This window comes from Serratia sp. 2C06 (assembly GCF_050037615.1).
In the GTDB taxonomy this organism is placed as follows: domain Bacteria; phylum Pseudomonadota; class Gammaproteobacteria; order Enterobacterales; family Enterobacteriaceae; genus Serratia; species Serratia ureilytica.
Genome location: NZ_CP188299.1, coordinates 3,406,213 through 3,461,206, shown reverse-complemented (window position 1 = coordinate 3,461,206; position 54,994 = coordinate 3,406,213). Strand labels below are relative to the sequence as shown.

Genomic DNA, 54,994 nt, shown 5'->3' with positions numbered 1-54,994 from the left:
AAGGGCGTCGCCGCCTTCTCCGGCTTCGTCGGCTTCGCCGTGCTGAATCTGGCCACCAACTTCTACCTGACCGCTGCCGGCGTGCTGCCCACCAGCGATCCGCTGGTGCTGAAGGCCAACAACATCCAAAACATTCTCGGCATTCAGTCGATCGACACCGGCATCCTCGGCGCAGTGATCGTCGGCATCATCGTGTATCTGCTGCATGAACGTTTCCACACCATCCGGCTGCCGGATGCGCTGGCCTTCTTCGGCGGCACCCGTTTCGTGCCGATAGTCACCACCGTGACGCTGGGCCTGTGCGGCCTGCTCATCCCCCTGATCTGGCCATGGTTCGCCGCCGGCATCAACGGCCTGGGGCGCATGATCAATGGCGCCGGCATTTTCGGGCCGATGATCTTCGGCACCGGCGAACGCCTGCTGTTGCCGTTCGGTCTGCATCACATACTGGTGGCGCTGATCCGCTTTACCGAGGCGGGCGGCACGATGGAGGTGTGCGGCCACAGCGTCAGCGGCGCCCTGACCATCTTCCAGGCGCAGCTCTCCTGCCCGACCACCACCGGTTTCGCCGAAAGCGCCACCCGCTTCCTGTCGCAGGGTAAAATGCCGGCGTTCCTCGGCGGCCTGCCGGGCGCGGCGCTGGCGATGTACCACTGCGCCAAACCGGAGAACCGCCATAAAATCAAGGGGCTGTTGATTTCCGGCGTGGTGGCCTGCGTCGTCGGCGGCACCACCGAGCCGATCGAGTTTCTGTTTCTGTTCGTCGCGCCGTTCCTTTATCTGATCCATGCGCTGCTCACCGGGTTGGGCTTTACCGTCATGGCGCTGCTGGGCGTGACCATCGGCAACACCGACGGCAACATTATCGACTTCGTGGTGTTCGGCATTCTGCACGGCACCGCCACCAAGTGGTATCTGGTGCCGGTGGTGGCCGCCATCTGGTTCGTCGGCTATTACGCCATTTTCCGCTTCGCCATCCGGCGCTTTAACATCAAAACGCCGGGCCGTGAGAGCGACGGCGCCGTCAGCCAAAGCGCGCCAAGCGGCGCGGCGGGCAAATCCGGCTACAATGTGCCGGCGATTTTGGCGGCGCTCGGCGGCCCGGACAACATCATTACGCTGGACAACTGCATCACCCGCCTGCGCCTGTCAGTCAACGACATGAGCCAGGTGGACGACGCGGCGCTGAAGGCCAACCGCGCCATCGGCGTAGTGCATCTCAACGATCATAATCTGCAGGTAGTGATCGGCCCGCAGGTGCAATCGGTGAAGGATGAATTAGACTCACTGATAGCCACGGCGCGCCCTGCCGCGGCGCTGCAGGGAGCCACCCATGTTTGATTTCTCCACCCCGATCGACCGCCACGGCACCTGGTGCACCCAGTGGGATTACATCGCCGATCGCTTCGGCAGCGCCGACCTGCTGCCGTTCACCATCTCCGATATGGATTTCGCCACCGCACCGTGCATTCTCGAGGCGCTGCAACAGCGCCTGCAGCACGGCGTGCTGGGCTACAGCCGTTGGCAGCATGAGGATTTTCTCGGCGCGCTGCGCCACTGGTATCAACAACGTTTCAACACCGCTATCGACACCGCAACGGCGGTGTACGGCCCTTCCGTTATCTACATGGCGGCGCAGCTGATCCGCCAATGGTCCGTGCCGGGCGACTACGTGGTGACCCATACCCCGGCCTACGACGCCTTCTATAAGGTGATCCTCGCCAACCAGCGCCAGCTGCTGGCCTGCCCGCTGCACAAGGCCGCAGATGACTGGCGCTGCGACATGGCGCACCTCGAAGCGCTGCTGGCGCGGCCGCAGACCAAGATCCTGCTACTGTGCAGCCCGCATAATCCCACTGGCAAAGTGTGGCGCCGCGAAGAGCTGCAGCAGATGGCCGAACTGTGCGAACGCCACGACGTGCGCGTGATCAGCGATGAAATCCACATGGACATGGTCTGGGGCGCACACCGCCATACGCCCTGGAGCCAGGTGGCGACCGGCCCCTGGGCCTTACTGACCTCCGGCTCCAAGAGTTTTAACATTCCGGCGTTAACCGGCGCCTACGGCTTTATCAGCGACGACGCCAGCCGCGAAGCCTATTTCCAGCAGCTCAAATCCCGTGACGGCCTCTCCTCGCCGGCAGTGCTGGCGGTGGCGGCGCACGTAGCCGCCTATCGGCGCGGTGAACCCTGGCTGGACGCCCTGCGCGACTATCTGCAGGATAACCTGACCTACGTCGCCGAACGGCTGGCGGAGGCGTTTCCCGCGCTGGGCTGGCGCCCGCCGCAGGCCACCTATCTGGCCTGGATCGATCTGCGGCCGCTGGCCGTGGACGATCGGGCGCTGCAGCAGGTGCTTATCGAGCGTGAAAAGGTGGCGATCATGCCGGGCTTTACCTACGGCGAAGAAGGCCGCGGGTTCCTGCGCCTCAACGTCGGCTGCCCGCGCAGCAAGCTGGAAGCCGGCATGGACAAACTGCTCGCCGGGTTGAAGTTTGTGCTGGACGAGAAATAACGCGAGGGGGCGAGCCTCTGCCCGCCCCTCGGTTACGCCTGAACAGACGGAATTTCCTCCAGATGACGATAGACCGTCAATCCCCATTCGTTAGCCAACCGCACGTCGTTATCGGCCCCCGCAGACGCCCCTTCGATGCGATACACCGCCTGACACTGCGCAATCAGTCGGTGAGCCACCGGGTAAAGAAACGCCTCGCTGACCGCATCGCCAACCTGAGTGGAACCGGCCGCGGCCGCCAAAGGCAGCGCCAGCCATTCGCCGATCACCGGCACGTGCCCCCGTTGGTAGACCGCCAGCGCCGCCTGTTCGAGGCGCGCCAGATTGGCGGCGATACGCTGCGGATCGCCATCGGTGCCGCTGCGATAAGGGCCGGCGATCAAGATTTGTTGGGCTTTCATCGTTGTTCCTCCAACGTCCGATTCAAGGCGACAAACTGCAGCAGCATGATAGTTTTGGCGTCAACGATCGTACCCTGACGAACCGCCTGCAGGGCCTGCGCCAGCGGCAGCTCGATCACCTCCAAATCTTCCCCCTCCGCCGCCAGCCCGCCGCCCTCGTTGAGGCGGTCGCCCGCCTGATATTCACCGACGAAAAAGTGCAGCTTTTCGGTGACCGAGCCAGGGCTCATGTACGCCTCAAACACTTTCTCCACGTTCTGCACGAAGTAGCCGGTTTCCTCTTCAACTTCGGCGCGGATGCGCGCCTCCGGCGACGCGTCGTCCAACAGCCCGGCGGCGGCCTCAATCAGCATGCCGTCATGACCGTTGACGAACACCGGAAAGCGGAACTGGCGCGTCAGGATCACCGTTTGCGCCTGCCGGTTGAACAGTAAAATGGTGGCGCCGTCGCCGCGATCGTAAGTCTCACGGCTTTGCCGCTGCCAGACGCCGTCGCGCCGCAGAAAATCAAAGGTGGTTTTTTTCAGCAGGTACCAGTCATCGGACAACACCCGGGTTTCGACAATGCGAACCCTGTCTTTGGTGGCTATCATCGGTTTACTCCGCCAGAGGAAGGAAATTGATACTATCGTGCAGTTTCGTGTATGATCAAGATATTTCGTGCATAGCAAATTTGAGAGGAAATGGCCATGTTGACCAGCCAGCGCAAGAAGATCATTTTGGAAAAACTGGCCCAGGAGGGTCAGGTCTTGGCCAAACAGCTCAGCGAGATGTTCGGGCTGTCGGAAGATACGGTCCGGCGCGATCTGCGCGAACTGGACGCCGAGGGGTTGCTGCAACGGGTGCATGGCGGCGCCCTGCCGGTTTCTTCCGCCATCGCCAGCTTCGCCGAACGCAATCAATTGGAATCCGGCGCCAAACGCGCGATCGCCAAAGCGGCGGCGGCGCTGATCGCCCCCGGCCAGGTGGTGATCATCGACGGCGGCACCACCTCCGCAGAGCTGATCAGGCAACTGCCGGCCAACCTCAACGCCACCATCGTCACCCACAGCCCCAGCGTCGCCGTGGGCCTGGTCGATCACCCCACCGTCGAGGTGATCCTGATCGGCGGCCGGCTGTACAAGCATTCGATCGTCAGCGTCGGCGCCGCTGCCGTAGAAGCGATGTCGCATATTCGCGCCGATATCTATTTTATGGGCGTGACCGGCGTGCACCCCACTGCGGGGTTGAGCACCGGCGATCTGGAAGAAGCCTACATCAAGCGCGCGCTGGCGGCCCGTGCGGCGGAAACCGTGGTGCTGGCTTCCGCCGCCAAGCTTAATGCCGCCTCGCAGTATGCGATCGGCGATATTACGCTGGCGCACACCATCATCGTTGAGCGGGCTACCGATGACGCGCTGATCGCGCCGTTGCAGCAGGCGGGCGTCAGCGTGTTGAAAGCCTGATTCACGACGAAAATGCGATACACCTCGCATTATTTGTGATGTAAGTCACTTTTTTATGCAACGCGATGGCAAGTTTCATCCATTTGTTTTTATACTGTTCTGCACTTTACCTACGATAATTAGCGAGTGCCCAGCATGATCGATCCCCGCCTACCGCTTACCGATATTCACCGCCATCTCGACGGCAACATCCGCGCGCAGACCATTCTCGACCTCGGCCGCCAGTTCAATCTCGCCCTGCCGGCCAACGATTTGGAGAGCCTGCGCCCGCACGTGCAGATCACCCATGCCGAACCGGATCTGGTCAGCTTCCTGCAGAAACTGGACTGGGGCGTGGCGGTGCTGGGCGATCTGGACGCCTGCCGCCGGGTGGCATACGAAAACGTCGAGGACGCCGCCAACGCCGGCCTGCACTATGCCGAGCTGCGTTTCTCCCCTTACTACATGGCGATGAAGCATCAACTGCCGGTCGCCGGCGTGGTGGAAGCGGTGATCGACGGGATCCGTTCGGGCTGCCGCGATCGTGACATCGACATTCGCCTGATCGGCATCATGAGCCGCACCTTCGGCGAGGCCGCCTGTCTGCAGGAACTGGAAGGATTGCTGGCGCACCGCGACGGCATTACCGCGCTGGATTTGGCGGGCGATGAGCTGGGCTTCCCCGGCAGCCTGTTCCTCAGCCACTTCAACCGCGCCCGCGACGCCGGCCTGCGCATCACCGTGCACGCGGGCGAAGCCGCCGGCCCGGAAAGCATCTGGCAGGCGATCCGCGAGCTGGGCGCCGAACGTATCGGCCACGGGGTGAAAGCGGTCGAAGACCCGGCGCTGATGGACTTCCTGGCGGAACACGGCATCGGCATCGAATCCTGCCTGACCTCCAACATCCAGACCAGCACCGTGCCGTCGCTGGCGCAGCATCCGCTGGCCACCTTCCTGCGCCACGGCGTGCTGGCGTCGATCAACACCGACGATCCGGCGGTTCAGGGCATCGAGATCGAGCATGAATACCGCGTCGCCGCGCCGCAGGCCGGGCTGACGCCGGAAGAAATCCGCACCGCGCAGGAAAACGGCCTGAAGCTGGCCTTCCTCAGCGAGCAGGAAAAACAGGCGCTGCGCGTCAAAGTTCAGGGCTAAATCCCCCCAGGCGCCAAACGGCGCCTTCTTCTCATCCCCCGTTTTCTTCCGACTGCTCGTCTTTATCGCTGTGTTACCCCATGACTCTGCCGCAAGAGAGGAATTCCGCATGTCTGACAAAACACGCCGCATCGTGCTGACCGGCGGCCCGGGCTCGGGCAAAAGCACGCTCATCGACGTTCTTCATCGCCGCGGCTTTCCGCACTCGCAGGAAGCCGGCCGGGCGATTATTCAGGATCAGGTGAGTATCGGCGGCCATGCGCTGCCGTGGGGCGATCGCCAGGCCTTCGCCGAGCGGATGCTCGATTGGGAACTGCGCTCATGGCGCGAAGCAACGGGGGAAACATGCTGGTTCTTCGATCGCGGGCTGCCGGATATCGCCGGGTATCTCACGCTGTGCGGGCTGCCGATCCCCGCGCATTTGACGGCGGCGATCGGCACCTTCCGCTATGCCGAAAGGGTGTTCATCGCCCCGCCGTGGCAAGCGATCTACGCGCAGGACAGCGAAAGAAAGCAATCTTTCGCCGAAGCCGAGCTGACCTACCGGGCGATGGTGGCCGTCTATCGCCGCTATGGCTATCAGCTGCAAGAACTGCCGCGCGCCTCACCGGACGAGCGCGCCGACTTTCTGCTCGACGCGCTAGGCCGCCGTTAGCGGTCTGCGGCCTATTTGGCCGCCAGCGCCTCCGCCTCGGCCCGCTGTTTGGCGGTTTTACGCGCATAGCGCTGCGCCAGCACCGCGCACACCATCAGCTGAACCTGGTGGAAAATCATCAGCGGCAGCACCATCGCGCCCACCGCCGCGGCCGGGAACAGCACGTTGGCCATCGGGATGCCGTTCGCCAGGCTCTTTTTCGATCCGCAGAAGACGATGGTGATTTCATCGGCGGTGTTAAAGCCCAGCCAGCGCGCCGCGTAGGTGTTGATCACCAGCACCACCGTCAGCAGCACCAGCGACATCACCAGGATGGTCAGCAGCGACCAGCCGTCGATGCGATGCCAAATCCCTTCCACCACCGCCGCACTGAACGCGGTATACACCACCAGCAGGATCGACGAACGGTCGGTCAGGTTGATCAGTTTGCGATGGCGATCGATCCACTTGCCGATCAATGGCCGCGCCAGGTGACCGATCACGAACGGCACCATCAATTGCAAAATGATTGAACCGATGGCGTGCAGCACGTCGGTATTACCGCCCTGAGTATGCATCAACGCCCCCACCAGCAGCGGCGACAGGAACACGCCGAGAATGCTCGACGCCGAGGCGCTGCAGATCGCCGCCGCCACGTTACCGCCCGCCGCCGACGTAAAGGCGATGGCCGACTGCACCGTGGCCGGTAGCGCGCACAGATAGAGGAAGCCGAGATAGACCGTCGGCGTCATGATGCCCGGCACCAACAGGTTCATCGCCAGCCCGAGCAGCGGGAACAGCGCAAAGGTGCTGAGGAACACCAGCAGATGCAGCTTCCAGTGACTCATGCCGGCGATGATCGCCTCGCGCGACAGCTTGGCGCCGTGCATAAAGAACAGCAGCGCGATGGCGGCGGTGGTCAGGTGTTCAAAGAAGGTTTTCCAGATGCCTTCGCAGGGGAACAGCGAGGCGACGATCACCACCAAAATCAGAACCAGCAAAAATTTATCAATGCGCAAACGCTGCAACCAGGACATGAAACGGATTTCCTTGCACGTAGAGTCGTAAAAAGGCCCGACGTTGCGCCGGGCCACAGAAAAGTGGGCGGGATCAGACCACCGGCAGCGCCTGCTGCAGCCGGGCCGATTCCAGCCCCAGTTCGATCAATGCCATCACCGCGATGGCGTCGGCGGCCGGCACCGGATTTTCGCCTATGCCGGCAATCGCGTCGCGCACCGCCGCGTAATAAGCCGGGTAGTTGCCGGGAATATTGAGCAGCGGCTGTTCCGCCAGCAGGTCGCCACGTGACAGCGTCACTACACCCTCGCGCATGTCATAGCCCCAGTCGGCCTGCGGCAAGCGTTCGCCGGCCTTCAGCCGGTCTTCCTGCGGATCCAGGCCGTATTTGACATAGCTGCCGCGGGTGCCGTGCACCACATAGCGCGGGCTCTCCGCCGCCGCCAGCATGCTGGCGTGCAGCACCACACGGCGATCGCCATAGCTCAGCAGCGCGTGGAAATAGTCCACCGCCTGCGCCCCCGGCCGCAGCTCACCCAGATCGACAAACAGCCGCTCGGGTTTGCCGAAGAGTTGCAGCGCCTGATCGAGCAGATGCGGCCCCAAATCGAACCAGATGCCGCTGCCGACGCCGCCCTGTTCGCGCCAGCGCTGACGCACCTGTGGCCGGTAACGATCGAAGTGCGACTCGAAGTACACCACCTCGCCCAGCGAACCGTCGTTCAGCAGCGCTTTGAGGGTCAGGAAATCGCTGTCCCAGCGACGGTTGTGGAACACCGACAACAGCAAACCGCTCTGCTGCGCCTGTTGCTGCAGCGCCTGAGCTTGTGACAATGTCACGGTAAACGGTTTGTCCACGACCACGTGCTTGCCGGCGGCCAGCGCCTGTTGCGCCAGCGGGAAATGGGTATCGTTGGGGGTAGGAATCACGATCAGATCGAGGGCCGGATCGGCGAACAGCGCCTGCGCATCGCCCACCACCGTCATCGACGGCCAGTCCGCGCGCACTTTGCCGGCATCGCTGCTAGAAACGGCGGCCAGCTCCAGCCCGGGCGTACCGGCGATCAGCGGCGCATGAAAGGTTTTGCCGGCGTAGCCGTAACCGACCAGCCCGACACGAATTTTCTCAGCCATGGGATTTCCTCTTGCAGGCTCACGACAGACCCTTTCGATTTGACACCATGCGGACGGCTTGAACAAGAAGTAAATGAGATGTTAATTCGAAGCGGGGTCGGCACGGCGCCGGAGTAGCCAAACGTGCGGCCCGAGCCCGCGACGCCGAGCTATCCGGTTGATAGGGATGACGAAGCCTATATTACCCGCTAAGCTATGCCGCCTGTGATCCCCGATTCAATCAGGAAGCCGTTTTATGTCTCAAGCTGAATACTCTCGTATCGGCGGTTGGTTGCTGGCCCCGCTGGCCTATCTGATCGTCACCCTGCTCAGCGCCAGCCTGATGCTGCTCCTGTACGCCATGGCGATCTTCATGCCCGAGTCGCGCGACTATCTGTTGACCAACGCCCAGGCGTTTACCCTGCAATGGTACTTTTCGGTGCTGACCACGCTCTTGATGTGGGGCTTCACCCTGTGGCTGGTGTTTCTGTTTTGCCAGCGGTCGCAGCGCTTCCCTAAACTGTTCCTGTTATGGCTGCTGATCACGGTGATCCTGGCGGTGAAAGCCTTCGCCTTCGCGCCGGTGCCGGATGAAGTGGCGGTGCGCAGCCTCGGCTGGCCGCTGCTGATGGCGGCGCTGCTGGTGCCTTACATCAAGCGTTCGCAGCGGGTCAAAGGGACCTTTACCGAACGTTAAAGGCGATTGCAGCACGTTTTATTGGGTGATTTGTGTAAATTTTCACCAAAAAAGGCAATACCCCTGCGATTCATATGTTGTCGTCCGGCCGCCGATTCCCGATAATAGGCGGCTTTTATTTTTTTAGGCATCGCAATGACCGAATACCTGCTCCTGTTTGTCGGCACCGTACTGGTGAACAACTTCGTTCTGGTGAAGTTTCTTGGCCTGTGCCCGTTCCTCGGCGTTTCCAAGAAGCTGGAAAGCGCCATCGGCATGGGAATGGCCACCACCTTCGTCATGACGCTGGCCTCCGTCAGCGCCTGGGTGATCAACACCTTTATTCTGGTTCCGCTGGATCTGGTGTATCTGCGCACGCTCTCCTTCATTCTGGTGATCGCCGTGGTGGTGCAGTTCACCGAGATGGTGGTGCGCAAGACCAGCCCGGCGCTCTATCGCCTGCTGGGCATCTTCCTGCCGTTGATCACCACCAACTGCGCGGTGCTGGGCGTAGCGTTGCTTAACGTCAACCTCGGCTACAACTTCCTGCAGTCCGCCGTTTACGGCTTTAGCGCCGCCGCCGGTTTCTCGCTGGTCATGGTGCTGTTCGCCGCCATTCGCGAACGCCTGGCGGTCGCCGACGTGCCGGCGCCGTTCCGCGGCTCCTCGATCGCACTGATCACCGCCGGGCTGATGTCGCTGGCCTTTATGGGCTTTACCGGGCTGGTGAAATTCTAATGACTGCGTTGTGGATAGCTATCGCGGCCTTAAGCGCGCTCGGGCTGCTGTTCGGACTGGTGCTGGGCTACGCTGCGCGCCGTTTTGAGGTGGAAGAGGATCCGGTCGCCGAGCAGGTCGACGCGATCCTGCCGCAGAGCCAGTGCGGCCAGTGCGGCTACCCCGGTTGCCGTCCCTACGCCGAGGCGGTGGCCAACGGCGAGATGATCAACAAATGCGCACCGGGCGGCGAACAGGTGATGCTGAAACTGGCGGAGATGCTCAACGTCGAGCCGCAGCCGCTGGGCAGCGAAGCCGCCGCTGAGCCGGAGCGTAAGGTGGCCTATATCGACGAGGCCAACTGTATCGGCTGCACCAAGTGCATTCAGGCCTGCCCGGTGGACGCCATCGTCGGCGCCACCCGCGCCATGCACACCGTCATCACCGACCTCTGCACCGGCTGCGATCTGTGCGTCGCCCCTTGCCCTACCGACTGTATTGAAATGAGACCGGTCGCCACCACCACCGCCAACTGGAAGTGGGACATGAAGACGATCCCGGTGCAAGTGATCCACGTGGAGCAACATGCTTAATCTGTTCGCCGCCTTTAAAAAAGACCGGATCTGGGATTTCGACGGCGGGATCCATCCACCGGAAATGAAGACTCAGTCGAGCGGCGCGCCGCTGCGTGTCGCCCCTCTGCCCAAGACCTTTATCATTCCGCTGCAGCAGCATCTGGGGCCGGAAGGCGAACTGTGCGTCAACGCCGGCGATCGGGTGTTGAAAGGCCAGCCGCTGACCGTCGGCCGCGGGCGCACCGTGCCGGTGCACGCCCCGACCTCGGGCACCGTTAGCGCCATCACGCCGCACATCACCGCTCACCCTTCCGGGCTGTCGGAGCTGTGCGTGATTATCGAGGCAGACGGCGAAGACCGCTGGTGCGAGCGCGAGCCGGTAGCGGATTACCGCCAATCGCCCGCCGCAGATCTGATTCAACGTATTCATCAGGCCGGCATCGCCGGTCTGGGCGGCGCAGGTTTCCCGACCGCCAGTAAACTGCAAGGCGGCATGAGCGGCGTGGAAACGCTGATCCTCAACGCCGCCGAGTGCGAGCCTTACATCACCGCCGACGATCGCCTGATGCAGGAACATGCCGATCAGATCGTTGAAGGCACGCAGATCCTGCAACACATTCTGCAGCCCAAGGTCACGCTGATCGGGATAGAAGACAACAAGCCAGAGGCGATCGCGGCGCTGAAACAGGCGTTGCGCGGCCAGACCGGCATTGCCCTGCGCGTCATCCCCACCAAATACCCGTCCGGCGGCGCCAAGCAGCTGACCAAGATTTTGACCGGCAAGGAAGTGCCGCACGGCAAGCACTCCTCCGCTATCGGCGTGCTGATGCAAAACGTCGGCACCGCCTTCGCCATCAAGCGGGCGATCGTCGACGGCGAACCGTTGATTGAGCGCGTGGTGACCCTGACCGGCGAGGCGGTCGAGCGCCCTGGCAACCTGTGGGCACGCATCGGCACGCCGGTGCAGCACCTGCTTGATTTCGTCGGTTTCCGTCCGCAGGCGCAGCAGATGGTGGTGATGGGCGGCCCGCTGATGGGCTTTACCCTGCCCGCGCTGAACGTGCCGATCGTCAAGATCAGCAACTGCATTCTGGCGCCGACGGTGGATGAAATGACGCCGCAGGAACCCGAGCAATCCTGCATCCGCTGCGGCCTGTGCGTGGACGCTTGCCCTGCCGGGCTGTTGCCGCAACAGCTGTACTGGTTCAGCCGCGGGCAGGAGCACGACAAGGCGCGCAACCACAACCTGTTCGATTGCATCGAATGCGGCGCCTGCGCGTTCGTCTGCCCCAGCAACATTCCGCTGGTGCAGTACTACCGGCAGGAAAAGGCCGAAATCAAGGCTATCGATTTGGAAGCGGCGCGCACCGCCGAGGCCAAGGCGCGTTACGAGGCCAAGCTGGCGCGTCTGGAGCGCGAGAAACTGGCGCGCGAAGAGCGGCACAAAAAGGCCGCCGTCAAACTGACCGACGACGATCAGGGGGCGGTACAGGCCGCACTGGCGCGCGTACGCAGCAAGAATGCCGAAGCGGCGGTTACGCCGGTCGACGGCCAGCAGCCGGACAACAGCGAGATGATCGCCGCCCGCGAAGCGCGTAAAGCGCAGGCGCGTGAACGGCGCGCCCAGTTGGCGGCCGAAGCGGAACAAGCCTCGCCGGCAACCTCAGGCGACGACGCGCGTAAGGCCGCCGTGGCCGCGGCGCTGGCCCGCGTGAAGGCGCGCAAAGAGGCACCGGCCGCAGACATCACCGCCCATGCCGCGACAGAGGACGATCCGCGTAAAGCGGCAGTCGCCGCCGCCCTGGCTCGCGTGAAGGCCAAGAAAGCGGCGCAGCAGGCGGACGCTCCCGCTGAGACAGAACCGGCTCCGGCTACCGCCGAAGAAGATCCGCGCAAAGCGGCGGTCGCGGCGGCTATCGCCCGCGCCAAAGCCAAGAAAGCGGCGCAGCAGGCGGACGCTCCGGCCGAGACAGAACCGGCTCCGGCTACCGCCGAAGAAGATCCGCGTAAAGCGGCAGTCGCCGCCGCCCTGGCTCGCGTGAAGGCCAAGAAAGCTGCGCAGCAGGCGGACACTCCGGCCGAGACAGAACCGGCTCCGGCTGCCGCCGAAGAAGATCCGCGTAAAGCGGCAGTCGCCGCCGCCCTGGCTCGCGTGAAGGCCAAGAAAGCGGCGCAGCAGGCGGACGCTCCGGCCGAGACAGAACCGGCTCCGGCTACCGCCGAAGAAGATCCGCGCAAAGCGGCGGTCGCGGCGGCTATCGCCCGCGCCAAAGCCAAAAAAGCGGCGCAGCAGGCGGACGCTCCGGCTGAGACAGAACCGGCTCCGGCTGCCGCCGAAGAAGATCCGCGCAAGGCGGCGGTCGCGGCGGCTATCGCCCGCGCCAAAGCCAAAAAAGCCGCCAGAGAATCGCTGGCGGCGGAAACGGAAGACAAATGATGACGGCGGCGCCTGGCCTACGCCGGGCGCCGTTTAATCGATAGAGATCAGATAGGTGTAGTCCACTTCAATCTGACGCAGTTTGGACTCCGGGTTCCACTCTTTGGTTTGAATGATCTCCATTTCCATACTGCCGCGCACCTTATCCTTCAGCCCCGGCATCACATGCGACACCAGATAACCGAAAAACTGCAGACACTCCTTCGCCGTGCCCTTATGGTTGATGGAGATAAACTCGCGGCTCGGCAGATGGATGGTGTCTATCTGATGATTGGAAAGAATGTCCTTTTTATGTTCAGGATCGACCGCCATCACCAGCGTGGACGACAGCTCGTCGCCTTCCCCGGCCTGCGGGCAATAAATGCTGTAAATTCGCCGGCAGTCGACGTGCAACCCCTTGAAGAAGTCATTGAAAATCTCGTCCTTCATCGCCATGCAGGACGCGTACTCCAGCTCTTGTTCGGAGGCGAAATCCAGCCGGCGCGAGAAGCCGACCAGCTGCATCTCGGGCAGCGTCAGCCGCTTCACTTCCGGATAATATCCCGCGCCGTAGCTGGCTTCAAAGTTAAAGCGCGGCATCAGGTTTTTCACGTCCCAGTGCTCCATTGAGCGGTAGCGATTGGGCGTGGTGCCGAAGCGCTGCTTGAACATGCGAGTAAAGGTCTGCTGCGAGTCGAAGCCCAGCTCATCGGAGATGTCGATGATGGAGCGACGGGTGATGCGCAGCGCCACCGCGGCGCGCGTCAGGATGCGCGAACGGATATAGGTGGCGAGTTGAATGCCGGTAATACGCTTGAATTTACGCTGCAGATGCCACTTGGAATAGCCCGAAATACGCGCAACTTCATCCAGGTTTGGCCGTTTCTCCAGATGTATCTCCACCCACTCAATTAGCTCTTCAATAAAAAAAATGTCTTCATTTGTCATTATTATGGATTCACTGACTCAATAATGTTCGCGATAGTAACCTACACGTATTATGTGAAAGTTGTTATTTTGTGCGGAAATCTGGACAAAAATGATATTTCATTCATACGGTTACCCCATTTCTCAGGGGCGATGGCGGCACAAGTTCCACAGACAATTCCTCACGTTAGCCCATTTTCCGGCCAAAAAAAAATCAAATCGCGCCACGCCGATCTCAACGGGTGCGAAAAGCCGAATACCCCTATCATTAAGGCGTATTACCCTCGCATCGAATCAGGTAGAATGCTCGGCTATTATTTTTGCCGCGCCCGCAATTCGGCGCATCGAAACTGCCGCAGGCGCGGCGCAGAAGGTATCGTTACTCTATGAAGTTCAGGCCGGTATCACCCACAGCCGCCAAAGGCTTACACATCGCCAGCTCGCCGTTCACCCACAACCAGCAAAGCACCAGCCGCATTATGCTGTGGGTGATGTTGGCCTGCATTCCCGGCATCGCAGCACAGATTTGGTTCTTCGGTTATGGCGTGCTGATTCAGGTGGCGCTGGCGGCGATCGTCGCGCTGGCCGCAGAAGGCGCGATCCTCAGGCTGCGCAAGCTGCCGGTGCGCAGCCGGCTGGCGGACAACTCCGCCCTGCTGACCGCGCTGCTGCTCGGCATCAGCCTGCCGCCGCTGGCCCCGTGGTGGATGATCGTCATCGGCACCTTCTTCGCCATCGTCATCGCCAAACAGCTGTACGGCGGCCTTGGGCAGAACCCGTTCAATCCGGCGATGGTCGGTTACGTGGTGCTGCTGATCTCCTTCCCGGTGCAGATGACCAGCTGGTTGCCGCCGGATGAGCTACGCGCCACCGCACTGTCGTTCCACGACACGCTGCTGGCCATTTTCAGCGGCCATACCGCTCAGGGCGCGACGCTGCACGAATTGCAGATGGGCGTTGACGGCATCAGCCAGGCTACACCGCTCGACGGCTTCAAAACCGGTTTGCGCAGCGGCCACAGCGTTGAACAAGTGTTGCAGCAGCCGCTGTTCGGCGGCGCGCTGGCGGGCATCGGCTGGCAGTGGGTCAACCTCGGCTTTCTGGCCGGCGGCCTGTTTATGCTGGCGCGCCGCCTGATCCACTGGCAGATCCCCTTCAGCATGTTGGCCGCCATCGCCTTCTGCTCCGGTCTGGCCTGGTGGCTCGATCCGGCGCATCAGGCTTCGCCGCTGATCCACCTGTTCTCCGGCGCCAGCATGCTGGGCGCGTTCTTTATCGCCACCGACCCGGTCAGCGCCTCCACCACGCCGAAGGGCCGTTTAATCTACGGCGCGCTGATCGGCGTGCTGGTCTGGCTGATCCGCGTTTATGGCGGCTACCCTGACGGCGTGGCCTTTGCTGTGCTGCTCGCCAACATCACCGTCCCGTTAATCGACCACTACACGCAGCCGCGCGTGTACGGCCATCGCTAAGGAGCCGCCATGCTGAATTCCATGAGAAAGCACGGCACCACGCTGGCGGTGTTTGCGGCGGTCACCACCGGCCTCACCGCCGTGGTCTACGCCCTGACGAAAACCACCATCGCGCATCAGGCGGCGCTGCAGCAAAAAGCCCTGCTCGATCAGGTGGTGCCGCCGGAAAATTACGACAACGTCATGCAGAACGAATGCTTCCTGGTCAGCGATCCGGCACTGGGCGACGGCGCGCCACACCGTTTATACCTGGCGCGCAAAAACGGGCAACCGACCGCCGCCGCGCTGGAAACCACCGCGCCGGACGGCTACTCCGGCGCCATCAAGCTGCTGGTCGGCGCCGATTTCAACGGCACGGTACTCGGCACCCGGGTGATTGAACACCATGAAACCCCGGGGCTGGGCGACAAGATCGAACTGCGCATTTCCGACTGGATTTCCTTCTTCAGCGGCAAGAAAATCGAAGGCCCGGACGACAAACGCTGGGCGGTGAAGAAAGATGGCGGCATGTTCGATCAATTCACCGGCGCCACCATCACCCCGCGTGCGGTGGTCAATGCGGTGCGCCGCACTGCGTTGTATATGGAAACGCTGCCGCCTAAACTTGAAAGCTTACCTGCGTGTGGAGCCAGCGAATGAGTGAAGCCAAAGAATTGATCGTCCAGGGGTTGTGGAAGAACAACTCCGCCCTGGTGCAGCTGCTGGGCATGTGCCCGCTGCTGGCGGTGACCTCCACCGTCACCAACGCGCTGGGCCTGGGGCTGGCCACCACGCTGGTGCTGACGCTCACCAACGCCTCCATCTCCGCGGTGCGTCGCTGGGTGCCAAGCGAAGTGCGTATTCCAATCTACGTCATGATCATCGCCGCGGTGGTGAGCATCGTGCAGATGCTGATCAACGCCTATGCCTTCGGTCTGTATCAGTCGCTCGGCATTTTTATTCCGTTGATCGTGACCAACTGCATCGTCGTGGGCCGCGCCGAAGCGGTGGCCGCCAAGAAACCGGTCGGCCTCTCGGCGCTGGACGGCATGGCCATCGGCCTCGGCGCCACCGGCGTCATGGTGACGCTGGGTTCAATGCGCGAGCTGCTGGGCAACGGCACGCTGTTCGACGGCGCCGATCAACTGCTGGGCGGCTGGGCCAAATCGCTGCGCATCGAAGTGGTGCACTTCGACAGCCCGTTCCTGCTGGCCATGCTGCCGCCAGGCGCCTTTATCGGCCTGGGCCTGCTGTTGGCGGTCAAGTATCTGATCGACGAAAGAATGAAGGCGCGCAAAGCCCGCGCCGTGGCGGCTGAACCGCTGCTGGAACAAGGACGTGCTGAGAAGGCCTGATGAACAAGCAGAAGCGACTGGAAATTCTGACCCGGCTGCGCGACAACAATCCGCATCCGACCACCGAGCTGGTGTACACCACGCCGTTTGAGCTGCTGATCGCGGTATTGCTGTCTGCGCAGGCCACCGACGTGAGCGTTAACAAGGCGACCGCCAAACTCTATCCGGTCGCCAACACCCCCGCCGCCATGCTGGCGCTGGGGGTTGATGGCGTCAAGGAGTACATCAAGACCATCGGTCTGTTCAACAGCAAGGCCGAAAACGTGATCAAGACCTGCCGCATGCTGCTGGACCTGCACGGCGGCGAAGTGCCGGAAGATCGCGCCGCGCTGGAGGCGCTGCCGGGCGTTGGCCGCAAAACCGCCAACGTGGTGCTCAACACCGCCTTCGGCTGGGCGACCATCGCCGTGGACACCCATATCTTCCGGGTGTGCAACCGCACCCACTTTGCGCCGGGCAAGAACGTCGATCAGGTGGAGGAGAAACTGTTGAAGGTGGTGCCCGCCGAATTCAAGGTCGATTGCCATCACTGGTTGATCCTGCACGGACGCTACACCTGCATCGCGCGCAAACCGCGCTGCGGCTCCTGCATCATCGAAGACCTGTGCGAATATAAAGAAAAGGTTTATCCGGAATCCTGAGTCAGTTGGGTGCGGCAAACCGCACCCGCCGCGTCCTCTTCCCTCGCCAACGCCGCTTTTTTATCAAAAATGTGATATCGCGCAGCAGTAACCCCGGCGTTATCACGGTTTTCAGTAAGAAACCCATCGCTGCGTTATTTTCAAGCAAAAAATTAGTCGAAAATTGCGGTGAACGTCACGCTTTCAGGATCACAAGGCGTTCACAAATGCCAGCCCCGTTTTCCTAAATTTCTATAATTTTACAAATCGCGCCATATACACAACATTCCAACGGATTAATAACCTCACGTACACTGATGCGCTAAAAAATAGCAATTCAGCAGAATATATCCCTGTTTAAAATTCGTATAGCTTTTAATCAAAACAAAAAATCGATAAACCACTAAAAGCCGAAAGTTAATACTGCATAACATTTGCAACATCGCGGCATAATCCTGCCGGCGTTAAATGTAACAGAATATGACAAACTGCTTGCCACGTTGACAAAGATAGTGAACATTAACCGCCGTCCCCATCCTATAACAACGCAAAAGGATGCCGTTCCGCATCAACTTTTGTACTTTCCCGTCCCCTAAAGACGGGCTGCGAAAAAACAGAGGTACCCGTGTCAACAGCAAACAACCAACACCAGGAGAGCGTGAGCCTTAACGCGTTCAAACAACCGAAAGCATTCTATCTGATCTTCTCGATCGAACTGTGGGAGCGCTTCGGCTATTACGGCCTGCAAGGCATCATGGCGGTTTATCTGGTCAAGATGCTCGGTCTGAGCGAAGCCGACTCCATCACCCTGTTCTCTTCTTTCAGCGCCCTGGTATACGGCTTCGTCGCCATTGGTGGCTGGCTGGGCGACAAGGTGCTGGGCGCCAAACGCGTGATCGTGCTCGGCGCGCTGGTGCTGGCCGCCGGTTACGCCATGGTGGCCTACTCCGGCCACGACATCTTCTGGGTCTACCTGGGCATGGCGACCATCGCCGTGGGCAGCGGCCTGTTCAAGGCTAACCCGTCCTCCCTGCTCTCCACCTGCTATGAGAAAGACGACCCACGTATCGACGGCGCCTTCACCATGTACTACATGTCGGTGAACATCGGTTCCTTCTTCTCCATGCTGGCTACCCCGTGGCTGGCGGCGAAGTACGGCTGGAGCGTGGCGTTCTCCCTGAGCGTGGTCGGCATGCTGATCACCCTGGTCAACTTTATGATGTGCCACAAGTGGGTGAAGAAAAACGGCTCCAGGCCTGACTTCAAGCCGCTACATCTGCCGAAACTGCTGATGGTGCTGGTCGGCATCGTGGCGCTGGTCGCCGTGTCCAGCTGGCTGCTGCACAACCAGGTGATCGCGCGCTGGGCGCTGGCCTTCATCTCCGCCGGGATCGTGATCGTGTTCGCCAAGGAAGCCTTCGCCCTGCATGGCGCCGCACGCCGTAAAATGATCGTCGCCTTCCTGCTGATGCTGGAAGCGGTGGTGTTCTTCGTGCTGTACAGCCAGATGCCGACGTCGCTGAACTTCTTCGCCATCCACAACGTGGAGCACAGCATCTTCGGCGTCGCCTTCGAGCCGGAGCAGTACCAGGCGCTGAACCCGTTCTGGATCATGCTCGCCAGCCCGATTCTGGCCGCGTTGTATAACAAGATGGGCGATCGCCTGCCGATGCCGCACAAGTTCGCTTTCGGCATGATCCTGTGTTCCTGCGCCTTCCTGGTGCTGCCATGGGGCGCCAGCTTCGCCAACGAACAGGGCATCGTGTCGGTCAACTGGCTGATCCTGAGCTACGCGCTGCAGAGCATCGGCGAGCTGATGATTTCCGGTCTGGGTCTGGCGATGGTGGCGCAACTGGTGCCGCAGCGTCTGATGGGCTTCATCATGGGTTCCTGGTTCCTGACCACCGCCGCCGCGGCGCTGATCGCCGGTAAAGTCGCCGGTCTGACCGCCGTCCCCAGCGACATCAACGACGCGCACGCTTCACTGGCCATCTACAGCCATGTGTTTATGCAAATCGGCATCGCCACCGCCGTCATCGCCATCCTGATGATGCTGACCGCGCCGAAACTGTACCGCATGACGCTGGACACCAGCGAAGACCTGAATCAGAAAGCGCAGGAAGCCACGGCGGCTCACTGATCGCCTGCGGATTGAGCGTAAATAGAAACGCCGGGGTTAACCCCCGGCGTTTTTTTATGCCCGCAAGAAACGTGTTTACGCTGGCTTGCGCTTGCCGCTCAGGTTGGCCCACATGAATTCGCTCACCAGCGCGCTGTGGAACGCCGCCTGTTGCTTGTCGGCGGCGGCGCTGTGCCCACCCTCGGTATTTTCGTAGAAGTAAGCCTGCTGATACCCCATCGCCTGCATGCGCGCCGCCATTTTGCGCGCGTGGGCCGGGTTGACACGATCGTCGCTGGTGGCGGTATAGAACAGCACCGGCGGATAGGCCGTTTTCGCCTGAATATTGTGGTACGGCGAGAAGGTTTTGATATAGGCCCACTGCTCCGGCTTGCTCGGATCGCCGTATTCCGCGATCCACGACGCGCCGGCGGAGAGTTGGGTATAGCGCTGCATGTCCAACAGCGGCACTTCGCAGACGATGCAGCCGAACAGCTGCGGATACAGCGTCAGCATATTGCCTACCAGCAGGCCGCCGTTGCTGCCGCCGCGCGCGCCGAGATGCGGCGCGGAAGTCACCTTGCGCGCGAACAGGTCTTCGGCCACGGCGGCGAAATCCTCATAGGCGCGATGACGATTCTGCTTGAGCGCCGCCTGATGCCAGGCCGGACCATATTCACCGCCGCCCCGAATGTTGGCCACCACGTATACCCCGCCGCGCTCCAGCCAGGCCGGCGCTTTGCCGCCCAGATAGCCCGGCAGCAGCGGCACTTCAAACCCGCCGTAGCCGTACAGCAGCGTCGGCGTGCTGCCGTCCAGCTTGAGATCTTTGGCGGCGATCTGGAAATACGGCACGCGGGTGCCGTCCTTGGAGCGCGCGAAATGCTGGCTGACCTGATAGCCGGCGGCGTCAAAGTCCTGCGGCGCCTGTTTCAGCAGCGTCGCTTCCCCGCCGTCGAGGTTGCCCATATACAGCGAGGTCGGCTGCAGGAACCCGCTGACCGTCAGGAAATAGGCGTTGCTCTCGTCGTCGATGCCGCCGGCGGAAAGGGTGCTGATGGCGCCGGGGTTGCCCAGCGGGCGACGTTGCCAGCTGCCGCCCTGCGGCGTCAGCACTTCCAGTCGGTTGACCACGTTATCCATGATGCTGAGGATCAGGTGATCGCGCGTGCCGCTGTAGCCGCTCAGCGCCTGCTCCGCCGTCGGGGTAAACAGCGGCTGCAGCTCGCGCTTGCCCGCCAGATAGTCGTCGAAATTGGCCGCCAACAGCGAGCCGGACGGATAGCGCTTGCCGCCCACGTCCCAATCGCTGCTCGGCTTGATCAGCAGCCATTCCCGATGCGTATCCAGCTCGGCGTCGGCGGGGATGTCGATTTTTTTCTGCCGGCCGTCCTGAGTCAGCAAGAAATAGTCGCGGCGGTAGAAGTCCAGGCTGCGGCCGACGAAATCGCGCTCAAAGCCCGGCGTGCGGTCGTGATAGGCGAAGACCGCCATGTCCTCGGGCTGCGCTTCGTACAGCGTTTCGGCGGCGCTCAGCGGCGTGCCGCGCCGCCAGCGTTTGGCGATGCGCGCGTAGCCGGACTGGGTCATCGAGCCGGGGCCGAAATCGGTGGCGATGAACAGCGTGTCCCGATCGACCCAGGAAACCCGGCTTTTCGCCACCGGTACGTTAAAGCCGTCTTTGACGAAGCGTTTGGCCACCAGATCGAATTCGCGGATTTCGGTGGCGTCGCCGCCGTCCGGCGACAGCTGCATCAGGCAATAACGGTATTCCGGTGCCAGCGGTTGAGAGCCCTGATAAACCCAATCTTTGCCCTCCGCCTTGCCCAGCGCATCGATATCCAGCACCGTCTCCCAGGCCGGTTTGGCCTTGCGGTACTCGTCCAGCGTGGTGCGCCGCAGCAGGCCACGCGGGTTGGCCTGATCCTGCCAGAAGTTGTAATAGTACTCGCCGCGTTTGCTCACCCACGGGATCTGGGTGTCTTTATTGAGGATATCCAGGACTTCGCGCTCAATGCGCTGAAAGTCTTCGCCCTGGCCGAAACGTGCCACGGTGCGCTGATTTTCCTGCTGCACCCATTGCAGCGCTTTTTTACCCTGCAGCTCTTCCAGCCACAGGAATTCATCGCCGGCGGCCGCGCCGCCCTCCGCCGCCATCGCCAGGCGGATACTGTTGGGTAATGAAGTCATCGCGAATACGGCTCCTGCGGTTTGCGCACTGAGTTTAATGAACTGACGTCGATTGGTGACCGGCAAAATCAAGCTCCTTTTGAGTCGGCTGCAACGCCACCCCGTCATGGGCGACAGCCTGTGAAATAAGAGTCATTTTCAACAAGGTAGGCGTTTGGCGGCGCGGAGTCAAAGCCCGCGGCCGCCGCGTTGAGTCAGGATTAAGGATAGTGGATCAGATCGTGAATGCGCACCGTGTGTGAACCGGCGTTGCGGTAGGCATGCGGCCGATCGGCCTGAAAGCGCATCGCTTCGCCGGCCGCCAGGCTGTGCCATTCGCCGTCTATCGCCAATTCCAATCGGCCGCTGATCACGATCACATGCTCAATCACGCCCGGCTCATGCGGTGACGATTCGCTGAGCGCGCCCGGCGCGAGATCGATGACGAACATGTCGAAACCCAGCTGGCGATCGTAGGGAAACAGCGGCACCACGCGCATATCGGCGTTGTCCTGATCGTACACCGGCAGCTCGCCGTAGCGGTGCAGCGTCGCCTGCTGCTGCGCGGGCGACGCCTCAAGAAAGGCGGAGAACGCCACGTTGAAACCGGTGGCGATCTTCCACAGCGTCGCCACCGTCGGGCTGGATTCGCCGCGTTCGATCTGCCCGAGCATCGCCTTGCTGACGCCGGTGTATTCCGCCGCCTGCGTCAGGCTCCAGCCGCGCTGCGCGCGCAGCGTGCGAAGGGTGTGCGCCAAATGGCCGGCAAGTTCCTGCATCCTGTTCTCCTCTGCGTATCGCGCTCGATTATACCCGCTTGTGCGCTATAGCGCACGGTGCTATGCTGATTTCTTACCGTGCGTTATAACGCACACTCACCGATTGGAGCTCCTCATGCGCCCAGCCCTCTCCTTGCGCCATCTGACCCTGCCCGCCGTCATGGCCGGCTTTGTCGCCGTTCTGGTCGGCTACACCAGCTCTGCCGCCATCATTTTCCAGGCCGCCGCCGCCGCAGGCGCCACGCCGGCGCAGATCGGCGGCTGGCTGAGCACGCTTGGGATCGCGATGGGCGTCACCTCGCTGGGGCTTTCGCTGTACTATCGCACCCCGATCCTCACCGCGTGGTCGACGCCAGGAGCGGCGCTGCTGGTCACCAGCCTGCCCGGCACGCCGATCAATGAGGCGATCGGGGTGTTCATCTTCGCGTCGGGCCTGATCCTGCTCTGCGGCGTCACCGGGCTGTTCGCCCGCCTGATGGATTATATTCCGCAGGCGATTTCTGCCGCGATGTTGGCGGGGATCCTGCTGCGTTTCGGGCTGGACGCCTTCGCTTCGCTGCAGCTCAATTTCCTCCTCAGCGCCGGTATGGGGCTGGCCTATCTGCTCAGCCGCCGTTACCTGCCGCGCTACGCCATCGTACTGACGCTGGCGATTGGGCTGGCGATCGCCGCGCTACAGGGCGATATCCATCTGGCGCAACAGGCGCCGGCGGTCGCCGTGCCGGAATTTATCGCGCCGCATTTCAGCTGGCCGACGCTGCTCGGCATCGGCGTGCCCTTCTTCGTGGTCACCATGGCTTCACAGAACGCCCCCGGGATCGCTACGCTGCAGGCGGCGGGCTACCGTGTTCCCACCTCACCGCTGATCGCCTGGACGGCGCTGACCGCGCTGCTGCTGGCGCCATTCGGCGGTTTCTCGGTGTGCATCGCCGCCATTACCGCCGCCATTTGCATGGGGCCGGACGTGCATCCCGATCCACAGCGGCGCTATATGGGCGCGGTGGCCGCCGGCGGCTTCTATTTATTGGCCGGGTTGTTCGGCGGCGCCATCGGCCTGCTGTTCAGCGCGTTGCCGGTCGCCTTGATCCACACCATCGCCGGGCTGGCGCTGCTCGGCACCATCGGCGGCAGCCTGCAACGCGCGCTGCATGATGAAAAACAGCGCGACGCGGCGCTGATCGCCTTCCTCATCACCGCCTCCGGCGTCACGTTGCTCGGCATCGGTTCGGCATTCTGGGGCATTGTCGGCGGCGCCATCGCGCATCTGCTGCTGTCGCTGCCGCGGCGAACCACCGTGACGTAACGGGCGGTCTACATTGACAAGCGGCGCCGTGGCGCCTTCACTTTCTCTGTCGTCTGAATGTCAATTCACATAATAAGTGACGCTGTCACCAAGGAAGCTTATGACCGAGAAAGCCGCGCTGTTGGCCCAGCGCTTGATACGCAATGTCGAACAGGTAGAGATGAAGCATGACCGGCGGCCGCCGCTGTATGACAGCGTCGGCGCTCGTCTCGGCACCGGCACCGCCGCCGAAAAGCTGGGCGCCTCCTTCGATTGTGTGGCGCCGGGCATGCGTTCCTGCCCCTATCATTTTCACTACGCTCAGGAGGAAATGTTCATCATTTTGGAAGGCAGCGGAACGCTGCGGGTAGCCGGAGAAATGCTGCCGATCGTCAGCGGAGATGTCATTTTCATTCCGCCTGGCCCGGAATACCCGCACCAGATCATCAACACCTCCGATGCGCCGCTGAAGTATCTGTCCGTCAGCACGCGCGAACAGCCGGAAGTGGTGATGTATCCGGACTCAGGTAAATACCAGGCGATGGCGCGCGGCAATGACGGCGAGCAGGTGCGTTATCTGCAGCGCCCTTCAGCCTCGCTCGATTACTGGCAGGATGAACCCTGAATCGCCGTCCGGCAACGTGAGATCCAGCGCGCGCGCCGCCAGTTCAGCGACGCGAAAATCGATGTCCGCCGCCTGCCCGTCTTCCATGAACCAGGCGGCGGAAAGCCCCGACCAGGCCAGGATCCATTGCAGCAAACGCCGGCGATCCAGCCCGGCCAACCGGCACACCTGTTCCACGCGGCGATGGAAAATGGCCGGATCGGTGGCGACGCCGTAGTTGGGATTGCAGAAGATGTTGGCGTAATCGAAGCCTCGTTCACCGTACAAACGCTTGGGATCGATCGCCAGCCAACCGCGTGCGCCAAAGTCCAGCACATTGTCATGGTGGATATCCCCGTGCAACACGCTTTCTTCTCGCGGGCTGCTCAACAGCTCCGCCGCCGCCGTGGCGCTGAGACGCAGCATGCCACCGTGCGCCTGGGCCGCCGGCCACAGCGAGCTGAACCACTCCTGCAACGGGATAAGCTCAGGCAACGGCGCCGCCCGCGGCGCATGCAAGGCGGCGATCGCCCGGCACAGGATCTGCGTGGCTTGTTCATCGTCGCCGTCACGCACCAGCTGCGCCAACGACCCTTCGCCCTGCGCGCGCTCCAGCAAAATGCCGTCGTCGTGCCACGCCAGCACCTGCGCGGCGCCTTCTCCACGCCACCAGCACATCAGCTGCCCGCCGAAGCGCTCCTCCTGCTCGCGGGCGATCTTCAGCATGGCCGCCGCGCCCCGGTAACGCACCGGCATCAATAGACTGCTGTGGGTTTCGAAGGCTTTGCCGTCCTGCTCCAGCCGCCAGCGCTGCAGGTAAGGCGTAAAAAGCGGGTTCATCGTCTCTGCGTCCTTGTTGCCGATCTGCGCCGCACTGTCACATTCGTGTGAGAGACGGCGTATAACATAAAGGGGGATGATTCTCTCAGATATCATCGGCGTGCGGCGCTTTGCCGCGTTTTCTCCAGTATCCTAACCAAGTTTGTCGATTTTATTAACCGGTCTTGCGCGGGGTTTGACCATGACATCATTAAAACGCATTAATTATCCGCAATTGCCTACGCCGGGTGGCCCTTATGTGCACGCCGTGCGCCACGGCGATCGCCTGTACGTATCTGGCTTGACGGCCTTCGCCACCGACGCGCAGGGCTTGAGCGCGCCGGAGCAAACGCAGGAGATCCTTGAGCAGTTGGCGACCATCGCCGCCAGCGAAGGCGTCAATCTCAAGGCATTGATTAAAATCAGCGTGTTCCTGACCGACATCGCCGATCTGGCGAGCGTGCGCCCGGTGCTGTTTGACTATTTCGACGGCGCGCTGCCGGCCTGTTCATTGATGGCGGTCAGCGCGTTGTTCTCACCCGCAGTGTGCGTGGAAATTGAGGCGGTGATGGCGTTGCAATAAGGCGCGGCTAGAGCGCGCCTTCGTCCGGCACGCAGGGGCCGATCTTGAACCAGGCTTTGGCGATCCGCCCCTGTTCCACTTCGTAAATGGCGATGACATCCATTTTGCCGCGCCCCTGCGGGAAGTTGCGCGTCACCACCTCCTGATCGACCACCATATTCCCCACCGCCATGCGTTTTATTCGTTCGCCGTACAGGCTCGGCTCGCGAAAGCGCACCAGATGCCGTTCGCGGATCGCCGCCTTGCCGCTGGCCAGCAGCGTGTCGGGGTGTTCGTAATACTGCGCGTCATCCGCCCAACAGGCCATAAAGGCCTCGATATCGCGGGCGTTATAGGCGTCAAGCTGTTGTTGAACCACATCCTCCGGGCGTGCCGTCTTATCGTTCATCATGTTCTCCTGCCGAAGTTAACCGCCGCATGCGTCGAACCCATCACGTTAACCGCCCAGTGCTACGGCTTGATGATACAGCGCTAATTGAATAAAAACACGAAAATATCGAATAAATAACCTATCACACCCGATAAACAATACCAGCGTCCGCGCATAAATTTTCCGCGTACTCCGGGGTACGCTGAAAACCGCCTGACGGCGTGCGTTAATCTTTGCGGCAGTTGGGAGGATTCTGCTAATTTAGCGTGAACAGCCTGATGATAACGAAACGCTATGCAGCAAAAACCGGTGTTGGACGAAGCCAGACAGTTAAAACGACTCAACGCCGCCACGCGGCGCCAATCCCATATGTACAAATGGATCGCGCTGATTGCTGCGCTGGATGCGCTGTTGGTGTTTTGGTATGACCGGGATATGCGCAACGTCACCTTCTCGGGAGCGGTTGCGCTGGTGTGCGGCTATTTGTGGATCCGCGATCGCAACAAGGCTCGGGGTTACCGGCGCGAGTTTGACCGCAAATTCGGCAAGCACAGCGGCGATTAAGGCTGCATCGCTTCCAGCACTTTAGCGCTGTCGACAATCTGCACGAACTTCACGATCTTGCCGGCGCGCACCGTATAAATATGCGCAAAGGAGGCGCTGAATGCTTTGCCGGTGGCCCGGTAAGTGCCGTGATAAAAACCCTGAGCAATCACGTTGTCGCCGGCGTCGTAAAAGTGATCGACATCGGCGCGGTAACCTTGCCATTCGCTGCCCAAACGCTGATGCACGTTCTTGATGATATTCTCCGGGCCGATATAGGTACCGGCGTAAGGGAAACCGGCGGCTTCGGTCCACTCGGCATCGGGGGCCAGCGCCGCCAGCAGATTACGGCCGTTTTCTTCGGAACTGCCTTCGTAAGTCGCGCGCACTATCTCAAGAGGGGTTGGCATGTCTCTTCTCCCATGGCTGATAAGGATATTCCGACCATCTCCGCGGACACAGGCTCTCACCAGGCGGAGACGGCGGAATGCGGCTATTCTAGGTTGCTTGTTTCGCTGCAAAAACCGCAGTTGTGACAATAGTAGGTTGCACTTTAGTAAACAATAGTCGTCTTCTGTCATTCCCTCGACCTCCGACGCGACTATGCTGATTGCCCGATTTCCCCCAACAGGAGCTGAACGTGTCTTTACCCTCGCTGACGCAAGAGCTGTTACAACCGTTTTCCCCCTACCAGACGCTGGCGCAAACGCTGCTGCCGCTCACCCTCGAATCGGACGATGGCTCGCACGATGTGGCGCACCTGCACCGAGTCTGGAAGAACTGCCGCCGCATCAGCAAGCTGGAAGGCGGCGACCGGCGCATTCTCTGCGCGGCGGTGCTGCTGCATGACGCCGTGGCGGTGGAAAAGAATTCGCCGCAGCGTCACCTGGCTTCGCGCATGGCGGCGCAGCAAGCCACGCTGACGCTGACCCGGCTCGAATGGTCGCCGGCGGACATCGCGGCGGTGGCCCACGCTATCGAAGCACACAGTTTTTCCGCCGGCATCCCCCCGCAAACGCTGGAAGCGAAGATCCTGCAGGACGCCGATCGTCTCGACGCCATTGGCCTGATTGGCGTAGCCCGCTGCTTCTATATCGGCGGCCGCATGCGCAGCGCGCTGTATGACGCTGCGGATCCGCGGGCCGAACATCGTCAATACGATGACAAGCGTTTCAGCCTGGATCACTTCGAAACCAAGCTCTTCAAGCTGCAAGACGGCTTCCAGACCGCCGCCGGGCGACAGATGGCCGAGCAGCGCACCGAACGGATGCGGCGCTTTGTCGACGATCTGCTGGAAGAGGTGTAACCTGGGCTTACGGGGCATTTTCGTTATGCCCATAACATTTTCGGTCACATAACACCGTTAAACTGAAAGCCAACTTCACCGAACGGGCGGCAAAGATGAAAAAGTTGACGTTGAAAGAGATGACGGAAAGCGAGCAACGAGAAGTCAAAACCGAGCTGGACAAAGCGCGTAAAAGCCACGGCCGGCCGCTGACCAACGCCGAACAGCACAAGGTCAAAGATGAAGTGGTGGCGCGCATCATGGCCGCCAGAGCGAAGCTCGCCAAGGCAGAGCGCGCGGAACGCAAAGCCAACCGCTACCGGCCAAGCGGCGACACCTTCAGTTGGTCGCCACCATCGGTACCCGCCCGCCGCGCTGAATCAGCCAAACAATCCCCGCCGCCGCGGGGATTGTCGTTTATTAGCCAAACTCATCTGCCCTCACCCATCATGAATAACAATGTTATCAATCTGTTGTAAATTGACAGCCTGATGAAGAATATTCATTATCACCCCACATCCTCTTTTCACGAGACTGCCATGGCCTATCCGCGCAACGTTAATACACCGATTCTCCCGGCGTTGCCCGTTGGCGGTTTGGCGGCGGTTACATCGAAGAAACAGACGCTCATTTGACCGGGGCGAGCTGTCCCGTCAGATGAGCTGACTGGATGGCCTGCAATGCCCCGCCTTCAATTTTCTCATCTGGCTTCTCTGTCGGTCACACAGAAGGAATATTTTATGGCCTCATTTTCGGGTATTTGGGTAGCGATGGTTACCCCTTTCAATCAAGATGCCGTCGATCTGCCGGCGGTTAAACGCCTGGCGCGGCACCTGCTCGACGCCGGCATCGACGGCCTGGTGGTCTGCGGCTCTACCGGTGAAGCCGCCGCGCTGAGCAAGGAAGAACAGCTGGCGGTGCTCGACGCCGTGCTGGAGGTGGCACCCGCCCATCAGGTGGTGATGGGCCTTTCCGGCAATAACATGGCCGCCACGCTGCAGATGCAGCAAGCCATTCAACTGCGCGACATCGCCGGCGTGCTGATCCCGGCGCCTTACTACATCCGCCCTTCGCAATGCGGCCTGATAGACTATTTCACCCAGTTGGCCGACGCCTCCACCGTGCCGGTGATCCTGTACAACATTCCGCAGCGCACCGGCATCGCCATGGAGCTGGCCACGCTGCGCCGGCTCGCACGTCACCCGCGCATCACCGCCATCAAGGATTGCGGCGGCAGCCCTGACGCCACCATGGCGCTGATCGCCGACGGCGAAATCGATGTGATGACCGGGGAAGACAATCTGATCCTCACCACGCTGTGCCTCGGCGGCACCGGCGCCATCTCCGCCGCCGCGCATGTTCACCCGGAACGTTTCGTCCAGCTGGTGCAGCAAGTCGCCGCCGGCGATCTGGCCGCGGCGCGCAGCAACTTCTATGAGCTGTTGCCGATGATCCACCAGATGTTCAGCTTCCCGAATCCGGCGCCGGTCAAGACCGTGCTGGCCCAACAGGGGCTGATCGCTAACGAACTGCGCTCGCCGATGCAGGTGGCGCCGCAGGCGCTGCAGCAGCAGATCGCCGCGACGCTGGCGCAGCTGCAGCCCGCCGAGGCGATCGTCGGTTAAATTTGTTAGCTAAGCCGCTGTAATTTTGGCGCTATGGGACTACGATGAGAGGTTAAGCATGCCCGTCATTCGTCATCAACAAGGAGCTTCCGATGAAACTGTTCTATAAAGCCGGCGCCTGTTCGCTGTCCCCGCATATCGTGCTGCGTGAGGCAGGGCTGGATTTTACGGCGGAGAAGGTCGATCTGGCGCAGAAGAAAACCGAGAGCGGCGCCGATTACCTCGCCATCAACCCCAAGGGACAGGTACCGGCGCTGCTGCTGGATGACGGCAGCCTGCTGACCGAAGGCGTGGCGATCGTGCAATACCTGGCGGACCGCGTGCCGGACCGTAACCTGATCCCGGCGGCGGGCACCCTGTCGCGCTACCACGCGATCGAATGGCTGAACTACATCGCCACCGAGCTGCACAAAGGGTTCAGCCCGCTGTTCAACCCGAAGACGCCCGAGGAATATAAAGCCATCGCGCGCGCCAGGCTGGAGCAGCAGTTCAGCTATCTGGATTCGGTGCTGGCGAAGCAGCACTTCCTGTTGGGAAGCCGTTTCAGCGTGGCCGACGCCTACCTGTTCACCGTGCTGCGCTGGGCATTCGCCCTGCAGTTCGATGTGCGCAAGCACGCCCATCTGGCGGCCTGGTTCGATCGCGTTGCGGCGCGCCCGGCGGTAGACGCGGCGCTGAACGCCGAAGGATTGAAGTAAGGTTCAGCCCCGGCGGCTCTCGCCGGGGCCCGATGCCGCTTACAGTTTTACCGCTCTGAACTCGCTGCGCGGCTGCGCGATCCGATCCTGCGCCGCCACCACCTGCAATTCATACTCGCCCATCGCCTGCGTGGTCAGCATCACCTCATACACGGCGGCGGTCACGTGCTCCAGCGCTTTATCCAGCGCCTCGCCCTTCAGCAGATCCACCAGCAGCAGACCACTGGTCAAATCGCCGACGCCAACCGGCTGACGCGCCCCGAAGTCCACCAGCGGCCGGCTAATGTGCCAGGCTTCGTCCGCCGTCACCAGCAGCATTTCGAAACAGTCGGTGTGATAGCCGGCACGGGCCAGGTGCTTGACCAGCACCAATCGCGGCCCCTTGGCGATCAGCGATCGAGCGGCCTGCACCGCGTCGTCCACGTTGGCGACGGCCATCTGGCTCAGCATTTCCAGCTCCAGCAGGTTCGGCGCCACCATGTCGCTGCACGGCAACGCCTGACGGCAGTGAAACTCGGCCACCCCCGGCGCCACGATGCAGCCCTTTTCAGGATGTCCCATCACCGGATCGCAGAAATACCAGGCGTTCGGATTCGCCTGCTTAACCTGACGCACGATCGCCAGAATATGGTCACCCTGCTCCGGCGAACCGATATAACCGCTCAGCACCGCATCACAGCGTTTCAGCTGATCGATATTGGCGATGCCCTGCGCGATCTCGCTCAGGTGGCTGGCCGGCATGACGCAGCCGGTCCACTGACCGTATTGCGTATGGTTGGAGAACTGCACCGTGTTCAGCGGCCAGACGTTGACGCCCATGCGGCGCATCGGAAACTCCGCCGCACTGTTGCCGGCGTGACCAAACACCACGTGCGACTGGATAGAAAGAATGTTTTTCATCGACAGAACTCGTTGGGAATGCGGCAGCCAGCCTGGCGGCTGCCCAAAAAGAAAGGGGCCGCCTGGGCCCCTTACCATCATTATACGCTTACTGCCAGTCCACCAGGCAGTAGTGTTTCTTGCCGCGGCGCAGCAGCGTGTAACGGCCAAACAGACGGTCCGCATCGCTGAAGCGGTATTCGGCATCCGACTGTTTCTCGCCGTTGATGGTCACCGCGTTGGAACCGATCATGGTGCGCGCCTGGCCACGTGACGGCACCAGTTCAGCATTCACCAGCGCCTGCTGCAGATCGGCGTCGCGCTCAAGTTTGATGGTCGGCATGCCGTCCTGCGCCAGCTGGGCGAAGTCCGCTTCGGTCATGTCATGCAGCGCGCCGGAGAACAGGCTCTGGGTGATGCGCTTGGCAGCCGCCAGGCCTTCCGCACCGTGCACCATGCCGGTCACTTCTTCCGCCAGCACGTACTGGGCGCGCGGCGCCTTGCCGCTGTTCTTGTCTTCTTCTTCCAGCGCGTTGATCTCTTCCAGGCTCATGAAGGTGAAGAACTTCAGGAAGCGGTAAACGTCGGCGTCGGCGGTGTTGATCCAGAACTGGTAGAACTTGTACGGGCTGGTTTTTTCCGGCGCCAGCCAGACCGCGCCGCCTTCGGTTTTACCGAACTTGGTGCCGTCTGCCTTGGTGATCAATGGCACGGTCAGGCCGAACACCTGCTTCTGATGCTGACGACGCGTCAGATCGATACCCGAGGTGATGTTGCCCCACTGATCGGAACCGCCGATCTGCAGCTCCACCTGGTGGCGGTTGTACAGCTCGGAGAAATCGAAGCCCTGCAGCAGGTTGTAGGAGAACTCGGTGAAGGAGATGCCGGAGTCGTCGCGATTCAGGCGCTGCTTGACCGCTTCCTTGTTGATCATCTGGTTGACGGAGAAGTGCTTGCCGATATCACGCAGGAAGGTCAGCACGTTCATGCCGCCGAACCAGTCGTAGTTATTGGCCGCGATAGCGCTGTTGCTGCCGCAGTCGAAATCGAGGAACGGGGAAACCTGTTTACGGATCTTCTCCACCCACTCGTTCACCGTATCGGTGGTGTTCAGCTTGCGCTCCGCCGCTTTGAAGCTCGGATCGCCGATCAGGCCGGTGGCGCCGCCCACCAGCGCTACCGGTTTGTGGCCGGCCAGCTGGAAGCGCTTCAGGCACAACAGAGGAACCAGATGGCCCAAATGCAAGCTGTCAGCGGTCGGATCGAAACCGCAATACAGTGCAATTGGCCCTTGCGCCAGTCGCTCCGCTAACGCTTCCTCATCCGTAACCTGGGCAACGAGGCCCCGCTCTTGCAGTTGTTTAATCAAGTTGCTGCTTGCCATCAATGACTCCATGTATAAACGAATGCACCTTTGCCGGTACACGGCCTTTCGCCCAGTGGCGAAATAAAAATTCAGGGTAGCGCATAGAATAAAGCGCCGGCGGCGTCAGCACCAGCGCTTAGAGGGGGATTTTACGTCTTCAAGGTGCCAGTCGGTCAATTTTCCAGTCATTCCCGTCCCGCTGATACAGGAAACGGTCATGCAGGCGGTGGGCGCCGCCCTGCCAGAACTCGACGGAGTCAAATTTCACGCGGAATCCGCCCCAGAAACTCGGCAACGGCACCTCGCCCTGCTGGAACTTCTGCTTCAGCTCGAGGAATTTGCTTTCCAGCACGCCGCGCGCGGAAATGCGTGACGACTGCTGCGACACCCAGGCGCCAATTTGGCTGTCCTTCGGCCGGCTATGGAAATACTTCAGCACGTCGAGGGTCGACAGGCGCTCCGCCTGACCGAGGAAAATCACCTGACGATCGAGCATGTGCCAGGGGAACAGCAGGCTGATATGCGGGTTTTGCGCCAACTGCTGCGCCTTGCGGCTGCCGAGGTTGGTGTAAAACACCAACCCCTGCTCATCGAAATGCTTGAGCAGCACGATGCGCTGATACGGCTGGCCGCGTTCGTCGACGGTGGCGACGCACATGGCGGTCGGATCGGCCAGGCGCGCGTCGCAGGCCTGTTTCAGCCAACGCTCGAACAGCTCGAGCGGATTGGCGGTCAGATCGTTGCGGCGCAGGCCGCCTCGGGTATATTCACGGCGCAGGTCCGCAACATCAAACTCATTCTTTTCAATCATCTGGGTTATCGACCAACTGAAAAATCCGTCGTTACATTCTGCGCCTGCGGCGCCAGGAACTCAATCGCTCCGACGCCGTCGCTGACCGTCACTCCGTCAACACGCAGTCGCTCATGACTACCTTGCCGTTGCGCTCAAGATAGGCATTGCGGTCTTTCGACCAGAAAGTGTATTTGCCGTCGCTGTATTTAGCGCCGGTCAACGCCAGCACCTGCTTGAGATGCAGCTGTTCGCCATCCATCAGCATGCTGACTTCGCTCGCCTTGCCGTCGAGCGCCACCGTCAACGGCGTGGTGCCGCACTGGTAGTGCATCGTCTGGCTGCTCTGCGGCAGGATGTAGCTGCAGCCGGACAGCGCCAGCGCGCCGGCGACGAAAATGACTTTTTTCATGCTGTTGCTCCTTAGAAAAATCCTTCACAGGCTATCCTAACAGAGCTAACGGCCCCCCAATGGCAAAACCGGATAAATCCCACCCAACACCGTTTCACGGCTGGCGCCGGTCACCGAAGGCAGGTTGCCGGCCTGGCCGGACAGCGTGCGAAACGCCAGCCAGGCAAAGGCCAAGGCCTCCATATCGTCGCCGCTGACGCCGAAATCGTCGGTCAGCCCAACTTCCGTCCCCGGCAGCAGCGCAGACAGACGCGCCATCAGCAGCATGTTGCGCGCCCCGCCGCCGCACACCAGCAAACGCTCGCACCCGCCGGCCAGCAACACCTGTTCGCTGATGCTGACGGCGGTCAGCTCCGTCAGCGTGGCCTGCACGTCGACCGGCGCAATCGCCGGTAATCCGGCCAGCTGACGCTCCAGCCAGGCGATGTTGAAATACTCGCGGCCGGTGCTTTTCGGCGCAGGCAGCGCGAAGTAAGGGTCCGCCAGCATCTGCTGCAACAGCGGCAAACAGACGCGCCCCTGCATAGCCCAGCCGCCGTCCTGATCGTAAGGTTGCGCGCGGTGGCGCCAGATCCAGGCGTCCATCAGCATGTTGCCTGGCCCGGTGTCAAAACCGCGCACCGGCGCACCGGGCAACAGCAGAGAGAGGTTGGCGATGCCGCCGATGTTCAGCACCATACGCCGCTCGACGGGATGCCCCAGCAGCGCCTGATGAAACGCCGGCACCAGCGGCGCGCCCTGCCCGCCGTAAGCCATGTCGCGCCGGCGGAAATCGCCGACGGTGGTGATATTGGTCAGTGCGGCGATGCGGTTGTTGTCGCCGAGCTGCATGGAGAAACGCGCGTCGCCTTCCGGTTCGTGCCATACCGTCTGGCCGTGGCAGCCGATGGCGGTGATATGATCCGCGTCGATACCGGTTTGCTTCAGCAGGCCGAGCACCGCCTCGCCAAACAGCGTGCCCAGCTGTGCGTCCAACCGGCCGACCGCGGCCAGCGTGGTTTGCTGCCCCTGGCACATCCCCAGGATCTCTTTTTTCAGCGCGATCGGCATCGGATGGCTATAGCTGGCCTGCTGCGCCACCATGCGATCGTCAATCGCGGCCAATACCACATCGATTCCGTCCAGACTAGTGCCGGACATGACGCCTATATAGCGGCCTGACTTCATAGCAACATCCTCTAACCCGCACGGTAAGCAAATTTTATCCTGACAAATAAACCAGAATTGACGAATTAACGCCATGAATTATGATGCTTTTTTTACGCGCCGTGAGCCAGGTGCGTCGCTGTGGCACATTTTATGTGTTAAACCGTGCGTTAACCGGCAACGGAATGTCGGTGAGGCTGTCATAAAGGTAAACCGCGGTTTATTATTGGTTGAACAGAGAAAAGTTAAGCTGCGTGCAGCGATGAGGCATGGCGCTGTATCAACTTTCAGCCATACTTTGTCTATCATTTTCACTGAATCTTGCCTGGTGAGCATTGCCAGGTTATGGACTACTACCATCAGGAGTTTTATATGATCAAGCGTCTTCTCGTCGTTGCCGTCGCCGCCGTTACGTTGGCTGGGTGTGCCAATGAATCCATGTCCGGCGATGTCTACTCGTCCTCGCAGGCCAAGCAGGTGCAGAACGTCACTTACGGGACGCTGGTTTCCGTGCGTCCGGTTAAAATTCAGGGCGGCGAAGGCTCCAACGCCTTGGGGATGATCGGCGGCGCGGTAATTGGTGGGCTGTTGGGCAACACCGTTGGCGGCGGCACCGGCCGTACGCTGGCTACCGCGGCGGGCGCTATCGCCGGCGGCGCGGCGGGCAACAGCATCGGTGAAGTGGCCGGTCGTACCTCAGGCTACGAACTGGAAATCAAAACCGACCAGAAAGAGAACATCGTCGTGGTGCAGAAAGCAGGCGACACCAAGTTCAGCCCGGGTCAGCGCGTGCGCATGGCCCGCATGGGCGACACCATCACCGTCTCTCCGCTGTAAGTCAGCAGGCGGCACACGGCAAACCGGAGGCAATCGCCTCCGGTTTTATTTCTGATGCTGTGAAACTGTAATCGTAGAAAATAAGAATATTATTATTTGTTCTGCAGTTCGGTGATATTTTGTTCTAACTTGCCAATCAGCCCTACCAACAGATGCACTTCGTCGGCGGTAATGCCGCTTAAAATCTCACTGCGCGTAGACGTGATCACACTGTCGACTTCCCTGATGATCGGATCGGCCGCTTCGGTCAGCTTGATGCGCTTCGCGCGGCGATCGTTGGCACAGGTGTGACGCGTGATAAGCCCCTTCTCCTCCAGTTGGTCCAGCGTGCGAACCAGTGACGGTTGCTCGATACCGATCGCCTTGGCCAGCTGGATTTGCGACTGCTCCGGCGGCAAGCGATTGATATTGTGCAACGTAACCCAATGCGTTTGGGTCAGCTCCAACGGCTTGAGCCGATGATCGATGAGCGCTCGCCAAACACGAACCAATCGTGCTAAATCTGAACCTAATGTTGACTCCACTTACCCCTCCTTATAATTAGCATGCTAACATTACCTCCCAGAGCTTAGACTATTTTGGGTAACTCACATTAAAAACACAAATGTATATAATGTATATTGTGGAAATAACCACTATTTTTAGCCGCTATTGTTTAATCGTTATGCAAATATTCAACATATTCACCCGTAGGGATTGTTAATGTGAATACATCATGGTTACACGCCTCATCGCCCTTACCCGATTTGGTCCTGGGGGCATCGCTTTATTTTCCACCCATATTTAAAGCTTTTTTGCTAGGACTGGTCTTATGGTTGCTGATTCATCAGCTGCTCAGGGACTGGATGTATTCCGGTGAAATCTGGCACCCCATGTTGATGGACCTGTCCATTTTCGTCCTGACCGTCAGCGGTTCCTTATGGATTTTAGCGAGTTGGTAACCCATGCAGCATAAAACATTAAAATACTTTTCTACGGTGATCGTCTGCGCCATTGCCGTCTGCGCCGGTTGGTGGCTCTGGAATTATTATATGCAATCCCCATGGACCCGTGACGGAAAAGTGCGCGCAGAACTCGTCAATATCACCCCTGAGGTTTCTGGAAGATTAGAGAAAATAAGTGCGAATGACAATCAATTCGTACCTGCGGGAAGTCTGATTTTTACCCTCGACCCGGTGCCTTATCAGATCGCGCTGGACAATGCCGAGGCCGCGGTGGCAAAAGCGCAATCGGATCTGGCCAAGGCGGACCACGAAGCCGCCCGACGCCGCGGGTTGCCGCGCAACGTTATTTCCGCTGAAGATTTGGATGAGTCCAATTTAGCCGCTCAGGCAATGAAGGCCGCCTATAAAGCCGCCCTGGCCAACCTGGAACAGGCCAAATGGAATTTGAGCAAAACTAAAATTTACGCGCCGACCGACGGTTATATCACCAATCTGCAGGCGCGGGTCGGGAACTACGCCAACGCCGGCACGCCTTTGGTCGCACTGGTGGATGTCCATTCGTTTTATGTACTCGGTTATTTCGAAGAAACCAAGCTGAAACATATAAAAGAAGGCAATAAAGCCGATATTGTCTTATATAACGGCAACACCCCGTTGCAGGGGGAAGTAGAGAGTATCGGCCGCGCCATTTACGATCAGAGCGTTGACAGCAACAACGATCTATTAATGGATGTTAAGCCCAATGTTCCCTGGGTGCGTTTGGCTCAGCGCGTGCCGGTGCGGATAAAATTGCTCAACGTGCCCGCCGATTTGACGCTGGTTGCCGGCACCACCTGCACCATTTCGATTCATCAGCGGAACTAAAGTGTGAACCTGCCCTTTCTGGAGTGGAGCCGTACCCCCTGGGGTAAGGCGACCGGCGGCCAATGGCGCTATGCGCTGCGCAACTCGCTGGCGATGTGTCTGGCGCTGTGGGTGGCGTTCGTGCTCGAGCTCGACGAACCCTATTGGGCGCTCACCTCCGCCGCGGTGGTCAGCTTCCCCACCATCGGCGGCGTGATCAGCAAAAGCATCGGCCGCATCTTCGGCAGCCTGGTGGGCGCCGCCGCCTCGGTGGCGATCGCCGGCCACTGCCTGAACGATCCCTGGCTGTTCACGCTGTTCATCGCCGCCTGGATCGGGCTATGCACCTATATCTCCAACCATTACCAAAACAACGTCTCTTACGCGTTCGCGCTGGCGGGCTATACCGCCGCCATCATCGCCTTCGGTACGGTCAACGTCACCGATACCCAGCAGATCTTCGATATCGCCCAGGCGCGGGTTTGCGAAGTGATCACCGGCATTCTGTGCGGCGGGCTGATGATGATGATCCTGCCCAGCACCTCCGACGGCGAAGCCTTGCTGACTTCGCTGCGGCGCATGCAGCAGCGGCTGCTGGAGCACGCCGCCATGCTGTGGCAGCCGGAGGTCACCACGCAGATGCGCACCTCACACGAAGGCGTTATCGGCCAGATCCTGACCATGAACCTGCTGCGCATTCAGGCGTTTTGGAGCCACTACCGCCTGCGGCGGCAAAATAACCTGCTCAACTATCTGCTGCACCAGCAGCTGCGCATTACCAGCGTCATCTCCAGCCTGCGCCGCATGCTGCTGAACTGGCCGGATCGCCCCGCCAATCTGATGCCGGTGCTGACGCAACTGCTGGATGAATTGCGCGATCCCACCACCGATAAATATCGCTTGGCGCGCCTGCTCCAGCAGATCGCCCCGCAAGATGCAGCGGACTACCGCCATCGCGCCTTCTGGCTGCGTTTGCGTGATTTCTGCTGGCTTTATCTGCGCTGCAACCGCTGGCTTCAGCGATTGGAAAGCGCCACGGCGGTCAGCGATCTCCAGCCGCCGCGCGTCACCTCGCTGGCGCGCCATACCGACAGCTACGAAGCCGCCTATAACGGCCTGCGCACCTTTTTATGCATCGTGATCGGCTGCGCCTACTGGATCAACACGCAGTGGGACGCCGGCAGCGCGGCGCTGACGCTCACCGCCATCAGCTGCGTGCTCTACTCCTCCACGCCTTCGCCGATCAACAGCATCAGCACCTTGCTCAAGGCGGTGCTGCTGCTCTCGGTCGCCTGCTTCGTGGTGAAATTCGGTTTGATGATCCAGATTGACGATTTCTGGGTGTTCTGCGCCTTCCTGTTCCCGATCCTGGTGACCATGCAGATGCTCAAACTGCAGAATCCGCCTTATGCCGCGCTTTGGGGGCAGCTGATCGTCTTTATGGGCTCATTTCTGACCGTCAGCAATCCGCCGAGCTATGACTACCAGTCCTTTATCAATGACAACATCGGTAAAATTGTCGGTGTGCTGCTGGCCGGGCTGGCGTTTCAGATCCTGCGCCCCAGCTCGGACAAGCGAAAGAGCCGCCGTATTATCCGCGCGCTGCGCCGCGACTTTATCGATCAGTTGAGCAAAAAGCCGCAGCAGAGCGAAAGCCAGTTTGAATCGCTGATCTACCATCGCATCAGCCAGCTCAATCAAAGTCAGGATCAGGAGGCGCGCACCTGGTTGCTGCGCTGGGGCGTGGTGCTGCTCAACTGCAGCCATATCGTCTGGCAGCTGCGCGACTGGCAAACCCGCTCAGATCCGCTGTCGGCGGTGCGCAACGTCTGTATCCACTGCCTGCGCGGCATCATGACGGAGAAAGGCGTGCAGCACAGTTCGCTGGACGCCACGCTGCAAGAACTGCTGCGCATGAGCAACGCCCTGGCGCACCACCCGGAACAGGCGGCGCGCGATCTGGCCGGCCTGATTTGGCGGCTCTACTGCTCGCTGCAGCAACTGCAACAGGCCATTGGCCAGCCCGCCGCCACTGCGGCCGTCAGCGGCGGATGATCACTTGATCACGCCGCAGGCGAAGCGCTCACCGCCGCCGCCGAGCGGCAGCGGATGATCCGAGTGATTATCGCCGCCGGCGTGCACCATCAGCGCCTTGCCCTCAATTTCACTGATTTTTTTCAGCCGCGGCGCCAACACCGGGTCGTTCGCCATGCCGTCGGCGGTCACATAGATGGCCGGCAAATCGCCCAGGTGCCCGTCGGCATACGGCCCGAGGTGTTTCCCGGTTTTTTGCGGATCAAAATGCCCGCCGGCCGCCAGCGCCGCCACCGCCTTACCGTCCTTCATGCCCGGCTCGCAGCTGCCTTTCTCATGCACATGGAAACCGTGCACCCCGGCCGGCAAGGCTTTCAGGCTCGGCGTGAACAGTAAGCCGTAAGGCGTTTCGCTGATGGCCACTTTGCCGATATCCTGACCGATGCCCTGCCCGGTCACCAAGTTCATCTCAACGTCGACCGTCGCCGCCTGAGCGGCCCCGCAGGCCATCAGGCCAAGCGCCGCATACCAATAACGTTTCATCAATCAGTCTCCTTAATGACTCTATCGAGTTATCAGTATAGGAGAGCCAGCGCCAGCACTGTTAACCAACGCACAATCTCGCCAATTTGATTCGCGGGCCTAATATTTAGCACCAATAATAATTCTACCGATGTTGGTCCTCTGACCAGCTGTCGTTCGGCTAACGTTGTTTCCCTGTTTCCACCGCCGACGCGCGAGAGTTCACTTCCCGGCCAGGCGGCATACTTCATAAGGAACTGATATGGGCATCTTTAGCTATAAGGATCTGGACGAAAACGCGTCAAAGGCGCTGTTTTCCGACGCCTTGGCCATCTCTACCTACGCTTACCACAATATCGATAACGGCTTCGATGAAGGCTATCACCAGACCGGTTTCGGCCTCGGTCTGCCGCTGACGCTGATCACGGCGCTCATCGGCAGCACCCAGTCGCAGGGCGGCCTGCCCGGTCTTCCCTGGAACCCCGACTCCGAACAGGCCGCGCAGGACGCAGTGAACAATGCCGGCTGGTCAGTGATCGACGCCGCGCAGTTGGGTTACGCCGGCAAAACCGATGCGCGCGGCACCTACTACGGCGAAACCGCCGGTTACACCACTGCTCAGGCCGAGGTGCTGGGCAAATATGACAGCGAAGGCAATCTCACCGCCATTGGCATCTCATTTCGCGGTACCAGCGGCCCGCGCGAGTCACTGATCGGCGATACCATCGGCGATGTGATTAACGATCTGTTGGCCGGGTTCGGGCCGAAAGGCTATGCCGACGGCTATACGCTGAAGGCCTTCGGCAATTTGCTGGGGGACGTGGCGAAATTCGCGCAGGCACACGGGCTGAGCGGCGAAGACGTGGTGATCAGCGGTCACAGCCTCGGCGGGCTGGCGGTCAACAGCATGGCGGCGCAGAGCGACGCCAACTGGGGCGGCTTCTACGCGCAGTCCAACTATGTCGCCTTCGCCTCGCCGACCCAGTACGAAGCCGGCGGCAAGGTGATCAACATCGGCTATGAGAACGATCCGGTGTTTCGCGCGCTCGACGGCACCTCGCTGACCCTGCCGTCATTGGGCGTTCACGATGCGCCGCATACCTCCGCCACCAACAATATCGTCAACTTCAACGACCACTACGCGTCGGACGCCTGGAATCTGTTGCCGTTCTCCATTCTCAACATTCCGACCTGGCTATCCCACCTGCCGTTCTTCTATCAGGATGGCCTGATGCGGGTGCTGAACTCCGAGTTTTATTCGCTGACCGACAAAGACTCGACCATCATCGTCTCCAACCTGTCGAACGTCACGCGCGGCAGTACCTGGGTGGAAGATCTGAACCGCAACGCGGAAACGCACAGCGGGCCGACGTTTATCATCGGCAGCGACGGCAATGATTTGATCAAGGGCGGCAAAGGCAACGACTATCTCGAGGGCCGCGACGGTGACGATATCTTCCGCGACGCCGGCGGCTATAACCTGATCGCCGGCGGCAAAGGCCACAATATCTTCGATACCCAGCAGGCGTTGAAAAACACCGAGGTCGCCTACGACGGCAATACGCTTTACCTGCGCGACGCCAAGGGCGGCATTACGCTGGCGGACGACATCAGCACCCTGCGCAGCAAAGAAACCTCCTGGCTGATTTTCAGCAAAGAGGTGGATCATCAGGTGACCGCCGCCGGATTGAAATCGGATTCGGGCCTCAAAGCCTATGCAGCCGCCACCACCGGCGGCGACGGCGATGACGTCCTGCAGGCTCGCAGCCACGACGCCTGGCTGTTCGGCAATGCCGGCAACGACACGCTTATCGGCCATGCCGGCGGCAACCTGACCTTCGTCGGCGGCAGCGGCGATGACATCCTGAAGGGGGTCGGCAACGGCAATACCTTCCTGTTCAGCGGCGATTTCGGCCGCGACCAGCTGTATGGCTTCAACGCCACCGACAAACTGGTATTTATCGGCACCGAGGGCGCCAGCGGGAATATCCGCGACTATGCCACGCAGCAAAACGACGATCTGGTGCTGGCCTTCGGCCACAGCCAGGTCACGCTGATCGGCGTCTCGCTCGATCATTTCAACCCCGATCAGGTGGTGTTGGCCTAAAGAGCGACGTAAAAAAAAGCCGGGCGCTTTCGCCGCCCGGCTTTCCTCTTTCTACCCCGTCTCAGGGCACGTCATACCCCAACGCCGCCTTGCGAATGCGGAACCACTGCTGGCGGTTCAGCGCCAGTTTCTGCGCCTTCAACGCCGAACGCACCCGCTCGATCTTGCCGGAGCCGATAATCGGCAGCGGCGAAGACGGCAGGCGCATCACCCAGGCGTAAACCACCTGTTCAATGGTCTCGGCGCCGATCTCTTGCGCCACCCGCTGCAGCTCGTCGCGCAGCGGCTGGAACTCGGCGTCGTTGAACAAGCGGCCGCCACCCAGGCAGGACCAGGCCATCGGTTTGATGCGCAGCTGCTGGCACTGGTCGAGCGTGCCGTCCAGGATCGCCGGTTGGTGAATCGGCGAAATTTCCACCTGATTGGTGACCAGAGAGAACGGCAGACGCGACTGCAGCAGTTGGAACTGCGCGGGCGTAAAGTTAGAGACGCCGAAATGGCGCACCTTGCCGCTTTTGTGCAACGCGACAAAGGCTTCGGCCACGTCGTCAGCGTCCATCAACGGATCCGGGCGGTGGATCAGCAACAGGTCGAGGTAGTCGGTATGCAGATGGCGCAGCGAGTGTTCCGCGCTCTGTACGATATGATCGCGATCGGTGATGTAGTGGCCGATCGGGTTGCCGGGCTTGGCGGTGGTGGCGATGCCGCACTTGCTCACCAGCTCCAGCGACTGCCGCAACGCGGGCTTCAGGCGCAGCGCGTCGCCGAATGCCTGCTCGCAGGCATAACCACCATAGATATCTGCGTGATCGACGGTGGTGACGCCCAGTTCGACATGCTGTTCGATAAACGTCAGCAGCTGCTGCGGCGAGATGCCCCACTCCATCAACCGCCAGTAACCGCAAATCATACGGGAAAATTCAGGCCCCTGCGGCGCGAGACGAATGCGTTCTACCATTGCGAAAACCTCATGACATTAGTTGTCAGCCAGCATACACAAGCCGGTGAGGCGCAGGGAAGCGCAAAGGCGCATGAACGTGCGGCAGATCAGGAAAGGGTCAAAACAGCGAAGGCTGTTCCGGCAGCGGCTCGTCGGGGGCTTTGTTGGCGCGCCGCAGGCGCAGGAAACGTTGGCGACACAGACGCAGCACTTCGCGCTTTTGCGCGTCGCTCATGCTCATCCAGCCGAACCGCTCCTCGCGGCTGCGCAGGCAGCCACGGCAGAAACCGCGATCGTCGGCCTGGCAAATGCCGCGACACGGGCTGGGGATGTCGAAAAATTCAAGCTGCTGTGCCACGGACCCTCCTGCATTCTCCTGCTAATTGAAGACGTCATCGCCGCCGCTGGCAAGTCCCCTTTCGCCATTGCGGCGAAAATAGTCGCGCAAATAGCGCAGCGCCTGGCGGCTTTTCTCCGGCATAGTGCGTTCCAGCGTCAGCGCGTGCAGCCGCAGCGGCGCCGGCCGCCACTCCGGCAACAGCAGCAACAGCTCGCCGCGCTGCAGCTCGTCGCCAATTTCATACAGCGGCTGAACGGAAATGCCCAGACCGGCGCGGGTAAAGGCGCGCATCACGTTCATGCTCTCGCTGACGATCTGCCCCTCCGCCAGCCGCAGCTTGACCTGCTGGCCGGATTGATGCAGCAAATCCAGATGGGCCCCGCTGTAGCCGCTGGAGATCCAGCGGTGCTGCACCAAATCCTGCGGCTTTTCCGGCACCCCATGCTGGCTGAGGTAACGCGGCGCCGCGCACAGCACCATCGGCCACGCCGTCAGCGGGTGAGCGATCATATTGGCGTCCGCCAGTTGACGATTGGCGCGCAGCGCAATGTCGACCCGCTGTTCTATCATGTCGACGATGCGATCGTCTGCCAGCACCCGCAGTGTCAGCTTGGGATGCGCCTGCAACAGCGGCGCCAGCGCCTCCGCCAACGAGCGGCCGCCGATGCCAACCGGAGTGGCGATGCGCAGCTCGCCCACCAGCGTGTCCCGCAGTTCCGCCAGCCGCTGCTCCGCCTGCTGCGCCTGTTGCAACATCGCCTCGCAGCCGGGATAAAACGCCGCCCCCGCCTCGGTCAACGCCAGACGGCGGGTGGAGCGGTGCAACAGCGGCACCCCGAGCGCCTTCTCCAGCGAGCGCATATGCTGACTGACCGCCGACGGCGTCATGCCCAGCCGCCGCGCCGCACCGGCCAACGATCCCTCCGCCACTACGGTGGCGAACACCGCCATTCGATTGAGTTTATCCACGATTATGAAGTTTTACTTAATCAAGAAAGCATGAATATGGCACTAATCACGGCTATTGTTAAGGACTAGAGTAGATCCCACGCAGCAGGCACATCGGCCTGCCTTACGATACTGACCCATCCCTGAAGGAGCATACAGATGAAAGTAGCCATTATTGGAGCAACCGGTTTTGTTGGCCGCCGTGTGGTGGATGAAGCGCTGGCTCGCGGCATTCAGGTAACGGCGATCGCCCGTCAGAAAAAAGATTTGCCGGACCACGCCAATCTGACCGTCGCGCTGGGCGACGTCGCCGATACCGCCTGGCTGGCGGGGCAATTGCACGGTCAGGATGCGGTGATCAGCGCCTACAATCCCGGCTGGGGCGAAGACAACCTGTATGAGAAGACTACGCGCGGCGCCCAGCAGATCCTTACCGCGGTCGAGCAGTCAGGCGTCAAGCGCCTGTTGGTGGTGGGCGGCGCAGGCAGCCTGGAAGTGGCGCCGGGCGTTGAACTGGTGGATACGCCGCAATTCCCGGAAAATATCCGCCCCGGCGCGCAGGCGGTGCGCGATCTGCGCAATAAACTGCGCAACGAATCAGCGCTCGACTGGACCTATCTCTCTCCGGCCGCCCTGCTGGAACCGGGCAAACGCACCGGCCAGTTCCGCCTCGGCACCACGCAGCTGCTGATGAACGGCGACGCGCCGGCCAGCATTTCGGTGGAAGATCTGGCGGTGGCTATCGTCGATGAGATTGAAAAACCTCAGTTTATTCGCGCCCAATTCACCGCCGCCTACTAATTCCCCTCACCGCCAGGCCACCGGCCTGGCGTTTTCCCGCGTTCGCCGCCGCCAGTATTCTGAATTTCTAAGGTTTTCTTAAGTTTCATCCGGTAGATTTCAAGGCATTATCTACTCTCAGGATCCAGATTTGGCAATGTGGTTACGTCAACGCTTACAGTGCAACAGCCTCGGTTTTATCCTCGCCACCGCCCTGTTCTTCACTCTGTTCCAAAACGCGTTATTCCTGCATCGCGCCTGGTCGTATATCACCTTCGATAGCGTCCACAGCGTGATATTCGCCGCCAGCATGCCGGTGGTGATCTTCTGTGCGCTGAATATTATCTTCAGCGTGTTGACCGTGCCCTACCTGCGCAAACCACTGATCGTCTTTTTCTTGCTCGGCAGCGCCGCAGCCAACTATTTCATGTACAGCTATGGCGTGGTGATCGACGGCAACATGATGCAAAACGCCTTTGAAACCAACACCCACGAAGCGACGGCGTTGCTGACGCCGCGCATGGGGCTGTGGCTGGCGCTGCTCGGCGTCCTGCCGGCGGCGGCGGTTTGCTTCATCCATATTCGCCAGACCCGCCCCTGGTGGTACATGGTTGGGCTGCGCGCCGCCAACGTCATGCTGTCATTGGTGGTGATCCTGATCATCGCCGCGCTGTTCTACAAAGACTACGCTTCGCTGATCCGCAACAATAAAAGCGTGGTGAAGATGTTAACGCCTTCCAACTTCGTCGCCGGCACCATCAAGTTTACCGAGCAGCGCTACTTCACGCGCAATCTGCCGCTGGTGAAGATCGGTGAAGACGCGCGCAAAGGGCCGCTGATCGCCGGACAGGCCAAGAAAACGCTGGTGATCCTGGTGGTGGGCGAAACCGCCCGCGCCGAAAACTTCTCTCTCGGGGGCTACGATCGCGAGACCAACCCGCGCCTCAAGCAGGACAACGTGGTCTATTTCAAGAACGCCAGCTCTTGCGGCACCGAAACGGCGATCTCCGTCCCCTGCATGTTCTCCAACATGCCGCGCAAAGCGTACGACGCAACTCAGGCGACGCACCAGGAAGGCATGCTCGACGTGCTGGCGCATGCCGGCGTCAACGTGCTGTGGCGCGATAACGATGGCGGCTGCAAAGGCGCCTGCGATCGGGTGCCGCACATCGACATGACCAAACTGAAACTGCCGCAGGACTGTGACGGCGAAGTTTGCATGGACAATGTGCTGTTGTACAAACTGAACGACTACATCAATAGCCTGAAAGACGACGGCGTGATCGTGTTGCACCAGATGGGCAGCCACGGCCCGGCTTATTACCGCCGCAGCACGCCGCAGTTCCAGACGTTTTCGCCGACCTGCAACAGCAATCAGATCCAGGATTGCAGCCATGAACAGCTGGTGAACACCTACGACAACTCGATCCTGTATACCGACGCGATGCTCGATGCCACCATCAAGCTGCTGCAGCAGTATGACGACCGGTTCAATACCGCGCTGGTCTACCTGTCCGATCACGGCGAATCGCTGGGAGAAAACGGCATGTATCTGCACGGCACGCCTTATGTCTTCGCGCCGAGCCAGCAAACTCACGTGCCATTCCTGATGTGGATGTCGGCCGACTATCAGCGCAATTTCGGCATCGATCGCCAGTGCCTGAGCACGCTGGCGGAAAAGGACGACGTGTCGCAGGACAATCTGTTCCACACCCTGCTGGGCATGCTGAATGTGCAGACGCGTGAATATCAATCCCAGTTGGATATTCTGCAACGCTGCCGCAACGCGGCGTAAGCGCTTAACTTCCGCGTGCCGCTGAGGCACAATGCCTGAGACCAACCGGCGTTTTGTGCGCCGGTTTTTTTATTCCCATTGACCTAGACCAATCGGTCTATTATGCTCGGCGCCATGATGACCAAATCAACGCATTGCAACGTGGATACACGTGAACATCTGCTCGCCACCGGCGAAACCCTCAGCCTGCGCCTGGGCTTTACCGGCATGGGGCTGAGCGAACTGCTGGCCACGGCGGGCGTGCCGAAAGGATCGTTCTACCACTATTTCCGCTCGAAGGAAGCCTTCGGCGAAGCGATGCTGCAACGCTATTTCGCGCACTATGATGCGCAAATGCAAAAGCTGTTTGCCGACGAGCACACCGATGCCCGCCACCAGCTCTTGGGGTATTACGCCCAGGCCATCAGTTACCACTGCCGCAGCGAATGTCATAACGCCTGTCTGGCGGTGAAACTCTCCGCCGAGGTGAGCGACCTGTCGGAGCCGATGCGCCATGCGCTGGAAACCGGGACCGCCCGGGTGATCGGCCACCTGCAGGCGGCCATTGAGCGCGGCATCGCCGAGGGATCGCTGTCGGTAGCCATGAGCCCGGCGGCAACCGCAGAGACGCTGTATGCCCTGTGGCTCGGCGCCTCGCTGCGCGCCAAGATCCGGCGATCGTTGGCCCCGTTGACCAGCGCGCTGGAAAGCATCGAGTTGCTGCTGCGCCCGCCGCAGCCGTAACACCACCATCTTTTTTCGTGAAAATGCAGTTCGTGTTTTTTTATCGCCCATAACTAGACGACCGGTCTATTAAATACAGGATGCACTATGAAGACTGAAAAATTGCTCTCTCCGCTGAAAGTTGGCGCAGTCACCCTGCCCAACCGCGTGTTTATGGCTCCGCTGACGCGTCTGCGCAGCATCGAACCGGGCGACATTCCCACGCCGCTGATGGCGGAGTATTATGCGCAGCGCGCCGGCGCCGGTCTGATCGTGACCGAAGCGACGCAGATTTCCTTCCAGGCGAAAGGCTACGCCGGTGCGCCGGGCCTGCATACCCCGGAGCAGATCGCCGCTTGGAAACACATCACGCAGGCGGTACACGACAAAAACGGCCACATCGCCGTGCAGCTGTGGCACGTAGGCCGCATCTCCCACACCAGCCTCCAGCCGGGCGGACAAGCGCCGGTCGCCCCTTCGGCGATCAACGCAGACACCCGCACCACCGTGCGTGACGAAACCGGCGCCTGGGTGCGCGTACCGACCTCAACGCCGCGCGCGCTGGAAACCAGCGAGATCCCGGGCATCGTCAACGATTTCCGCCAGGCGACCGCCAACGCGCGTGAAGCCGGCTTCGACTTTATCGAGCTGCATGCGGCTCACGGCTATCTGCTGCACCAGTTCATGTCTCCGGCGTCTAACCAGCGTACCGATCAATACGGCGGCAGCATCGAGAATCGCACCCGCCTGACGCTGGAAGTGGTCGACGCCGCCATCGCAGAATGGGGCTCCGAGCACATCGGCATCCGCATCTCGCCGCTGGGGCCGTTCAACGGCCTGGACAACGGTGAAGATCAGGAAGAAGCGGCGCTGTACCTGGTGGAAGAGCTGAACAAACGCAACATCGCCTATCTGCACATCTCCGAACCGGACTGGGCCGGCGGCAAACCGTATTCCGACGCCTTCCGTGACTCGGTGCGCGCCCACTTTAAAGGGGTGATCGTCGGCGCCGGCGCCTACACCGCTGAAAAAGCCGAAGCGTTGATCGAAAAAGGCTTCATCGACGCGGTGGCCTTTGGCCGTAGCTACATCGCCAATCCGGATTTGGTCGAGCGTTTCCGTCAACACGCCCCGCTCAACGAACCTAAGCCGGAAACCTTCTACGGCGGTGGCGCCGAAGGTTATACCGACTATCCGTTTCTGACGAAGTAACCCGTCCTGACCCTAAACGGCCACGCAACCGCCTGGCCGTTTTTTTATGCACGCAAAAAGGCCCGCACAAGGCGGGCCGACGTTCCCTGGTGTTGTTATCTGCTACAGGTCAATTTCTACACGGTTACGCGCGGAATTGATAATTGATTGTGCAGATCAATTACTTCGTATCGATCGGTACACTCGATCAATATTTAAACACCCATGGCGAGGGGGCAAAAAGTGACATCGTCACCAACTCGTCACGTTGAATTCCCTTGCGGGACAAGGCTATACTCGCTTGTGCTTCAATCCACCCGCCGTCTGCCACGGCACAGTCAATTCAGAGGAATTATGCGCTTACTCCATACCATGATCCGCGTCGGTGATCTGCAACGCTCCATCGACTTCTACACCAAGGTATTAGGCATGCGCCTGCTGCGCACCAGCGAAAACCCGGAGTACAAATACTCGCTGGCTTTTGTCGGCTATACGGAAGAGAGCGAAGGCGCGGTTATCGAACTGACCTATAACTGGGGCACCGACAGCTACGACATGGGCACCGCCTTCGGCCACCTGGCGCTGGGCGTGGACGACGTCGCCGCCACCTGCGACAACATCCGCCGCGCCGGCGGCAACGTCACCCGTGAGGCCGGCCCAGTGAAAGGCGGCACCACGGTGATCGCGTTCGTCGAAGATCCGGACGGTTATAAAATCGAGCTGATCGAAAACAAACACGCCGGCCAAGGCCTCGGCCACTAAGCCTCTCTCGGGGCGCGCCTGCGCCCCGCTGATTCTCCGCGCGATAGCGCCTGCAACCGGGCGCAAAATTTGCCATAATGCGCGCTGCATTCGATGAAGATAAGAAACTGATGGCCGAAAAAAGTGATCTTAACGCCCTGAGTGGTCGTTTTCGTGGGTTTTATCCCGTAGTAATAGATGTTGAAACCGCCGGCTTCAACGCCAATACCGATGCGCTGCTGGAAATCGCCGCCGTGACGCTGAAAATGGATGAAGACGGCTGGCTGCAGCGCGACGAAACCCTGCACTTCCACGTGGAGCCTTTCGAGGGCGCCAACCTGCAACCGGAAGCGCTGGCGTTTAACGGCATCGATCCGCACAACCCGCTGCGCGGTGCGGTCAGCGAATACGACGCGCTGCACGCCATTTTCAAAGCGGTGCGCAAAGGGCTCAAGGATCGCGGTTGCAACCGGGCCATTATCGTCGCGCACAACGCCAACTTCGATCACAGCTTCCTGATGGCCGCGGCCGAACGCGCCGGTTTGAAGCGTAATCCGTTCCATCCGTTCGCCACCTTCGACACCGCTGCGCTGAGCGGCCTGGTGCTGGGGCAAACGGTGCTGGCCAAAGCCTGCATCGCCGCCGGCATGCCGTTCGACAGCAGCCAGGCGCACTCCGCGCTGTACGACACCGAACAAACCGCCCTGCTGTTTTGTGAGCTGGTTAACCGCTGGAAGCGTCTCGGCGGCTGGCCGCTGCCCGCCGGCGATCTCGCCGAATAGGCCCAATAAAAAAGGCGGCCCAGTTTGCACTGGCGCCGCCCGTTACGCGATAACCGCAAGTCTGTCGATTAAGACTGCTGGTCTTCCTGCGCTTTATACTTTTCTGCCGTTTCTTTGATCAGCTGCTGCAATTCGCCGCGCTGATACATTTCGATGATGATATCGCAACCGCCGACCAGCTCACCGTCTACCCACAGCTGCGGGAAAGTCGGCCAGTTGGCGTATTTTGGCAACTCGGCGCGGATGTCCGGGTTTTGCAGAATATCCACATAGGCGAAACGCTCACCGCAGGCGGACAGCGCTTGCACAGCCTGCGCGGAGAAGCCGCAGCTCGGCAGCTTTGGCGAACCCTTCATGTACAGCAGAATCGGGTTTTCAGCGATCTGGTGCTGAATTTTTTCAAGTGTCGTCGTCATTTATTGCTTCCTCAAGCCACATTTCATGGCTACAACATGCATCACGCGGGCTATTGTAGCGGCTGGAACAGTCGCAAGAAAACGCCATCTTTTGCAAGGATATTCGCCCGCCGCCGATCGCGTTTCACCGGCCACGTCATTCCGGTCAAAACATACGTTGAGAATAACATTTTTAATCCGACCATTTCACTAATATATTGCGCCGCGATGACGGCGCGGCTTAATTATATCCACCGCCGCCTGGCGCTTTTTTATACATCAACAGGCTGATTTTAAACCAAAAAAAATGTCATTAACGTTTTCTCACAATATGGATTATTATTTATGAGTTCTTCGCTGTTTTATATGGCGAAATTCGGGAATACTGTAACTCTTTCGATATCCGTTTCGGGGCCAAGGTTGGTGACGTCGACATGCGTTTAATTCTTACGCTCTTTGCGCTGCTGTTTACGCAGCTCTTCTTCAATTTGGCGCACGCTGCGCCACAGGCGCGTGTTGCCGCCGAGCAGCGTAAAAGCCATGCCAATGAAGCGCGGCCCGATGACCGCAGAAAAAAGAAAGCGGATAAAGCCGCCAAAAAAGCCAAAGTGACGGCCCCCGAGAAAAAAACCAAGACCGCCAAGGTCAAAAGCGAGAAAAGCGCGAAAAAGATCGTCAGCGCCAAACCCAAGGTCAAAGCGCAGAAAACCGCCAAAATTAAAGTCACCCCGCCGAAAAAGGGCTACAAAAAAGGCTATGGCCGCCACCGCGAAGCCGGTATGGCCACCGCCAAGCTGGCGCGTGATGAAAAACCATTGAAACTCAGCCCAGCGCACAAAAAGCGTTACCAGCACGCCAAGCAGACCGCGATGGCCAAGCTGATGGATCAGATGGGCAAGCCTTACCGCTGGGGCGGCAGCTCGCCGCGCACCGGCTTTGACTGCAGCGGCCTCATCTATTACGCCTATAAAGACGTGGTGAAAATCAAGATGCCGCGCACCGCCAACGAAATGTATCACCTGCGCGACGCGGCGCCGATCAAGAAAAGCGAACTGGAAAGCGGCGATCTGGTGTTCTTCCGCATTAACAACCGCGGCGTGGCGGATCATGTCGGCGTCTACCTCGGCAACGGCAAATTCATCCAGTCGCCGCGCACCGGCGAAGAGATCCGCATCAGCCAGCTTGATAACGACTATTGGCAGAACCACTACATCGGCGCTCGCCGCGTAGTGACGCCGAAAACCATCCGTTAATTCCCTGCTCTGCGCGGTTGCGGCCTCGGTCGCAACCGCCTGTTCAAGCTATCGCCTATCGCACCTCCCCACGCGCATTTCTGGCTTTTCTTCCTGTTTTTTATGATGAAAATTGTTAAGATTGAATGACCACAATAAAAAACGGCCCATATGACTCTCGCCCCGGCGGGAAGCGAATGGCGCTGTAAAGGAGGAAGCAATGTCGTTTGAATTACCTGCATTACCGTATGAGAAAAACGCGCTCGAGCCGCACATCTCCGCCGAGACCCTGGAATACCACTACGGCAAGCACCACAACACCTACGTGGTTAACCTGAACAACCTGGTGAAAGGCAGCGAGTTCGAGGGCAAATCGCTCGAAGAGATCATCAAGACCTCTAACGGCGGCGTGTTCAACAACGCCGCGCAGGTGTGGAACCACACCTTCTACTGGCACTGCCTGTCACCACAGGGCGGCGGTGAACCGCAGGGCGAACTGGCGGCGGCGATCGTCAAATCCTTCGGCTCTTTCGCTGCGTTCAAAGAGCAGTTCACCGATGCCGCAGTGAAAAACTTCGGCGCCGGCTGGACCTGGCTGGTGAAAAAACCGGACGGCGCGCTGGCGATCGTCAACACCTCCAACGCGGCCACCCCGCTGACCGGTGAAGACAAACCGCTGCTGACCGTTGACGTGTGGGAACACGCGTATTACATCGATTACCGCAATGCGCGTCCAAAATACCTGGAAAACTTCTGGGCGTTGGTCAATTGGACCTTCGCAGCGGAAAACCTGGCGTAAGCGCAGGCCTTGCCTAAGTGATGAGGCGCAGCTTGGCTGCGCCTTTTTTAAAACTGGCGGGAAATCAGTTCAACGCGGCGACAAAGCTGAAAGCGATGATCATCGCCAATGCGCAAACGGTGGTGAACAGCGACATCTTCAGATCGGTATCCATGACAACTCCTTTAAAATGGGCTTTCCTAAGGATAAAAGGCGCACAATTAGTACGTCAAATCATTTTCCCACAGTTCGCCGATAAAATCTTGTTATCATTTCCCGGTTTATAATCTCGATTACCTCTTCCACTTTTGTTCAATATGCGACAAAATTCGCAGTTCACAACTGCGTACCGGCATTCATGCCCCTCCTGATTAAGCGCTGACGACTTCAACACTAAAAACTCAGTTTTCGCTTCTCTGGAGAAGGATCTACGTAGGCAAACGATTAACATCACACTTACATGCTGTAAACATGTGAGTTCAGGAGTCATTCCTTACATGGCAACGATTAAAGATGTGGCCAAACGCGCGGGCGTTTCCACCACCACCGTTTCGCACGTCATCAATAAGACTCGTTTCGTCGCCGAAGAGACCAAAGCGGCCGTGTGGGCCGCCATCAAAGAGCTGCACTACTCGCCGAGCGCCGTGGCGCGCAGCCTGAAAGTCAATCACACCAAGTCTATCGGTCTGCTGGCCACCTCGAGCGAAGCGCCCTACTTTGCCGAAGTGATCGAGGCGGTGGAAAACAGCTGCTACAGCAAAGGCTATACCCTGATCCTGTGCAATTCGCACAACAATCTGGACAAACAGCGCGCCTACCTGGCGATGCTGGCGCAAAAGCGCGTCGACGGCCTGCTGGTCATGTGTTCCGAATACCCGGATCAGCTGCTGGGCATGCTGGAAGACTACCGCAACATCCCGATGGTGGTAATGGACTGGGGCGCCGCGCGCGGCGACTTCACCGACACCATCATCGATAACGCGTTCGAGGGCGGCTATCTGGCCGGGCGTTATCTGATCGAACGCGGCCACCGCGATATCGGCGCTATCCCGGGCCAACTGTCGCGCAACACCGGCGGCGGTCGGCATCAGGGCTTCATGAAGGCGCTGCAGGAAGCGCATATCGATATTCGCGAAGAGTGGATAGTCCAGGGTGACTTCGAGCCGGAGTCCGGTTACAAGGCGATGCATCAAATTCTGTCGCAAAAACAGCGACCGACCGCAGTATTCTGCGGCGGCGACATCATGGCGATGGGCGCCATCTGCGCCGCCGACGAACTGGGGCTGCGGGTGCCGCAGGATATTTCCGTGATCGGCTACGACAACGTGCGCAACGCCCGCTACTTCACCCCGGCGCTGACCACCATTCATCAGCCGAAAGAGCGTCTGGGCGAAATGGCCTTCACCATGCTGCTGGATCGCATCATCAGCAAGCGCGAAGAATCGCAGGTGATCGAAGTGCATCCGAAGCTGGTCGAACGCCGTTCGGTCGCCGACGGTCCGTTCATCGACTACCGCCGCTGATCGTCCTCCCTACCGGAAGCCGGCGCGGCTTCCGGTGCCGCCTCACTCAGCCACTCCTGATTCAGCGTCTCGCCATCGCCCAAATACGCCAGCAGCCAGCTCATCGCCGGTGACGGTTTATCCTGTTGCCAGGTCAGGCAGCAGGGGCTGGCGGGAAACGGCTGCTGCAACTGCAACGCCTTCAGCTCACCGCGCTGCACCCGCGGCAGCGCCAGATGCGCCGGCATCATGCCGACGCACAATCCGGCGCACAAACAGTCGAGCGCCGAGGTCCAGTCCGGCACCACCAGCCGCCGCTGGTTATCCAGCGTCCAGGTGACGCGCTTGGGCAGATTGCGCGAGGTGTCTTCCAGACAAAGCGCAGGGTACGGCCTCAACCGATCGTCATTCAACGGCCCTGCCAGCTGCGCCAACGGGTGCTGTGGGCTGACTACGCACAGCCAGTTCATATCCCCCATGTCGCGGAAAGCGAAGCCGCCGCCGACCGGCACCGCGCGGGTGGCGCCAATCGCCATGTCCGCCCTGCCGTCCACCAACGCATCCCACACGCCGTTAAACACCTCGGGTTGCAGCATCAACTCGACGTCGGGGAAATGGCGGTAGAAATCCAGCACCAGCTGGCGGCTGCGCTGCGGTTTGACGATGATGTCTACCGCGATATTCAGCTGACCGCGCCAACCGTTGGCCACCTGTTGACAGTGGCGGCGGGTGTCGAGCATTTTTTTGATAACAGCTCGCGCATCCTTGATAAACAGCGCGCCGGCCGGCGTCAGTTCCACATCTCGGTGACGCCGCTCAAACAGCGGCACCGCCAGCCATTGCTCCAGCTGCCGCACGGTATAACTTACCGCCGACGGCACCCGGTGCAGCTCCTGCGCCGCCGCGCTGAAACTGCCGGTGCGCGCCACCGCATCAACGACCTCGAGAGAATATTCAGACCACATCGCTTTGCCTTCAATTTTTTTAACAGCACTTTGCAAATATTACCGTTTCACAAGCAGAGATCCAGCCGGATACACTGGCCGGCGCTAAAAACCTGCGACACTAAAATATTAACGAGAAATACCATGCGAAATTCCTTTGGTTTTATGTTCT

The 54,994-nt window shown here is 60.3% G+C and carries 59 protein-coding genes and 1 pseudogene (2 of these 60 running past the window's edge); 37 read left to right on the top strand and 23 right to left on the bottom strand.

What is annotated here, in order from left to right; all coding sequences use genetic code 11:
• Both malX and ACP3TA_RS17205 read left to right on the top strand, forming a co-directional pair.
• Positions 1-1,341, top strand: partial view of a maltose/glucose-specific PTS transporter subunit IIBC gene (malX, locus tag ACP3TA_RS17210; protein ID WP_197775802.1) — the 3' portion only. Its footprint begins 279 nt before the window's first position; only the last 1,341 of its 1,620 coding nucleotides appear in the window; its start codon lies off the left edge, out of view; it ends in the stop codon at positions 1,339-1,341.
• Positions 1,334-2,515, top strand: a complete 1,182-nt coding sequence (locus tag ACP3TA_RS17205) for a MalY/PatB family protein (RefSeq protein ID WP_060660764.1) — start codon at positions 1,334-1,336, stop codon at positions 2,513-2,515. The genes malX and ACP3TA_RS17205 overlap by 8 nt, the downstream gene beginning before the upstream one ends.
• A 32-nt stretch (positions 2,516-2,547) precedes the next feature.
• Here the strand turns inward: ACP3TA_RS17205 and ACP3TA_RS17200 are convergent, their stop codons facing one another.
• Positions 2,548-2,916 (bottom strand): hypothetical protein, encoded by a 369-nt coding sequence (locus ACP3TA_RS17200; RefSeq protein WP_033640470.1) that lies wholly within the window; start codon positions 2,914-2,916, stop codon positions 2,548-2,550.
• On the bottom strand, positions 2,913-3,509 hold the full coding sequence (locus ACP3TA_RS17195) for an NUDIX domain-containing protein (protein WP_033642958.1): 597 nt from the start codon (positions 3,507-3,509) through the stop codon (positions 2,913-2,915). Before ACP3TA_RS17195 ends, ACP3TA_RS17200 begins: the two co-directional genes overlap by 4 nt.
• Positions 3,510-3,605: 96 nt before the next feature.
• Here ACP3TA_RS17195 and ACP3TA_RS17190 point away from each other — a divergent pair, with 96 nt between their 5' ends.
• The 3 genes from ACP3TA_RS17190 to ACP3TA_RS17180 all read left to right on the top strand — a co-directional run bounded on the left by ACP3TA_RS17190 (position 3,606) and on the right by ACP3TA_RS17180 (position 6,150).
• The gene (locus ACP3TA_RS17190) at positions 3,606-4,361 is read left to right on the top strand and encodes a DeoR/GlpR family DNA-binding transcription regulator (protein ID WP_060660765.1); all 756 of its coding nucleotides are present in this window, start codon (positions 3,606-3,608) and stop codon (positions 4,359-4,361) included.
• A 135-nt stretch (positions 4,362-4,496) separates the two neighbouring features.
• Positions 4,497-5,495, top strand: coding sequence for an adenosine deaminase (gene add / locus ACP3TA_RS17185; protein WP_201884733.1), 999 nt, complete (start codon positions 4,497-4,499; stop codon positions 5,493-5,495).
• 109 nt (positions 5,496-5,604) lie between these two features.
• The gene (locus ACP3TA_RS17180; protein WP_046686979.1) at positions 5,605-6,150 is read left to right on the top strand and encodes an AAA family ATPase; all 546 of its coding nucleotides are present in this window, start codon (positions 5,605-5,607) and stop codon (positions 6,148-6,150) included.
• Positions 6,151-6,161: 11 nt separating this feature from the next.
• Here ACP3TA_RS17180 and ACP3TA_RS17175 read toward each other — a convergent pair whose 3' ends face one another.
• The gene (locus ACP3TA_RS17175) at positions 6,162-7,166 is read right to left on the bottom strand and encodes a bile acid:sodium symporter family protein (protein ID WP_033640474.1); all 1,005 of its coding nucleotides are present in this window, start codon (positions 7,164-7,166) and stop codon (positions 6,162-6,164) included.
• 73 nt (positions 7,167-7,239) lie between these two features.
• Complete coding sequence (locus tag ACP3TA_RS17170; protein WP_033650498.1) at positions 7,240-8,280, bottom strand: oxidoreductase; 1,041 nt, start codon at positions 8,278-8,280, stop codon at positions 7,240-7,242.
• Positions 8,281-8,515: 235 nt separating this feature from the next.
• Between ACP3TA_RS17170 and ACP3TA_RS17165 the strand changes: the two genes are divergently transcribed.
• The 4 genes from ACP3TA_RS17165 (at position 8,516) to rsxC (ending at position 12,664) form a co-directional block, all read left to right on the top strand.
• Positions 8,516-8,956 carry a DUF2569 domain-containing protein gene (locus tag ACP3TA_RS17165; RefSeq protein WP_004938446.1) on the top strand — a complete coding sequence of 147 codons (441 nt, stop codon included), beginning with the start codon at positions 8,516-8,518 and terminating at the stop codon, positions 8,954-8,956.
• A gap of 135 nt (positions 8,957-9,091) precedes the next feature.
• Positions 9,092-9,673, top strand: a complete 582-nt coding sequence (gene rsxA / locus ACP3TA_RS17160) for an electron transport complex subunit RsxA (protein WP_004938443.1) — start codon at positions 9,092-9,094, stop codon at positions 9,671-9,673.
• Positions 9,673-10,245 carry an electron transport complex subunit RsxB gene (gene rsxB / locus ACP3TA_RS17155; protein WP_164113862.1) on the top strand — a complete coding sequence of 191 codons (573 nt, stop codon included), beginning with the start codon at positions 9,673-9,675 and terminating at the stop codon, positions 10,243-10,245. The genes rsxA and rsxB overlap by 1 nt, the downstream gene beginning before the upstream one ends.
• Positions 10,238-12,664 carry an electron transport complex subunit RsxC gene (gene rsxC, locus ACP3TA_RS17150; protein ID WP_206195906.1) on the top strand — a complete coding sequence of 809 codons (2,427 nt, stop codon included), beginning with the start codon at positions 10,238-10,240 and terminating at the stop codon, positions 12,662-12,664. Before rsxB ends, rsxC begins: the two co-directional genes overlap by 8 nt.
• Positions 12,665-12,697: 33 nt before the next feature.
• On the opposite strand, the gene ACP3TA_RS17145 is transcribed toward rsxC, so the two are convergent.
• Positions 12,698-13,591 (bottom strand): helix-turn-helix domain-containing protein, encoded by an 894-nt coding sequence (locus ACP3TA_RS17145; RefSeq protein ID WP_033642950.1) that lies wholly within the window; start codon positions 13,589-13,591, stop codon positions 12,698-12,700.
• 365 nt (positions 13,592-13,956) lie between these two features.
• On the opposite strand from ACP3TA_RS17145, the gene rsxD reads away from it, so the two are divergent.
• From rsxD to dtpA, 5 genes are all read left to right on the top strand, one after another.
• On the top strand, positions 13,957-15,042 hold the full coding sequence (gene rsxD / locus ACP3TA_RS17140) for an electron transport complex subunit RsxD (RefSeq protein ID WP_033652582.1): 1,086 nt from the start codon (positions 13,957-13,959) through the stop codon (positions 15,040-15,042).
• 9 nt (positions 15,043-15,051) lie between these two features.
• Entirely contained in the window at positions 15,052-15,681 is a 630-nt protein-coding gene (rsxG, locus tag ACP3TA_RS17135; protein WP_033652583.1) for an electron transport complex subunit RsxG, read from the top strand.
• Positions 15,678-16,376 (top strand): electron transport complex subunit E, encoded by a 699-nt coding sequence (locus ACP3TA_RS17130; RefSeq protein WP_033642947.1) that lies wholly within the window; start codon positions 15,678-15,680, stop codon positions 16,374-16,376. The genes rsxG and ACP3TA_RS17130 overlap by 4 nt, the downstream gene beginning before the upstream one ends.
• A complete protein-coding gene (gene nth, locus ACP3TA_RS17125; RefSeq protein WP_046686975.1) occupies positions 16,376-17,017 on the top strand; it encodes an endonuclease III in 642 nt (213 codons plus the stop codon). The genes ACP3TA_RS17130 and nth overlap by 1 nt, the downstream gene beginning before the upstream one ends.
• A gap of 604 nt (positions 17,018-17,621) precedes the next feature.
• Complete coding sequence (dtpA, locus tag ACP3TA_RS17120; RefSeq protein WP_033642946.1) at positions 17,622-19,136, top strand: dipeptide/tripeptide permease DtpA; 1,515 nt, start codon at positions 17,622-17,624, stop codon at positions 19,134-19,136.
• A gap of 75 nt (positions 19,137-19,211) precedes the next feature.
• Here the strand turns inward: dtpA and ACP3TA_RS17115 are convergent, their stop codons facing one another.
• A complete protein-coding gene (locus tag ACP3TA_RS17115; RefSeq protein WP_060660769.1) occupies positions 19,212-21,305 on the bottom strand; it encodes a prolyl oligopeptidase family serine peptidase in 2,094 nt (697 codons plus the stop codon).
• Positions 21,306-21,505: 200 nt separating this feature from the next.
• Entirely contained in the window at positions 21,506-22,063 is a 558-nt protein-coding gene (locus ACP3TA_RS17110; protein WP_060660770.1) for a helix-turn-helix domain-containing protein, read from the bottom strand.
• Between the two features lie 115 nt (positions 22,064-22,178).
• On the opposite strand from ACP3TA_RS17110, the gene ACP3TA_RS17105 reads away from it, so the two are divergent.
• Entirely contained in the window at positions 22,179-23,366 is a 1,188-nt protein-coding gene (locus ACP3TA_RS17105) for a benzoate/H(+) symporter BenE family transporter (protein ID WP_033642942.1), read from the top strand.
• 100 nt (positions 23,367-23,466) lie between these two features.
• On the top strand, positions 23,467-23,970 hold the full coding sequence (locus tag ACP3TA_RS17100) for a cupin domain-containing protein (RefSeq protein WP_206195907.1): 504 nt from the start codon (positions 23,467-23,469) through the stop codon (positions 23,968-23,970).
• On the opposite strand, the gene ACP3TA_RS17095 is transcribed toward ACP3TA_RS17100, so the two are convergent.
• A complete protein-coding gene (locus ACP3TA_RS17095) occupies positions 23,935-24,789 on the bottom strand; it encodes an aminoglycoside phosphotransferase family protein (RefSeq protein WP_033642940.1) in 855 nt (284 codons plus the stop codon). The genes ACP3TA_RS17100 and ACP3TA_RS17095 overlap by 36 nt on opposite strands.
• Positions 24,790-24,970: 181 nt before the next feature.
• On the opposite strand from ACP3TA_RS17095, the gene ACP3TA_RS17090 reads away from it, so the two are divergent.
• Positions 24,971-25,351, top strand: coding sequence for a RidA family protein (locus tag ACP3TA_RS17090; protein ID WP_033652605.1), 381 nt, complete (start codon positions 24,971-24,973; stop codon positions 25,349-25,351).
• Between the two features lie 7 nt (positions 25,352-25,358).
• Here ACP3TA_RS17090 and ACP3TA_RS17085 read toward each other — a convergent pair whose 3' ends face one another.
• Entirely contained in the window at positions 25,359-25,739 is a 381-nt protein-coding gene (locus ACP3TA_RS17085) for a nuclear transport factor 2 family protein (RefSeq protein WP_046686971.1), read from the bottom strand.
• A 276-nt stretch (positions 25,740-26,015) separates the two neighbouring features.
• On the opposite strand from ACP3TA_RS17085, the gene ACP3TA_RS17080 reads away from it, so the two are divergent.
• Positions 26,016-26,285: a hypothetical protein gene (locus ACP3TA_RS17080; RefSeq protein ID WP_033642938.1), complete on the top strand. Its 270-nt coding sequence runs from the start codon at positions 26,016-26,018 to the stop codon at positions 26,283-26,285.
• On the opposite strand, the gene ACP3TA_RS17075 is transcribed toward ACP3TA_RS17080, so the two are convergent.
• Positions 26,282-26,674: a nuclear transport factor 2 family protein gene (locus tag ACP3TA_RS17075; protein WP_033642937.1), complete on the bottom strand. Its 393-nt coding sequence runs from the start codon at positions 26,672-26,674 to the stop codon at positions 26,282-26,284. The genes ACP3TA_RS17080 and ACP3TA_RS17075 overlap by 4 nt on opposite strands.
• 200 nt (positions 26,675-26,874) lie before the next feature.
• Here ACP3TA_RS17075 and ACP3TA_RS17070 point away from each other — a divergent pair, with 200 nt between their 5' ends.
• From ACP3TA_RS17070 to gstA, 4 genes and pseudogenes are all read left to right on the top strand, one after another.
• The gene (locus ACP3TA_RS17070; protein WP_080376477.1) at positions 26,875-27,570 is read left to right on the top strand and encodes an HD domain-containing protein; all 696 of its coding nucleotides are present in this window, start codon (positions 26,875-26,877) and stop codon (positions 27,568-27,570) included.
• A 95-nt stretch (positions 27,571-27,665) separates the two neighbouring features.
• A pseudogene (locus ACP3TA_RS17065) lies at positions 27,666-27,928 on the top strand (DUF3811 domain-containing protein).
• A 361-nt stretch (positions 27,929-28,289) separates the two neighbouring features.
• A complete protein-coding gene (gene dapA / locus ACP3TA_RS17060) occupies positions 28,290-29,174 on the top strand; it encodes a 4-hydroxy-tetrahydrodipicolinate synthase (protein ID WP_122017041.1) in 885 nt (294 codons plus the stop codon).
• Positions 29,175-29,266: 92 nt separating this feature from the next.
• Complete coding sequence (gene gstA, locus ACP3TA_RS17055; protein WP_033642933.1) at positions 29,267-29,872, top strand: glutathione transferase GstA; 606 nt, start codon at positions 29,267-29,269, stop codon at positions 29,870-29,872.
• Positions 29,873-29,911: 39 nt separating this feature from the next.
• On the opposite strand, the gene pdxY is transcribed toward gstA, so the two are convergent.
• The 5 genes from pdxY to anmK form a co-directional block, all read right to left on the bottom strand.
• Positions 29,912-30,772: a pyridoxal kinase PdxY gene (pdxY, locus tag ACP3TA_RS17050; protein WP_096242200.1), complete on the bottom strand. Its 861-nt coding sequence runs from the start codon at positions 30,770-30,772 to the stop codon at positions 29,912-29,914.
• An 88-nt stretch (positions 30,773-30,860) separates the two neighbouring features.
• Positions 30,861-32,135 carry a tyrosine--tRNA ligase gene (gene tyrS / locus ACP3TA_RS17045; protein ID WP_033642931.1) on the bottom strand — a complete coding sequence of 425 codons (1,275 nt, stop codon included), beginning with the start codon at positions 32,133-32,135 and terminating at the stop codon, positions 30,861-30,863.
• A gap of 139 nt (positions 32,136-32,274) precedes the next feature.
• On the bottom strand, positions 32,275-32,928 hold the full coding sequence (gene pdxH, locus ACP3TA_RS17040) for a pyridoxamine 5'-phosphate oxidase (protein WP_044031334.1): 654 nt from the start codon (positions 32,926-32,928) through the stop codon (positions 32,275-32,277).
• Between the two features lie 88 nt (positions 32,929-33,016).
• On the bottom strand, positions 33,017-33,319 hold the full coding sequence (locus ACP3TA_RS17035) for an MliC family protein (RefSeq protein WP_206195909.1): 303 nt from the start codon (positions 33,317-33,319) through the stop codon (positions 33,017-33,019).
• Between the two features lie 45 nt (positions 33,320-33,364).
• Positions 33,365-34,486, bottom strand: a complete 1,122-nt coding sequence (gene anmK, locus ACP3TA_RS17030; protein WP_060660772.1) for an anhydro-N-acetylmuramic acid kinase — start codon at positions 34,484-34,486, stop codon at positions 33,365-33,367.
• A 351-nt stretch (positions 34,487-34,837) separates the two neighbouring features.
• Between anmK and ACP3TA_RS17025 the strand changes: the two genes are divergently transcribed.
• Positions 34,838-35,302 (top strand): glycine zipper 2TM domain-containing protein, encoded by a 465-nt coding sequence (locus ACP3TA_RS17025; RefSeq protein ID WP_025159710.1) that lies wholly within the window; start codon positions 34,838-34,840, stop codon positions 35,300-35,302.
• A 92-nt stretch (positions 35,303-35,394) separates the two neighbouring features.
• Here ACP3TA_RS17025 and slyA read toward each other — a convergent pair whose 3' ends face one another.
• Positions 35,395-35,826: a transcriptional regulator SlyA gene (gene slyA / locus ACP3TA_RS17020; RefSeq protein ID WP_004931301.1), complete on the bottom strand. Its 432-nt coding sequence runs from the start codon at positions 35,824-35,826 to the stop codon at positions 35,395-35,397.
• 180 nt (positions 35,827-36,006) lie between these two features.
• Between slyA and ACP3TA_RS17015 the strand changes: the two genes are divergently transcribed.
• The 3 genes from ACP3TA_RS17015 to ACP3TA_RS17005 are packed head-to-tail and all read left to right on the top strand — an operon-like array spanning position 36,007 to position 39,144.
• Positions 36,007-36,243: a DUF1656 domain-containing protein gene (locus ACP3TA_RS17015; RefSeq protein WP_025159708.1), complete on the top strand. Its 237-nt coding sequence runs from the start codon at positions 36,007-36,009 to the stop codon at positions 36,241-36,243.
• A 3-nt stretch (positions 36,244-36,246) separates the two neighbouring features.
• A complete protein-coding gene (locus tag ACP3TA_RS17010) occupies positions 36,247-37,110 on the top strand; it encodes an efflux RND transporter periplasmic adaptor subunit (protein WP_015377735.1) in 864 nt (287 codons plus the stop codon).
• 3 nt (positions 37,111-37,113) lie between these two features.
• Positions 37,114-39,144, top strand: coding sequence for an FUSC family protein (locus ACP3TA_RS17005; RefSeq protein WP_122004185.1), 2,031 nt, complete (start codon positions 37,114-37,116; stop codon positions 39,142-39,144).
• Here ACP3TA_RS17005 and sodC read toward each other — a convergent pair whose 3' ends face one another.
• Entirely contained in the window at positions 39,145-39,666 is a 522-nt protein-coding gene (gene sodC, locus ACP3TA_RS17000) for a superoxide dismutase family protein (protein WP_033642927.1), read from the bottom strand.
• A gap of 241 nt (positions 39,667-39,907) precedes the next feature.
• On the opposite strand from sodC, the gene ACP3TA_RS16995 reads away from it, so the two are divergent.
• The gene (locus ACP3TA_RS16995) at positions 39,908-41,752 is read left to right on the top strand and encodes a polyurethane esterase (RefSeq protein ID WP_033652595.1); all 1,845 of its coding nucleotides are present in this window, start codon (positions 39,908-39,910) and stop codon (positions 41,750-41,752) included.
• Positions 41,753-41,813: 61 nt separating this feature from the next.
• Here ACP3TA_RS16995 and ACP3TA_RS16990 read toward each other — a convergent pair whose 3' ends face one another.
• From ACP3TA_RS16990 to ACP3TA_RS16980, 3 genes are all read right to left on the bottom strand, one after another.
• Positions 41,814-42,710, bottom strand: a complete 897-nt coding sequence (locus ACP3TA_RS16990; RefSeq protein WP_197798164.1) for an aldo/keto reductase — start codon at positions 42,708-42,710, stop codon at positions 41,814-41,816.
• A gap of 100 nt (positions 42,711-42,810) precedes the next feature.
• The gene (locus tag ACP3TA_RS16985; protein ID WP_206359403.1) at positions 42,811-43,050 is read right to left on the bottom strand and encodes a DUF1289 domain-containing protein; all 240 of its coding nucleotides are present in this window, start codon (positions 43,048-43,050) and stop codon (positions 42,811-42,813) included.
• Positions 43,051-43,071: 21 nt separating this feature from the next.
• The gene (locus tag ACP3TA_RS16980) at positions 43,072-44,001 is read right to left on the bottom strand and encodes a LysR substrate-binding domain-containing protein (protein ID WP_426784382.1); all 930 of its coding nucleotides are present in this window, start codon (positions 43,999-44,001) and stop codon (positions 43,072-43,074) included.
• A gap of 138 nt (positions 44,002-44,139) precedes the next feature.
• Between ACP3TA_RS16980 and ACP3TA_RS16975 the strand changes: the two genes are divergently transcribed.
• The 6 genes from ACP3TA_RS16975 to rnt all read left to right on the top strand — a co-directional run bounded on the left by ACP3TA_RS16975 (position 44,140) and on the right by rnt (position 49,971).
• Positions 44,140-44,781: an NAD(P)-dependent oxidoreductase gene (locus ACP3TA_RS16975; protein WP_033642923.1), complete on the top strand. Its 642-nt coding sequence runs from the start codon at positions 44,140-44,142 to the stop codon at positions 44,779-44,781.
• Positions 44,782-44,917: 136 nt separating this feature from the next.
• Entirely contained in the window at positions 44,918-46,555 is a 1,638-nt protein-coding gene (gene eptA / locus ACP3TA_RS16970) for a phosphoethanolamine transferase EptA (RefSeq protein ID WP_142002366.1), read from the top strand.
• A 102-nt stretch (positions 46,556-46,657) separates the two neighbouring features.
• Positions 46,658-47,278, top strand: a complete 621-nt coding sequence (locus tag ACP3TA_RS16965; RefSeq protein ID WP_033642921.1) for a TetR/AcrR family transcriptional regulator — start codon at positions 46,658-46,660, stop codon at positions 47,276-47,278.
• Positions 47,279-47,365: 87 nt separating this feature from the next.
• Positions 47,366-48,469, top strand: a complete 1,104-nt coding sequence (locus tag ACP3TA_RS16960) for an alkene reductase (protein WP_033642920.1) — start codon at positions 47,366-47,368, stop codon at positions 48,467-48,469.
• A gap of 333 nt (positions 48,470-48,802) precedes the next feature.
• Positions 48,803-49,210, top strand: coding sequence for a lactoylglutathione lyase (gene gloA / locus ACP3TA_RS16955; RefSeq protein WP_033652600.1), 408 nt, complete (start codon positions 48,803-48,805; stop codon positions 49,208-49,210).
• Between the two features lie 77 nt (positions 49,211-49,287).
• Entirely contained in the window at positions 49,288-49,971 is a 684-nt protein-coding gene (rnt, locus tag ACP3TA_RS16950) for a ribonuclease T (RefSeq protein ID WP_016927925.1), read from the top strand.
• 68 nt (positions 49,972-50,039) lie between these two features.
• Here rnt and ACP3TA_RS16945 read toward each other — a convergent pair whose 3' ends face one another.
• Positions 50,040-50,387 carry a Grx4 family monothiol glutaredoxin gene (locus tag ACP3TA_RS16945; protein WP_004931329.1) on the bottom strand — a complete coding sequence of 116 codons (348 nt, stop codon included), beginning with the start codon at positions 50,385-50,387 and terminating at the stop codon, positions 50,040-50,042.
• A 413-nt stretch (positions 50,388-50,800) separates the two neighbouring features.
• Here ACP3TA_RS16945 and ACP3TA_RS16940 point away from each other — a divergent pair, with 413 nt between their 5' ends.
• Positions 50,801-51,619, top strand: coding sequence for a C40 family peptidase (locus tag ACP3TA_RS16940; RefSeq protein WP_046686964.1), 819 nt, complete (start codon positions 50,801-50,803; stop codon positions 51,617-51,619).
• Positions 51,620-51,818: 199 nt separating this feature from the next.
• Positions 51,819-52,397, top strand: a complete 579-nt coding sequence (gene sodB, locus ACP3TA_RS16935) for a superoxide dismutase [Fe] (RefSeq protein ID WP_004931333.1) — start codon at positions 51,819-51,821, stop codon at positions 52,395-52,397.
• 64 nt (positions 52,398-52,461) lie between these two features.
• Here the strand turns inward: sodB and ACP3TA_RS16930 are convergent, their stop codons facing one another.
• Positions 52,462-52,551, bottom strand: coding sequence for a YnhF family membrane protein (locus ACP3TA_RS16930; RefSeq protein WP_094143265.1), 90 nt, complete (start codon positions 52,549-52,551; stop codon positions 52,462-52,464).
• A gap of 322 nt (positions 52,552-52,873) precedes the next feature.
• Here ACP3TA_RS16930 and purR point away from each other — a divergent pair, with 322 nt between their 5' ends.
• Complete coding sequence (purR, locus tag ACP3TA_RS16925; RefSeq protein WP_004931336.1) at positions 52,874-53,899, top strand: HTH-type transcriptional repressor PurR; 1,026 nt, start codon at positions 52,874-52,876, stop codon at positions 53,897-53,899.
• Here the strand turns inward: purR and punR are convergent.
• The gene (gene punR / locus ACP3TA_RS16920; protein ID WP_033642916.1) at positions 53,887-54,843 is read right to left on the bottom strand and encodes a DNA-binding transcriptional activator PunR; all 957 of its coding nucleotides are present in this window, start codon (positions 54,841-54,843) and stop codon (positions 53,887-53,889) included. The two genes, purR and punR, sit on opposite strands and share 13 nt — an antisense overlap.
• A 123-nt stretch (positions 54,844-54,966) precedes the next feature.
• On the opposite strand from punR, the gene punC reads away from it, so the two are divergent.
• Positions 54,967-54,994, top strand: the 5' portion of a protein-coding gene (gene punC / locus ACP3TA_RS16915; protein WP_042784368.1) for a purine nucleoside transporter PunC. It continues 1,184 nt past the right edge of the window; only the first 28 of its 1,212 coding nucleotides appear in the window; its start codon is at positions 54,967-54,969; the stop codon falls past the right edge of the window.

Bases quoted from the DNA above. Each gene is read 5' to 3' on its own strand.
- pdxY (WP_096242200.1), bottom strand. From the start codon at position 30,772: ATGAAAAACATTCTTTCTATCCAGTCGCACGTGGTGTTTGGTCACGCC.
- rsxC (WP_206195906.1), top strand. From the start codon at position 10,238: ATGCTTAATCTGTTCGCCGCCTTTAAAAAAGACCGGATCTGGGATTTC.
- ACP3TA_RS17195 (WP_033642958.1), bottom strand. From the start codon at position 3,509: ATGATAGCCACCAAAGACAGGGTTCGCATTGTCGAAACCCGGGTGTTG.
- tyrS (WP_033642931.1), bottom strand. From the start codon at position 32,135: ATGGCAAGCAGCAACTTGATTAAACAACTGCAAGAGCGGGGCCTCGTT.
- ACP3TA_RS16960 (WP_033642920.1), top strand. From the start codon at position 47,366: ATGAAGACTGAAAAATTGCTCTCTCCGCTGAAAGTTGGCGCAGTCACC.
- anmK (WP_060660772.1), bottom strand. From the start codon at position 34,486: ATGAAGTCAGGCCGCTATATAGGCGTCATGTCCGGCACTAGTCTGGAC.
- ACP3TA_RS16940 (WP_046686964.1), top strand. From the start codon at position 50,801: ATGCGTTTAATTCTTACGCTCTTTGCGCTGCTGTTTACGCAGCTCTTC.
- pdxH (WP_044031334.1), bottom strand. From the start codon at position 32,928: ATGATTGAAAAGAATGAGTTTGATGTTGCGGACCTGCGCCGTGAATAT.
- ACP3TA_RS17010 (WP_015377735.1), top strand. From the start codon at position 36,247: ATGCAGCATAAAACATTAAAATACTTTTCTACGGTGATCGTCTGCGCC.
- ACP3TA_RS17170 (WP_033650498.1), bottom strand. From the start codon at position 8,280: ATGGCTGAGAAAATTCGTGTCGGGCTGGTCGGTTACGGCTACGCCGGC.
- ACP3TA_RS17105 (WP_033642942.1), top strand. From the start codon at position 22,179: ATGCGCCCAGCCCTCTCCTTGCGCCATCTGACCCTGCCCGCCGTCATG.
- ACP3TA_RS16975 (WP_033642923.1), top strand. From the start codon at position 44,140: ATGAAAGTAGCCATTATTGGAGCAACCGGTTTTGTTGGCCGCCGTGTG.
- ACP3TA_RS17175 (WP_033640474.1), bottom strand. From the start codon at position 7,166: ATGTCCTGGTTGCAGCGTTTGCGCATTGATAAATTTTTGCTGGTTCTG.
- ACP3TA_RS17130 (WP_033642947.1), top strand. From the start codon at position 15,678: ATGAGTGAAGCCAAAGAATTGATCGTCCAGGGGTTGTGGAAGAACAAC.
- ACP3TA_RS17110 (WP_060660770.1), bottom strand. From the start codon at position 22,063: ATGCAGGAACTTGCCGGCCATTTGGCGCACACCCTTCGCACGCTGCGC.
- ACP3TA_RS16990 (WP_197798164.1), bottom strand. From the start codon at position 42,710: ATGGTAGAACGCATTCGTCTCGCGCCGCAGGGGCCTGAATTTTCCCGT.
- ACP3TA_RS17180 (WP_046686979.1), top strand. From the start codon at position 5,605: ATGTCTGACAAAACACGCCGCATCGTGCTGACCGGCGGCCCGGGCTCG.
- add (WP_201884733.1), top strand. From the start codon at position 4,497: ATGATCGATCCCCGCCTACCGCTTACCGATATTCACCGCCATCTCGAC.
- rsxA (WP_004938443.1), top strand. From the start codon at position 9,092: ATGACCGAATACCTGCTCCTGTTTGTCGGCACCGTACTGGTGAACAAC.
- ACP3TA_RS17115 (WP_060660769.1), bottom strand. From the start codon at position 21,305: ATGACTTCATTACCCAACAGTATCCGCCTGGCGATGGCGGCGGAGGGC.
- ACP3TA_RS17075 (WP_033642937.1), bottom strand. From the start codon at position 26,674: ATGCCAACCCCTCTTGAGATAGTGCGCGCGACTTACGAAGGCAGTTCC.
- gloA (WP_033652600.1), top strand. From the start codon at position 48,803: ATGCGCTTACTCCATACCATGATCCGCGTCGGTGATCTGCAACGCTCC.
- ACP3TA_RS17085 (WP_046686971.1), bottom strand. From the start codon at position 25,739: ATGAACGATAAGACGGCACGCCCGGAGGATGTGGTTCAACAACAGCTT.
- ACP3TA_RS17080 (WP_033642938.1), top strand. From the start codon at position 26,016: ATGCAGCAAAAACCGGTGTTGGACGAAGCCAGACAGTTAAAACGACTC.
- punR (WP_033642916.1), bottom strand. From the start codon at position 54,843: ATGTGGTCTGAATATTCTCTCGAGGTCGTTGATGCGGTGGCGCGCACC.
- ACP3TA_RS17200 (WP_033640470.1), bottom strand. From the start codon at position 2,916: ATGAAAGCCCAACAAATCTTGATCGCCGGCCCTTATCGCAGCGGCACC.
- ACP3TA_RS17100 (WP_206195907.1), top strand. From the start codon at position 23,467: ATGACCGAGAAAGCCGCGCTGTTGGCCCAGCGCTTGATACGCAATGTC.
- nth (WP_046686975.1), top strand. From the start codon at position 16,376: ATGAACAAGCAGAAGCGACTGGAAATTCTGACCCGGCTGCGCGACAAC.
- ACP3TA_RS16995 (WP_033652595.1), top strand. From the start codon at position 39,908: ATGGGCATCTTTAGCTATAAGGATCTGGACGAAAACGCGTCAAAGGCG.
- ACP3TA_RS17205 (WP_060660764.1), top strand. From the start codon at position 1,334: ATGTTTGATTTCTCCACCCCGATCGACCGCCACGGCACCTGGTGCACC.
- ACP3TA_RS17095 (WP_033642940.1), bottom strand. From the start codon at position 24,789: ATGAACCCGCTTTTTACGCCTTACCTGCAGCGCTGGCGGCTGGAGCAG.
- eptA (WP_142002366.1), top strand. From the start codon at position 44,918: ATGTGGTTACGTCAACGCTTACAGTGCAACAGCCTCGGTTTTATCCTC.
- dapA (WP_122017041.1), top strand. From the start codon at position 28,290: ATGGCCTCATTTTCGGGTATTTGGGTAGCGATGGTTACCCCTTTCAAT.
- ACP3TA_RS17145 (WP_033642950.1), bottom strand. From the start codon at position 13,591: ATGACAAATGAAGACATTTTTTTTATTGAAGAGCTAATTGAGTGGGTG.
- ACP3TA_RS17025 (WP_025159710.1), top strand. From the start codon at position 34,838: ATGATCAAGCGTCTTCTCGTCGTTGCCGTCGCCGCCGTTACGTTGGCT.
- ACP3TA_RS16930 (WP_094143265.1), bottom strand. From the start codon at position 52,551: ATGGATACCGATCTGAAGATGTCGCTGTTCACCACCGTTTGCGCATTG.
- sodC (WP_033642927.1), bottom strand. From the start codon at position 39,666: ATGAAACGTTATTGGTATGCGGCGCTTGGCCTGATGGCCTGCGGGGCC.
- ACP3TA_RS16945 (WP_004931329.1), bottom strand. From the start codon at position 50,387: ATGACGACGACACTTGAAAAAATTCAGCACCAGATCGCTGAAAACCCG.
- ACP3TA_RS17035 (WP_206195909.1), bottom strand. From the start codon at position 33,319: ATGAAAAAAGTCATTTTCGTCGCCGGCGCGCTGGCGCTGTCCGGCTGC.
- ACP3TA_RS16965 (WP_033642921.1), top strand. From the start codon at position 46,658: ATGCTCGGCGCCATGATGACCAAATCAACGCATTGCAACGTGGATACA.
- ACP3TA_RS17090 (WP_033652605.1), top strand. From the start codon at position 24,971: ATGACATCATTAAAACGCATTAATTATCCGCAATTGCCTACGCCGGGT.
- sodB (WP_004931333.1), top strand. From the start codon at position 51,819: ATGTCGTTTGAATTACCTGCATTACCGTATGAGAAAAACGCGCTCGAG.
- ACP3TA_RS17165 (WP_004938446.1), top strand. From the start codon at position 8,516: ATGTCTCAAGCTGAATACTCTCGTATCGGCGGTTGGTTGCTGGCCCCG.
- rsxB (WP_164113862.1), top strand. From the start codon at position 9,673: ATGACTGCGTTGTGGATAGCTATCGCGGCCTTAAGCGCGCTCGGGCTG.
- rsxD (WP_033652582.1), top strand. From the start codon at position 13,957: ATGAAGTTCAGGCCGGTATCACCCACAGCCGCCAAAGGCTTACACATC.
- ACP3TA_RS17190 (WP_060660765.1), top strand. From the start codon at position 3,606: ATGTTGACCAGCCAGCGCAAGAAGATCATTTTGGAAAAACTGGCCCAG.
- rnt (WP_016927925.1), top strand. From the start codon at position 49,288: ATGCGCGCTGCATTCGATGAAGATAAGAAACTGATGGCCGAAAAAAGT.
- gstA (WP_033642933.1), top strand. From the start codon at position 29,267: ATGAAACTGTTCTATAAAGCCGGCGCCTGTTCGCTGTCCCCGCATATC.
- purR (WP_004931336.1), top strand. From the start codon at position 52,874: ATGGCAACGATTAAAGATGTGGCCAAACGCGCGGGCGTTTCCACCACC.
- rsxG (WP_033652583.1), top strand. From the start codon at position 15,052: ATGCTGAATTCCATGAGAAAGCACGGCACCACGCTGGCGGTGTTTGCG.